We start from the raw sequence: 44,891 nt of genomic DNA on the forward strand, positions 1-44,891 counted from the left end.
CCAGCCCAGCCCAGCCCAGCCCAGCCCTCACTCTGCCCACCAGCAGCACTGGAACATCCGCGTCTAAGCAGTCCGCCGTCAACGTCGATAGAGGCGCGCTGGCGCGCCGCTACAGGCTTTCCACACCGATACGCTCGCAAACTACCGCCCCTAAAAAACCAGCCGCAATACCATCCTGAGTTTTTCTCGTGTACATTTCGTTTGTGAAAGAGATACAGACCGAGAACCGCGAGTGGATCAACTTCGCCAAGGGCGCGGCGATTATTCTCGTGGTGCTGTACCACTCGTCGTTGTTCCTCAATGACCTCGGCCTGGCCGGCAGCACCCCACGGTTGCGGCTCGTGCTGGGCTACTTTCCCATGCCGGTATTCTTCTTCATCGCCGGCCTCACCGCGCGGCGTATGCTCACGTGGAACCTGAAAGACCTCTGGCGTCGGCGCCTGCTCGTGCTCGTGTATTTGTACCTGCTCTGGTCTGTCATCCGGGTCGCGTTCTACCTCGTCGTGCCGCACCTGCGCGGCACCGAGCGGTCCCCGACCGACCTGCTCAACATCGCCCTACTGCCGGTTTGGCCCACCAGCAGCTACTGGTTCATCTGGGCACTGGCCATTTTCACCCTGCTCGCCTGGCTTCTGCGGAAACTGCCGATCAGGCTGCAACTCCTTCTCGCGGGCGTCATCGCAGTGCTGGCGACGACGCCGGGAGCGCTCGACCTCGACAACGTCGGCTGGGACCGCGTCGCCGCCAATTTCATTTTCTTCATCACCGCCGTCTACTTTCCTCACGCCATTTATCGCCTGGCCGCCCGCGTTCGCGTCTGGCACGCGACTGTGCTTGTCGCTGCATATCTCGGCCTCGCCGTGCTGATCGTGCCGTTGCATCTTTCCCGTGTTCCGGGGCTGATTTTGCTCGAAAGCGTGGTGGCCGTCGCGATGGGCGTCACCCTGGCCACCCTGCTGGTTCGCGTGCGATGGTTGAAATTTATGAACACGCTCGGCCAATACAGCTTTCAAATCTATCTATTGCACCTGTTTCTCGTGGCCAGCGCCCTCGCGCTGCTGGCACCGTTCGCCGAAACCCCCTGGCTCGAACGCGCCGGAAATGCCCTGCCGTTCCTGCTCGCCGCCATCGTACTCGTCGCCTCGCTCTACCTCGCCAAGCTTCTGCGCCGGTTCTCGTTCCTCTGGGTCAGTCCGTTCCGCAAACGCCAGACCACATCAGTCTCTCGTCGGGCTCATTTGAACCGTGACCTGCTGTGAAAATATCCCGACTGTTCGCGGCATCCGTTGGGCTGCTCGCTGTCGGTCTTGTGCTGAGCGGATGCGCCGCCACCCCCAATAGGCCGAATGCGCGTGCGCACAGCGACTCGGTCGTGCTGCAGAACGACCTGCAGTACGGCACGGCTCTTGGCCAGAAGCTGCTGCTGAACGCCTGCCTGCCCAAGAGTAAGACAGCCCCCACGGCGGCTATAATCCTCATTCACGGCGGAGGCTTCGATAGCGGAACCAAAGACTTCGGCGGCATGAAAGCGCTCTGTTCGGAACTGGCCGCCAGCGGTATCGCCGCCTTTTCGGTGGACTACCGCTTGGCGCCCAAATTTGCCTACCCGGCACAGGTGAACGATGTCACCGAAGCGCTTACATGGCTTCGGGAACCAGCCCAGATCGCGCACTTCGGCATCGACCCCGAACGCATCGGACTGTTCGGAAGCTCTGCCGGTGCGATCATCGCTTCATCGATCGGCACCAATGGCTCGGGTAGCTTGGCTGGCGATGATCGGGTTGCGGCGGTCGTGGCGATGTCGCCGGCGGTTGATCTCACCGAGCGGGGGCTTCTGCGTGGTAACCCTTCGACACTGGCCATAGCACCCATTTTGCAATACCTCGGCTGCTCTGACTTCGCTGACTGTCCCAACGCCCGCGCGGCGTCGCCGTTGTACGCCGTCGACAAGACCGACCCGCCGTTTTACATCGGCATTTCACAAAAGGAACTGGTTCCCCTTGAACAGGGCAAGGCCATGGCGTCAGCGCTCAAAGCGGTCGGCGTACCCGTCACTCTCGACGTGAAACCCGGTAAAAAACACGGGTTGGAGCTCCTCGACGAGGCCACACGAGCGAGCATTCGTCAGTTCCTGATCGATAATTTAGTTAACTCCACAAGACGAACTGATTAAATCCTCAATACCGGCAGTCCAAAAGTGAGGATTTTTATGCCAACATAGGGACTTGTCCTCGTGCACCCGAAGCACGACGCATCGATCATGCAGGAAGAAGCGCCCATGGAACTGAAGCGACTGGTTCGAATACTCCGAAAGCAATGGATTCTCATCGTTGCTTTCATCCTGCTCGGCGTGGTCGGTGGAGCAGCAGCCGCCCTGCTCACTCCCGTGCAGTACGAGGCTTCCACCCGTGTATTCGTCGCCGCGCAGATTCAAAACGGGTCAACTCCCGGCGATCTCGTACAGGGCAATAACTTCGTCGTGCAAAAGCTGCCGTACTACCTCGACGTCGCCACGAGCCCCCGAGTGCTCGACCCGGTGATCGCGAGCCTCGGCCTCAAGGAGAGCGCGGTAAACCTGGCCGAGCGGGTCACGGCCACATCCCAGCCTGGCTCGGCCGTTATCGAACTCAGAGCTCTTGCCTCCACGGCAAATGCCGCCCAGCAGCTCGCGCAGGCCGTCTCGGACAGTTTCACCGACGTTGTGATCAATCAGCTGGAAAAGCCCGCCGATGGCGGTGCGAGCCCGGTCACAGTCGGCGTGCTCAACCCGCCGGTCGCCCCCGACAACCCGGCGGTGCCACAGCTCTACCTCAACCTGGCCGTAGGACTGCTCATCGGGCTGCTGATCGGACTGGTCACCGCGCTCATCCTCGGCCTGTTTGACCGCCGCATCTACAACCGCGACGACATCGAGCGACTGACGGTTGTTCCCGTGCTCGGAGGTATTCCGCTCGAAGCTCGCGCCAACCCGATCATCTCGCCAAACGGTGCGTCCACCGCCCGCGCCGAGGCGTTTCGGGTGCTGCGCACCAACCTCGAGTTCGCCGACGCTGACGGCGGCCGCCGCAGCCTCGTCGTAACCTCCTCCGTTTCGGGCGAAGGCAAGACCACCACGCTCGTGAACCTCGCCATCGTGCTGGCCGAGAGCGGCGCGACGGTCGCCGTCATCGATGCCGACCTGCGCACGCCCCGGCTCGCCGACTACCTCGGGCTCGACGCCGAGCATGGACTGACCGACGTACTCCTCGGCGACGTGCAACTCAAGGAATCTCTGCAATCGTGGGGCGCGCAGCATCCGCTCACAGTGCTGTCGTCGGGCAAGATTCCTACGAACCCGAGCGAACTGCTCGGATCCACCGCCATGGGCACGGTACTCGATGTGCTGAGCAGCAGCTACGACTACGTGCTCCTGGACGCCCCGCCGGTACTTGCGGTGACGGACGCAGCCGTGCTCAGTCGCTGGACCGGCGGCACCATTCTGGTCGTCGGCGCCAACCGGGTGCGCGAGCCCGAACTGCTGGCTGCCTTCGACGCCCTGGACGCTGTCGGCACAACGCCCCTCGGCGTCGTGCTGGCCATGGTTCCCACCCGTGGTCCCGATGCGCTCGTGCGTGATGGAAGCTTCTCCGTGGCCTCTTCCCGCCCGGCTCCTCGAGCCACCCCAGCAACCGGCGCGGACACGAACGAGTCGGGTCGTTCGACCCCGTCCGACAGTGAGGCTGTGGCAGCAGTCAGCCCCACCCGCGTCACCTGGTAGGACCAGAATCCCAGTGCGTTTGGCGCGCGTTCGAAGCAGTTCTGCAAGAGCTTCACCCGAAAGGAGACTCAGTGTCCGTGCACTCGTCTTACCCGATCGATTCGTCGTCCTCCCCGCAACGAAAGCTCCTGCTCGTCGCTTCCACGGGCGGGCACCTGGCCCAGCTGGTGCGGCTGGCGCCGGGGCTCGGTGCCTCGCCCAGCTCGCTCTGGGTTACCTTTGATTCCGTGCAGAGCCGGTCGCTGCTGGCCGGTCAGCGGCGTATCCATGTGCCGTACGTGCGTCCCCGCGATTACCTCGGCATGATGCGCGCGGCCAGCATCGTGCGCCGGGTGCTCAGGCACGAAACTTTTGAGGGTGCCGTGAGTACCGGCGCCGGTCTCGCCGTTGCGGCGCTGCCGCAGGCCGCAATCAGCGGTGTGCCGAGCCTGTACATCGAGAGCGTCTCCCGTGTCGAGGGGCCATCGCTCAGCGGGCGCATGCTCGCCGCCAGCCGCCTGGTCAGCGTGCGCACCCAGCATCCGGCCTGGGCTACCAGCCGCTGGCGGACCCACCCGAGCGTATTGTCCACCTACCATTCGTTGATCCGGCCCGCGCCGGAACGGCCCAGTCTGTTCGTCACCCTCGGCACCATCGAGGGGTACCGTTTCGATTCCCTCGTCGACGCAGTTCTCGCGAGTGGCCTGGCCGATGAGCGCACCGTCTGGCAGCTCGGTTTTACGACCGACCGCACCGACCTTCCCGGCCGGGTGCACCAGATGATGCCGACCGCGCAGTTCGTCGATGCTGCCCTGAACTCCGACGTCGTAATCACCCACGCCGGTGTCGGTACCTTCATGGGGCTGCTCGAACTGGGTATCTTCCCCGTGATCGTGACCCGTCGCAAGCACCGCGGCGAACACGTTGATGACCACCAGATGCAGATCGCGGAGCTGGCCGAGTACCTGGGCGTCGCTCGAGCCGTTGACTCGCCCGACCTGACGGCCGACGTCATCCGCTTCGTTGCCGGTCGTGCCATCGACACCGGTGTGCGCATTCCGTTGCCCAGCGACCGATGAGTCAGGGGGCTCCAACCGAGCGGATGCTGCGCCAAATTTTTGTCCCCGCCCGCGGGCAATATGACAACATCGGCGACATTCTGCTGCGTCGCCAACTGCTCGACTGGTTACGGGGGAGCGGTCCGCTGCACGTCTATGTCGGCAAGGCACCCGACGGGTATGCCAGGGGGCTCGGCCTCACGCCGGGCGACGTGCAATATCGCTCGTTTCGACGCTGGTACGCAGCGGCGCTTCGCAGCGCGGCCCACGGTCAAGCGTCGTACGTATTCAAACCCGGCGAGATTCAACTGACCCTGGTCGGCATGAAAGAGCACCTCGCTATGCTGCCGGTGCTTGCACTTGTTCGTGCCCGACACGGCCGCGTCGCCCGGGTCGGTGTGGGCAGCCGAAACTTCGCGCCGCTGCCGCGTGCGCTGATGGGACCCTCGATCGCGCTGTCGAACCTGTCGTTGTGGCGGGATGCAGCAACGGCCGGGTATCTCGGGCGGGGCAGTGTCATGCCCGACCTTGCCTTTGCTAGTCGCGGCAGTGGTGTCGATTCGGTCGCTATAGCGTGCCGCAACCTTCTCGTCGTCTCGATGCGCTCCGACCTCGACTACCCGAGCGCCGCCTGGCTTACGGCGGTGCGCGCAGTCGCCGCCGACCATGGCCTGCAGATCTGGTGTGTCACCCAGGTCTTGCGGGACGATAAGAGGTGCAGTCAACTCGCGGCCGATCTCGGAGGCGAGGCGCTGCGCTGGAACGGCACCGGCCATGACGAGCAGGAACAGCGCCTGCGTGCGCTCTATCGGCGGGCCGCCCTTGCCGTGAGCGATCGTTTGCACGTGCTCGTCGGCGCCCTCACGGAGGGGGCGGTTCCGGCCGCCCTCCTCGTTGACGCGAAGTCAGACAAGATTGCGCGGCATTTTGCGGCCGCCGGACTCCACGACGTGAGCATTGTCAGCGCGGGTTTGACCGCTGCCGAGATCGCTGACCGGCTGCAGAACCTGCTCGGCCGCCGTATGGCTATCCTGGCCGGCCTGGCCGAGGCGCAGAACGAGCTACACAACGTGCGCCGTCTGCTTGATCGGGTGCTAACCAGCGAGACTGCGCGGTGAGCCTCGCCGACGCGGGCGGTACCGAGCCGATCGAGACAGAACCGATCACCATCGAGCCGCCATCAGCCACACCAAGCCCACCCCTCGTTCCGATTGTCCAAGTTGTCCCGCTTGTCCAACTTGTCCCGGTCGTCCCGGTCGTCCCGATTGTCCCGGCGTCGCCGGCTGAACGGCTGACAGCGGTGCACATTGGGCGCAGCGGTGAGGTCGCCGGCGGTATGAGTCAGGTCGTCAACGGCTATCTGGCACATTCTTTCGCCGATTTCGACCTGCGTTTGGTGTCCTCGCGCGATGGCAGTGGCGGGGCGCGGGCGGCCTTGCTTGCGGTGTCCGCTTTCTGGAAGGTGTTGCGTCTGTCCCGGCCCGAGCGCACCGTCGTGATCGCGCACCTGTCGCAGGGTGGTTCCTTCGCGCGTGAAGGAGCGCTGCTCGCCCTCGCGCACGCGCGCGGTTTTGGCACGGTCGCTCAACTGCACGGCAGTTCTTTTACCGACTTCGCCGAGAAACGACCCGGTCTGGTGGGGAGCGTCCTGCGCGCGGCCGACGTGGTGCTGACCCTGTCGGCCGAATCGCGCGACACGGCCGCCGACTTCGTGCCGGGGGAGCGGGTTGTGCTTGTGCCGAACGCCGTCGCCGACGGCGTGCGCCGCGACATCGAACCGCTCGTGGTGTTCGGCGGTGCGGTCAGCGTGCGCAAGGGTGTCGACGTGCTCGTGGCGGCGTGGCAGCGGCTCGCGCCCGAGCATCCGCTGTGGAAACTCGTGATTGCCGGTCCCATCATTGACCAGCCTGCCGTACCGCTGGTGCGCGGGGAATTCGTCGGGGCGCTCAGCCACGAGGCTTTGATGAAGTTGCTCGAGCGTTCGGCGATCGCCGTGTTGCCCTCTCGCGACGAGGCGATGCCGATGTTCATTCTCGAAGCCATGGCTCGCAGTAACTGTGTGGTGGCGACGCGGGTCGGCGGCGTGCCGGCCGTGCTCGCCAACGGTGCGGGGGTGCTCGTGGAACCTGGCGACGCCAACTCGCTCGAGGCAGCGCTACGGCACGCGATAACGGATGCGGCCTGGCGCGTGAAAAAGGCGGATCTGGCCAGATCCGCCTTCGAGACTACCTATTCGGCGGCCGCTGTCTTTCCGCTGGTCGAGCGCAGCTGGAAGGCTGCGCTCGACCGACGATCAGACCGTGTTGCTAGGAGATACAGGCCTGGTTAGAGAATCCGGATCCCGCAGCCGTAACGGTGTTCGAGCAGTAGACCGTGGTGCCGCTGGTGCCCTTGGTTCCCTGCTCGTGGATGAAGAAGCCGTAGCCGGCTGCGCCGACCGGGGCGGTGTTGCCATAGAAGATGTTGCGGAGGCCCCAGCCGGCCACACTGCCGTTGACCGCGAAGCCGTGCATGGTGCTGTTCTTGCCGGAGTTATTGTAAATGCTCCAGTCGTTGCCCTTGACTTTGACCCATTCCGCGGCGCGCTGCATCGCGTTGGCGCCATCGATGATGTTGTCGCGGATGATCCCGCTGGAGGTACCTTCCTTGACCTCGATCGGCTGGGCGCCGGTCAGGCTGATGTTGTTGGCCATGACCAGCGTGCGGTCGGTCTTGTCGGGCTGGCAGTTGGTCTGGGCGCACCAGTTGGCGTCAGAGGTTCCGATATAGATACCCTCACCGTAGAACGGGTCGCGCTTGCCGGTGTTTTTGATGGTGTTGCCGACGACTTTGCTGTCGGTGGTGAAGGCACGCAGGTGGATGCCCTCGTAGCCGATGTTGTCAACAAGCGTGTCCGCAATGGTGACGTTGCTGCTGCGGATGACGCTGATTCCCTTGAGGCTGTTGGTGACGGTCATTCCGGCGATCACGAGATTGGAGGAGTTGGAGATCTGGATGCCGTGGTTGTTCTGGATGCTGCCGACGTTGATCACGGCGCTGCGCGGTCCGCAGATCCAGACCGGGTTAGATGCGGTTCCGTTCGCGGTCATGTTGATCTGCTCGTTGTAGGTGCCGGGGGCCATCTTGATTACGGTCCCGGGCTGGGCCTGGGAGACGGCGGTTATGAGTTCCCTGGCCGTCGCCACATTGACGGTGGCGGCGGGGCAATCCGCGTAGCGCGGGGTGCTGATCGGAGCCGGAGTCGGCGCAGTGCTTGGCACAGCCGACACGATGAACGCGTCGACGATGCTGTTGGTACCGGTCGAACGGGCATCCTTCTGCCCGGTTCGGGTCACGGTGATGGTGTGCGTACCGGCCGAGAGGCTCGTGGTGCTGAACGCGTTCTGCTTGTAGGCGGTGGCGGCAGAATACCCGTTGACCGTGGCGACGTTCGTACCGTCGATCGCGACGGTGCTGGTGCCCGAGCTGCTGGTCAGGCGTGTGATGAAGGCAATGCTCGAGCCCTGGAAAGTGAACGAGGCGCTGCCCGCCGTAGTGGTGAACTGAACTCCACCGCCTGAGTCGCTGGTCGAGCCGGCGGTGCGCCAGGTGCCGTTGTACGTGACCGACGCGGAGTCGCCCTCGAAGGTGGTCGAACCGGCCGGAGCCTGCACGGGAGCGGTCGCAGCGGGTGCCGGTGCGGGTGCGGGTGCGGGTGCCGGTGCGGGTGCGGGCGCCGGTGCGGGAGTCATCGTCCCGGTAGGCGTCAGGGTGACGAAGGCGTCGACGATGCTGTTTGTGCCGGTGGAGCGGGCATCCTTCTGGCCGGTGCGGCTGACCTTGATGGTGTGCGTCCCGCTAGAAAGGTTTGAGGTGCTGAACAGGTTCTGCTGGTACCGGGTTGAGGCGGAGTAGCCGTTGACCGTGGCGACAACCTTGCCGTCGATGGCGATTTCACTCGTGCCGGAGCTGCTGGTCATACGCGTGACGTAGGCCACCGTTGAACCGGTGAAGGTGAGTGAAGCGCTCGACGTGGTCGAGGCGAACTTGATGGATCCGCCGTGGTCTGACGGAGAGCCCGTCGTGCGCCAGGTACCGGAATACTTCACCTGCGCGGAGCTGCTGTCGACAACCGTGGTACCGGCGGGAGCAGTGGCGGCGGAGGCTGAAGCGACGCCGAGGGGGATCATTGCGGTGAGGGGCACGATCGCGGCGATGACGACGGCCGCAATGGTGGCACGGCGTGAGGCACGAGGGAACAACATTATGAAACCTTCCGAATGTTCAAGGAGGGATGGTTACGTCCGTGAACCCGACGGGTTCCGACGCATATGATCTTCGTGATTTGTGGCGGTAACGCTTCCGTGATCACGTCGTCAATTAGCGTCGGAACTGCTGCGCGTTAGCCGTGTGTAAATGGGTTTGTGGGCACAAAATACGCGGATGCAGCGGTGCAGCAGCGCGCGGACGCGCGCGAGAAAGTGGGGGTCAAGTCGAGCAATCGCCAGCGCGAAACTGAGACGACCTCGGGGATTTCGCCCTGATCAGTGCTATTGCCCATTGTGGGCAACGCCCCGCAAGTGGGGGCCGGATTTTCGGGCGGCCCCACGCGGTCACCGTGATCGGGTATCGGTCATTCCTGAGAAAGTGCCTAGAGTAAAATTCAAACTGTTGAATTTTGTCTTGATGCACACTGTCGCACCTGCGATCACACCAAAAACAACCTCCAACGCCCCCGAGGGCACGCTGAGGGTCGTGTGCAGTCGACTACGGAGTACAGGCGATGTTGGTCAATCCTTGCCCGGCGCGGGTGACCGAGTTCGAGCACGACACCGTGGTGTCGCTGGAGCCCTTGCTGCCTTTCTCGTGGATGAAGAAGGCGTAACCACCGGCGTTCACCGCACCCGAGTTGTCGGTGAAGGTGTTGTGAAGGCCCCAGCCGGGGACGCTTCCGTTGACCGCGAAGCCGTGCAGGGGGCTGTTGGAGCCCTTGTTGTCATAGATCATCCAGTTGTTACCCTTGACCTTGACCCACTCGTTAGCAGCGCTCATGCCGTTAGCTCCGTCAATCACATTGTCCCGAACGACGCCGTCGGAAGTGCCCTCCTTGACTTCGATCGGCTGAGCACCGGTGAGGCTGATGTGATTGCCAAGTACGAGAGTGCCGTCGGTTCGGTCGGGCCGGCAATTGGTCTGATCGCACCAATTGTTGTCAGACGTACCGATGTAGATGCCCTCTCCGAAGGGTGCGTCCCGCATTCCGGTGTTTGAGATGATGTTGCCGACCACGGTGCTGTCGGTTGTGAAGGCGCGCAGGTGAATGCCCTCGTAGCCGATGTGGTCGATGCGGGTGTCGGCGATCGTCACGTTCGTGCCGCCGATGACGCTGATGCCTTTGAGGCTGTTGGTCACGGTCATACCGGCGATCACGAGGTTGGACGAGTTCTTGATCTGGATACCGTGGTTGTCCTGGACGCTGCCCACGTTGATGACGGCGTCGCGCGAGCCACAGACCCAGATCGGGTCGGCGGCGGTGCCATTAGCGTGGATGTCGATCTGGCCGCGATAGGTTCCGGAGGCCATCCTGATGACGGTTCCAGGGTGGGCGCGGTCGACGGCCGTCCGGAGTTCGTCAACGGTGTGCACCGTCGTCGTCGCGGCGGGGCAGTCGGCGTAGCGGTGCACGGTCGGCGGCGGCGCGAGTGCAGGGACCGGTGCTGGTGCTGGGCCGGTCGCGGCATTCACCACGAAGGCGTCCACGATGCTGTTGGTACCGCTTGCGCGTGCGTCACGCTTACCGGTGCGACTGATCGTGATGGTGTGGGTACCGTTCGAAAGGGACGTCGTGCGGAACACGGTCTTCTGGTGCACGGTTCGCACGGAGTACGCGTTCACCGTCGCAACGACCCTGCCGTCGATCGACACGGTGCTTTTTCCTGAACTTTTTGTGGTGCGCGTGATGAAAGCGACGCTTGTTCCCGTGAACGTCATTGATGCGCTGCCGGCGCCGGACTGAAACCGCACGGATCCACCGCGGTCGGCGGTATTGCGCGTACTGCGCCAGGAGCCGGTATAGCTGATCTTTGCCGAGGAGCTGTCGATGACTGTGCGTGGGGGGGCGGCAGCGGCCTCACCGCCCGGGCTGGGGATGGCCAGGAAGGCGAGAACGGCAACGATGACGGCAGTGCACGCGGCAACGGCGATTGCGGTGCGGCGGGCGGATGCGCGAGAGCGGGGAAGTGTGCGGGAAACGGGTTTGCGCGGGTGACGGTTACCAAGAAAGGGCACGGCAGGGACCTCTCTCAAGTCGGGATCGCGGACGGACAGCGGTGTCGCGGGTGAGGATTCTCCTGAGTGCTGGTTACTGGCTTGGTCGTTACGAGATGCGACGCGCATTCAGCGTTCGAAGACCGAGATCGTCGGGAACTGTTGGGGTTGCACTTCCACCTGAGCCTATCGAGAGCCAAAGTCGAATCCGTTTCACTTCCCTGTGAAAATGCTCAAAATCACACGAAAGATTCTGGGATTATCCCGGCCGCTCTTGTTGGTATGGGCAGGCCCCGTCAACGCCGATGAGTTTCAACCCGATCCAGATCAGGCGACACCCCGCTCGGCTGTGAGGCGCAGTACCCGACGATGCAGCGGAACACTGAGTTTTGCCGTGCCGGCCAGCACCAGCCGCCTCCAATCGCGACGGCGCGCGGCTAGCAATATGAGCCGCCAGGTCAGGCGGGAACGCAGCTCGGAGACGATCTCGGCCCGTTCGTCGGCATCGTACGGGCCGGTCAGCGCGTCCTTCAGCCCGGAGAGCAGCACGTAGCGCAGCCGAAAGTAGCCGTACGAGTTAGAACGGATGATGCGGGTATCCAGGGTGATAGCCGCGTTCGTGACGGCCTGTTCGACCAGCAAAAGAGACTCGGCCCGGCGCAACCCCGAGCGGATGATCGACCCACCGCGCACAACATAGGAATAGAGCGAGTCGCTGATGAACGCCACGCGATCGGCCGCAGCGAGCAGTTGGGCCACCATGGCCAGGTCGGAGTGCACCCGGGTCGGGGTGAACTCGATCTCGCGGGTAAGAGAACGGCGGAACAATTTGTTCCAGAGGTGCCCGGTCAGCTCGCCATCGAGCAGGAGCACAAAAGCCTCTGCGCCCGTGATCGGATTGTTCAGAAGAGGCACAACCAACGGGCGCCGCCGGCCGGGGTAGACATACGACGCACCGCAGACGATCACGTCAGCGCCCGTAGACCTGGCCGCTGCCATGAGTTTCTCCAGCGCAGAGTCAGCCCACTCGTCGTCACAATCGACGAACCACAGAAACTCACCCCGACTCTCGGCCACCGCCCGCGCCCGCGCCCGCGCGACACCGCCATTGTGCTCCTCGCGAAAGTAATGCACGTTGGCGTTTGCCGCAGCCGCCCGCGCGCCGATCGTAGCCGTCGTATCCGTCGAGCCGTCGTCGACCACGATGATCTCGAAATCGTCCAAGGTCTGGCCCAGGAGTCGTTCAATGGCGCTCTCCAGAAACTCGGCGGCGTTGTAGGCCGGCACGATGATGCTGACAACCGGCGAGCCCGCAGCGTGTGCCCCGGTCATGCGGTGAGCTTTCCAATGGAGCGGGTCAGCTCCCGTAGAGAAGCGCGCGCCTCGACGACGTGGTGCAGGATCGGCTCCCGGCGGCTGACGACGTCGCAAGCCCGGCGCTCGAGCGCCGCAGGGTCTGGCAGCGTCCAGCCGATCGTGGCGCCTTTGATACCGACCGCGTCGAGGGTGCGAGCCGCCTTCGACGGGCCTGCATCGGCGATCACAAGCGGCAGCGCGCCCTCGGTCAGGCCGATCACGGCAGCGTGTAGTCGGTCGGTCACCACAAGCAATGACTGCTGGTAGACCGCCCGTAGTTTCTGCTCCTGAGCGAGATGGTCTGGACCGTCCCAGACCATGGCCGTGCCGCCGAGCTTATCGGCCAGTTCCTCGGCGAGCGGCCCGTCTCGTTCGATCTGCGACACCGCCACGATCTCGAGTTTGAGGGCATCGGCCAGGCCGCGCACTGCCGCCAGCCACGCATCGTCGGGGTGCCGCCCGTTGTAGCGCACCGCTACGGCCAGTAGCGGGCGAGAAGCGGTGGACGCGAGCAGATCGGCATCTGCTGCCCCCGTAGCAAAGGCCCAGTCGGGAGCGATGCGACCCAGGCCCATCGTGCCGCGGCTGTAGGCGTCACGCCAGGCCACGAGGTCGCACAGGCGCAGTGTCGCCGCCACCGGAATGCGCCAGCCCGTCTTCTGCCGCACGCCGAACCCGGCGTGCACGGCGTGCCCGCCGCGCAGACGGTTGAGCGCGAGGTGGGGCGCAAGACGCACGTAGCGCAGGGCATACGCCCGCTGCAATTCCATTTCGCCAGCGTTGAAGGCGTAAACGGATGCCTCCCGGAGAGTCGACCGCGAAATCTCGCGTCGCCATTCTGCACTGGTGCGATACATCCGGTCTTCATCGTGCAGGCTAAGCCCACTGAGGTAGAAGTCCGATCGGGCCCCAACGAAAACCTGCAGTTCGCCGGCGCCCCGAAGTGCATCGAGAAAGGCCCGTCGCAGCACGGTATCGCCGACATTGTCGATCTGGCCCATAGCCGAGGCGAAGATTCTCATGCGCGTTCCACGACCCGAAGTAAGACCCGTTCCAAGGCGCTGCCGCTCGCTTCCTCCGAAAAACGAGCCAGCCAGGGTTCGATGTGCTCGAGCGGGAGGTCCACTGCCCGCAGAATGGCGTCGGCAAGGTCCGCCGGATGCGCGGACAGCGCGAGTTCGCCCGTGATGCCGGGCACAATCGCATCCGCTACCCCGAGCGCCCCCGAAACGGCGACCGAGGGATAGCCGGCCGCGGCCGCTTCAACGAGAACGTTGCCAAAACCCTCCCGGCTCGAGGTGAGCAGCGCCACCGAGTTGTCGGCGAAGTGGTCGAACCAGTTTTCGACCCAGCCGCGATGGTGAAAGGCCACGTTCTCCTGCCGAGCCGCGGCCTGTACGTCGTTGAGCAGGGGACCGCCGCCGAACGAGACGACCTCGACGACCACGCCGCGACGGGCGAGCTCGGCGGCGGCCGCGATCGCGAGCAGCGGCCGCTTCTGCGCCACGAGCCGGCAGGCCAGCACAATCTGAATGCCGTTGGCTGATCCTGGGCGGCGTTCGGATCGCGCCACGATCGTGGTTCCCCCCGGCTCGACCAGTTCCGTGCCGTCGTCACCCCCGACCTGGACGTGGGCCGCCGTCGTGCCCAGCCCGCGCCGGGTGCCGCGTAGTTTTGCCGTTGCCGGGTTGGCGACGACGGTGATGCGGTCACCGCGCACTCCGAAAGCGGCGATCATCTCAGCGGCGACCGGATGCGAAATGGCGATCACGTGGTCGGCCCACGGATACAGGCGCTTGGCAAACCAGATTTTCACCCGGTGGGCAAGATTCGATCCGGGCAGCCCGAGCGATACCAGGTTGCGTTCACTCACGAGCACGCGGGGGCGCAGACGGGCTGGCATTAGGCGGGCAGCGGTCAGCAGCACCAGGTTCGGGTGGGCCTGCAGCGATATCGCCACGTCGGGGTGCCAGTCGAGCAGGCGGCGCCGAAGCGCGGTGGCTTTCTGCAGGTGGCCGCGCTGCCCGGAAAGGGAGGATGACGCCACGCCATCGGGGAGGTACTCCGGTTTCACTGCGGCGGAGGTCAGAACGACAGCCACCTCGTAGCCCTGGTCGGCGAGCCAGCCCATCCAGGTGCGGGCCACAAATTCTGCCCCACCACCGTGCAGTGACGGAATCACGAAGAGGATGCGGCGCAGGGCGGGATCGGCGCGCGCATAGTCGGGTGGGGTGTGCGAGGAGAGCGTCATGCGGGACCTTGTCTGTGGGAAGTCGGGCTCGGGGCCGTGAGGGCATGCGCATGGGAATGCGTGGCATTGGGCAACCCCGAGAAGTTCAGAGCGGCCAGGCGCCGCACCTCGGGCAGCCGCGCAACCAAACGGGCGCGATACCTCTCCCGATCGGCCAGCACCGATAGCGCCACCGGAATCATGCGTCGAGCCAGGTCGGCGCCCGGCTCGATGCACAGTTCCTGCGTATCAAAGAGTCGCATCATGCCCGCGACCTTGCCCTGGGTGGACAGCGCAACGGCAGGAACCGCGTGGAACATGGCCTGCACGGCGAGGTGCATGCGCCCGGTCAGTACGATTTCGGCGCCGGCACACAGCCCGCGCACTTCGGCCGGGGTGAGCAACCGGTTCACCAGTATCACCCCGTCCGTAATGGGCAGACGATCGAACACGGCGCGGCAGGCGGCTGCGTCGTCGCCGCTGGCGCGCACGACGTGCGGCAGCAGCACTACCTGAAGCCCCGCCTCCAGGAGTGCCGTTACGATCCGGGCGTACTCCGTGGTCTGGTCGAAACTGCGGCCGACCAGCGCGCTAGCGTTCACGACGGCATAGCGGGCCGGCGTGGCTCCGAGGTATTCCGTTTTGGCGAGGGCGCAGCTGGTACGGGCCGCGAACACGGCGTCGGCGACGTCGACCACGGTGTCGAATCGATCGGTACGGGCGCGCTCGCTGGAGGTGGGGTCGCGCAGTTGTAACCGCGTTCCCATTCGCCCGGCCCGGGCGAGCGACCGGCGCACCCCCACGTTGGCGTGGCCGTTCCAGCTGAAGCCGAGGATGCGCGCTTGGACGCCGACGCTGCGCGCGAGGCTCGCAACATCCGCTCGCCGGGCGGAGGCACGCACGCTATACGCGCCGTCCATGATATCCGCGCCAATCACGGTCAGTGACAGGGCGCCGCCGAGTATGGGGGCCAGCATCGCCATGGCCTGCCGGTGTACCCGCCCCTTTCCGTAGATCAGGTGCGGAATCGGAACGAGTTGTGCCCGCCAGGCGTGCTGCGACGGAATCTGCACGTCGGTCGGCCGCCGCACAAGCACCTGGACCCGTCCCGTCACATTTTCGAGAAAGGCTTCAACCATGGCTTGGTCGCCGATATTGCCCTCCCCGGGTGGGGCGACGAGCACGTGAGCGCGCTCACTGCCCGTGTCGAACGGGCGCAGCCGGTTGGTTGCGCGTTTCAGCGCAGCACGATCGCGCAGGAAGGGCAGGGTGGATGCCGCGGCCAGACCGTGCATCACCCGGTCCAGCCGGCGGATGATGCGGAGGCGTAAGCGCCGTGCTTTTCGGGCACGGGAGGGGGTGGGGGCGGGCATTAGGTGATCGGTGTCAACGGTCGCGCCGACGGGACCCTCTTTCGACGACTTCGCGGAGCGCAGAAAGCTGCGGGCCTGGGTGATCGCGCGCACATCCCGGCGAAAGGTCGGCCAGATCAGCATGACGAAGCCGATCGCCGCGAGCAAGGCGACCCCGCCGAGGGCGACGCGCGCGAATGGCAGGTTGATCGGGATCCACTGCACGGACGTCCAGCTGATTCCGGTCGCGAAACCGTAGCCGAGAACAGCGCGCGCACCGGCTTGGAACATCGACCGTGCGGGGGCATTCGTAACCCGGCTGATCCACCACAGGCCGATCGGCCAGATCAGCGCGACGCCGATCGAATACCCGGCGGCGACGCCGTAAACGCCCCAGAGTGAGCCGACCAGCACGAACACCACCAGCAGGGGCCGAGTGGTGAGGGCGAAATACAGGTTCTGCTTGGTGGCACCCTTCGACAGGAACACCCAGTAGGTCGCATAGGCAGCAGCCTCGAAGAACCCGGCGATAGCGAGAATTTGAAAGATCGGAGCCGAACCGAGCCAGCGGCTGCCGAGGGCGATACTGATGATCGGCAGGGCCTGGGCGCAGGAGAAAGCGAGCACAATCGTGACCGCGTGCAGCATGATGGTCTGCCCGAGCAGAATGAACCGGTCGTACTTGGGCGGGTCGTCCTGCAATCGGGCCAGCACCGGCAGGGCCACACGGGTGGACGGAGCGTTGATCTGGTTGAGCGGCAGCAGCAGCAGCTGGAAGGCCCGGTTATACAGGCCGAGCGGGCCGGCACCGAGCGTGGCGCCGATCACAATCGTGTCGGTGTTGCGGCTGGTATAGGCGAGCAGCTGCGTGCCGGCCAGGTTCGACCCGAAAACGAGCAGGGGGCGCATGGGCGCGGTGCGGTGGTACCAACCGGGAAACCAGTTGGTGACCGGAATGAGAATGATGATGGTCAGAATGCCCTGGCTGATCTGCTGCCCAGCAAGAGCCCAGTAGCCGAAACCGTTCAGCGCCATCACGATGCCAACCGCGAGAGCGCCGGCCTGGGCGCCGATTTCCGACCCGGCCAGGGCGACAAAGTGAAAATTGCGGTTGAGGTCAGCACGAAACTGGGTGGCGAGGCCGTTGAGCAGAAACGTTCCGGCGAGCACCTGGGTGAGCAGTACGAGTCGATCGTCGCCGTACAGGATGGCGATGAGCGGACTGCACAGCACCGCGAGCAGCATGAGAGCAAGCCCGATCAGGCTGTTGATCCAGAACAGGTTGTCTTTTTGGTGCCGGGTCAGGTCGCGCACCTGAATGGCCGCTGACGACAGCCCGAAGTTGCGCAGCACCTCGCCGACACCGATGATCGCGGCGACCGAGGCGACCAGCCCGTAGTCGCTCGGGTCGAGCAGTCGGCCAAGCACGACGATGCCGCCGAGCTGCACGCCGATGCGAATGAGCTGGCCGACCAGGGTGGTCGATGCTCCCCGCCCCGCGGTGCGGCCGAGGCCCGCTGTCGAGCGAGGCTTCCCGGGGATGTCGGGGATGTCGGGGATGTCGGGGGGGTGAGGCGGCATCGTCGCGGTCAACGGATATTCCGCCCAGTGCGCCCAGTGCGCCCAGTGCGCCCAGTCAGCTGCAAGGCACGCAGATAGGTTTGATAACTTTGCAGGCCGAGCGTCTTCCAATCCCGTCCAGAGAGCTGTGGGCGCCGGTGGGCGCCGGCAGCGCGCATCCGCTTGAGGGTCTCGCAGAGAATCTCGGGTGTGAGCTCGCCGTCATAGAGGTAAATCCAGTCGGGCCCGACTTCGTCGGCCAGGGCGAGGTTCGACGGCGTCGACGGCACGAGCACCGGTCGATCGAGCGACAGCGCTACGAGCAACACGCCCGAATTGTGCATTTCGCGATAGGGCAGTACAACCAGCTCCGCCAAGCCGACCTCAGACACCAATTCTTCGTCGGAGACGAAGCGCAACACCGCGCTGATGCGCGAATCCTGCGCGGCCTCGGTGATGATGACTTTTTCGAGCCCGCTTGATGGTCTTCCGACTACGCGCAGGGTCAGTTCAGGGACCGGCACTGCCCGGAACACCTGCAGCAGCGTTTCGACCCCCTTGTACGGCCGAATCAGGCCGAAATAGAGGATGCGCCCTGACACCGATTCGGGCAGCGTCATGCCGCTGAAACGGTCGCGATAGTGCCCGTGCAAAATGGTGACCGCCCGAGACTCGGGTTCAACCGGTGTGGTCGGATTGAGACGAATTACGAGTGCAGTGCGGGCGTCGAGCGCGTTCAGCGCGCGTGTTTCGGCGCTCGCGCCTGCTTCGTGCGGGGTCAGGTTGTGCGCGGTGCGCACTATCGGAATGCGCTGCAGGCGCACACGCAGCAGTAGCGCGTAGAGAGCGCCGCGACGCAGCCGCGCCTTCAGCGGTCGCGGGGCGCGAATGAGCAGCTCCGGCCAGTGCACGTGAAGTACGTCATAGCGGCCGAGCAGCGCAGTGCGCCAGGAAAAAAATCGCATGGTCACGGCAGCCGGTGCGCCGTCGACCACTTGATTGACGTACCGGGTGGTGCCATCTGGCGGACTCAGCGATTGCAACACGGTGATACTTTTCGCCCCTGTAGTAATCACGCCCATACCCCTCACGGACCGGTGAGAACCGGCATTAACTGAGAATCTGTCGGTTTAGCGTAGCGTGCGAGCCTTTCCTGCGTTAGAGCCTCGCGTACCCCCGTTTGGGGCGCGCGGGTACCCTCCGCGCGCTCGGCGCGCGGCCGGGTTCGTGCGGGCCAGCGGCATCCGCTCGCGTCGGATTCAAGGCCAGGATGAGCAGGCAGCCGAGCAGCAGGTGCATCGGGCGCAGGGCGTCGATGGCGTTGAAGCCGGCAATACATACGGTGTAGGCCAGGAGCGCAGCCGCCGCGCCGACGGCTCGGCGCGACAGCGCGTGCGCGACGGCCGAGCCGATCATGAGCAAGAACAGTACGACACCGGGCAGGCCGAGGCTGATAAGCAGTTGCAAGAGCGAATTCTCGATGGTGACGTCGTTGAACAGTCGCCCGGTGATGCCCGAGGTGCCGGGGCCAGACCCGATCCAGCCGGTGAAGTTGGCCGCCTGCACGGACACCCAGACGCCGAGGTCGCGGGCCTGCGACGACAGTTCGGCTTCGACCGAGTTGTTGCGGGCAGTGAACGCATCGAACTGGAACAATCCCACGACCGCGACGACCATGAGCACGGCGAGCAGGGCGAATTTACCCCAGCGCTTTTCGCCCCGCAGCAGGAGCGAGACCGTGTACGCAAAGCCGATGGCGATTGCCGCGGCGAGAATGGCGCCGCGCGAGACGGTCGCGACGAGGCCCAGACCGCTGAAAACGGCCGCGGCCAGGGCGGGCTTGGAACTCTCTTGCAGCCAGATGCCAATGGCTAGTGCGCAAGCCACGGCAAGGAACAGGGCGGCGAAGAGCGGATGCCCGAATGATGCGTCGGCCCGATACACCGACCAGTGTTGATGGTCGGTGAGGCCGAGCATCGAGAACAGGGTGCCCCAGATCGGATTGAAGCGCAGCACGCCTTCGACGACGGCGTAGGCACCGAGCCAGGCGCCGAGCAGGAGCCAGGTGCGGCGAATCCAGTACGCCTCCCGAGTGCTGGTGCCAATACACAGGGGCAGTAGAACGGCGGCGCTGAAGCTGATCATCCAGCCGAGGCTCGCCTGCAGATCAGGCGTACGCGCGAGGGTGAACAGCGTCCAGACCAGAAAGATCAGAGCGAAGTAGCGGGTGGCTGACCGAAAAGGGGTGGGTGGCGTCGCGGGCTGAGCATCCGTTTTCGTTGGGAGCAGGCGACGCAATGCCCAGATCACGATAATCATGGTGGTCAGCGGCAGGGCGCCGATCGGGCCGTCCTGCGGTAGGACGCGGGCTGGGACCAGTGCGAACGTGACCAGCGCAACCGCGGGAAGGATATGCACCGGCAAGAGGAGCAGGGCGGCGGTGGCAACGAAGGCGAGCAATGTCAGCGGAATCAGAATGATGCCGACGGGGGTGATGAATCGCGGCAGAACCACGCTCGCCACAATGACGAGAAGGGCGGCGAGCGCAATCAGGACGACCGGCGTGCTTCGCAATCGGCGCAGGGTGGAATCGAACATCGGCCGCCTTGGGTTGTCGTAGCGCAGGGGTTTATCGGGTGTTGCGCAGCGCTAGTGGAGTAGGCGCAACGATAACACGTGAATTTTCCTCAGCGCCAGCGCGGCCGCTCGAAAACCGATACTTTGAGCGGGTCGCTGCAAGCCTGAACCACCAAAGAAGTGGAGTTTTACGGTGAAATTGTCCCGTCTTACCTATAGATTTCAGCGCAGTACCCGGGGCCGGGTTTACGCCATGCGCGCCCTGGGCGTGCAGATCGGCGCCGGATGCCGCATCCTCTCCGACATAATCACGTCGGAGCCGTGGCTCATCTCGGTCGGTGACCGCGTGACGATCAGTTCTGGTGTGACATTCATCACCCATGACGGATCCGGCTGGCTCTACCGGGATGAGCGCGGCCGCCGCTACCGGTTTGCGCCGATTCGGGTAGGCTCCGACGTCTTCATCGGCGCCGGTGTCACCGTGCTGCCGGGTGTGCGAATCGGCGACCGGTGCGTGGTCGGAGCAGGGTCGGTGGTCACCGCATCCGTGCCGGACGGAACCATCGTGGCCGGCGTTCCGGCCCGGCCGATCAAGGACTGGCCCGCGTTCCACGCGGGGCTTGCCGCGTGGCCGGCCGAGGCTGATATGGTCGGCGAGACGTACCGCCAGCGGGTCGACTCAATCGCCGAGGGGTTTCAGGTCAACAAGCCGGCGCAATCCACGCCTTGACAAAACCGGCGCTCTGGTAGGCGAACTGGTAAGCCCATTTCAGCGGATCCATCGGCTGCCGGGCGCCGACCACAGCAAGGGAACCGGCATAGCACCGGCTGATCTGCACCCGAGCTCGGCTCACGTGATAGCTCGAGGTGACCACGATCACCCGATTCCATCCTTGGACGGTCGCGAACGCGGCAATCGCTTCGGCTTCACCGCGGGTCGTGGTCGGGTGTGCGTCGAAGCAGTGCACTTTGATCGTCGTGCCAGGAACCGGTACGGCTCGCGCACACAGATGTGCCGGTCGAGTGTCACCGCCGAACGCGTCTGAGATGAAAATCCTGCCGCTGTATCCGGATTCGGCGAGGTCCACGGCCTTCGCAACGACGGCTGCGCTGCCGAGTCCGCCAAGCACGACGATGGCGTCGGCCGGGCCTGCCGGGTCCTCGCGGGGAAACATGACGGTTCGAGTCGTGACGGCCAGAAGCCCTACGATCAGCAGCGCGAGGCCGGTGAGCACGACCAGCACGCGCTGTCGCCGGCGGGCTCGTCTCAATCGTTTCGTGGCAGCATCCGCTCTGGGGATTCTGCCGCCTGGGCCGAAACGGATGCCGCCGCTTTCGCCGTTACGTTTCCCGCAGGAGCGCGACCAGAGAACCAGGCCGGCACAGCGAATCCGTAGCGCAGCACCGGTCGGTCGCGCACAAGGTGCCAGAAACCCAGGGAGGCGGCCACCGCGCCACCGGCGACGAGCAGGGGCAGCACCGGGCCGAGGCGGTCGAGCCAGGTCTGGCCGCGGGCGAGCAGCAGCAGACTGGTCAAGGCCGAGACAAACAAAACGTGCACCACGTAGATCGGCAGGGTGTTGCGGCCGACGTAGGTCAGCCAGTCGAACGTTCGGAACCCCACCAGAAACCGGGCCACGAGGAGGCCGGCGCCGAGGGCCAGTAGGCTCACCAGCACGAGGGTGCCCGTAATGAACGGTACCCGAGCGTCGACGATGAGAATCACGCCGGCCGATACCAGGAAGGTTGCGCCGAAACCGAGGCCGAGCCAGAGGGCGCCTAACTGGCTGGGCCGATTGACGAAGGTCAGGATCCGCTCGCGCAGGTAGCAGCCGAGAAGGAAGAATACGTAGTATCGGCCGATGCCGTTCCAGGCGATATTACCGGTGTCAGCGCGAGCGAAGAACAATACCGACAACACGGCAGCGACGCCGACTTGCACCCGCCAGTCGATGTGGTTTCGCATGAGTTTTGAGGCAATGAAGAACAGGGCGAGGGCGTAAAGAAACCATAGGCCGTTGCTGGGCCGCAACGGGGCGAGCAGCAGATCGACCGGGTTGGTCTCGTCAAAGCCTGCGGGGTTTGGCAGCAGGGAGAAATAGCCAAAGCGGATGACTGTCCACAGCAACAGTGCCCAGACCAGCAGGCTCAGTCGGGTGCGCCAGAGAGTGGGCCAGGTACGTGTGATGATCGACGCGGCGAACAGGCCAGAGGCGAGAAAGAACAGCGGCATGCGAAACACGATAAAGACGAGGTTGATCTTGTTCCACACGTCGGGGGCCAGGCCGGAAAGAACCGTCCACTGCACCGCGTGCGCCAGGGCGACGAGCAAAATCGCGATACCCTTCGCGCCGTCGACCCAGTCGACCCTGGTGCGATCGATCTCGGTGCCCACTGGTATCTCCCTGTCAGACCGACCACTGTGCGAAGGTTTTGATCATGTCGGTGTGGGCGAAGCCCGGCGTCTCGTGGCCGAGCGTGTGGTACATCACTTGGGTATCGGCGGCGACCGGCTTGATCTTATTGATCAGGGCGAGGCCGTTTCTGCTCGGCACGACGACGTTATCGGGGTGGGCATCATCGGAGACGAGCACCTTGACCCGGCTGTTGGTCCACGGGGTCGCGCTGATACGTGCGGGGTTGGTTGCCTTGATCAGGGTGGGGTCGTTGCCGTAGGCGTCTCCGACGCGCGCCTGGTTCTTGGTGTCGTAGGCGTAGAGCCACTCGTTGTCGTAGAGCCCGTTCACCATGTACAGGCCGCGAATGTACGGGATGAGCTTCTTGCCGTAGGTGTAGCAGCCGAGCGATCCGCCAAAGGAGGTGGCGCGCAGAAAATTACGGCGCACGGTGTAGAGCGCGCTCAGGTAGGTCCACGCATTCTTCTGCGCCGTCGTGGCGATGGAGTTGGTGTACTGGGTGCCACCGGCGTTGATGCAGATGGCGATGGTGTTCTGATCGACAACGAGCTCACCGGGATACTTGTACCCGCCGTTGAGCGCGTTGTGCGAGCTGGATGCTGCATGGTAGAACCAGACGGCACCGACAGCGCTCGCCGAGTTCATCGAGATCGTCTGCGGAATGAACAGGCGGGCCCGATCACCGCCGATGTCCACTTCGATGTTGTCGTAGAGCTTTCTACCCTTCTGGGTGAGCACGTTCGAGACGCGCGACACCTCTCCCGGTAGTTTCGGGGCGGTGGCAGCGAACGCGGCGGGTGCGCCGAGCGCACCGAATCCGAGTGTAGCTGCACCAGCAGTTGACAAAGTGAGAAATCCTCTGCGATCCATGCTGCAAAAGTTAGCAGAGAGAATCGACGAGGTCCAATCCGAAAGTTATCGAAATTGGATTGTGCGGCGTGCGGGGCGCGGCCCCAGGGTGAGACGAAGCACGATCAGCGCCAGAACCGTGCCGAATACCGCCCCAAGACTGTTGGCTAGGATGTCGCTGACGGTGCCGAAACGTTCGGGCAGAAAAACGAGCTGGCCGAGCTCGATCATAGCGCTGACCAGGGCGCCGATCACCGGGCCGAGCCACCAGCGCCGCGCTCCGGCGAGCACCACGACGAGCAGGCCAACCGGAATGAACAGCGCGATGTTGGCGGTGCACTCAATGGTGTCGTAACCAAACCGAGTCGGCATCCCATGCCCGTGTAGCCAGGTCACGAAAGCCCCGACCGACCCGTGCACATTTCGGTCGACGGGCGTGGGCCAGAATGCGATCAGAGTGAGAGCGACAAGGTAGACCAGTGCGACCCACAGGGCGCAGCCGTGCAGCCGCCTGTGCCGACGGATGATGATAAAACACAACCCCCCACTCGATCAGAGTGGGGGGTCGTGTTGTACTTTCGGCCAATAGTATCTACTGCGGTCGGGGTAACAGGATTTGAACCTGCGACCTCGTCGTCCCGAACGACGCGCGCTACCAAGCTGCGCCATACCCCGATGGCCCGTGGGCCTCACCCAGTATAGGCGCTCACACCCTCCCGCGACGAATTGAGTCGGCAGTTAGGCGGCGGTGAGGGTGAGCAGCGTCGCCTCGGGCGGGCAGGCGAAGCGTACGGGCGCGTAAATGGAGGTTCCGAGGCCAGCCGAGACGTTCAGGAATGCCGTACGCAAGCCGTGGTTCCACAGGCTCAAGCCCTTGACCTGGCGTCGCGGAATATCGCAGTTGGTCACGAGCGCGCCGAAACCCGGCACGCAGACCTGGCCGCCGTGGGTGTGGCCGGCCAGAATCAATTGGGCGCCATGGTTCACAAAAGAGTTCAGCACCCGCTGGTAGGGCGCGTGAGCGACCCCGACGGTGAGTGTGGACCGCGGGGCCGCGGCTTCTTCAGGGTCGGGCCAGATGTCATCGCCGAGCGGATCGTTCGCCCGCAAGTCGTCGATCGCACGCGTGATCAAGTCGAGCCGGTCCCGTCCGATATGCGGGTCATCGACGCCGAAGAACTCCACGTGGGTGTCTTTCAAGTCAAGAGAGTCGGCGGCGTTGTTGATATCTGTCCAACCGAGATCGGCGAACACCCGGCGCAGCGCATCGGTGTCGAGCTCTTCCCGGCGAACGGTGCGTCGGCTCGACGGCCCACCGAAGTACGTGAACGGGTTCTTCACCTGAGGTCCGACGTAATCGTTGGAGCCGTTGACGAAAACGCCGGGAATACCCCGGAACGGTTCGAGGGCATACTCGATGCCACTGACGCCGTCTTCGTGACCTAAGTTGTCACCGGTATCGACGACGAGGTCGGGCTTCAGGGAAGCGAGGCTGCGCACCCACTCCTGCTTGTTCTTCTGCCACGGAGCCATGTGCAGGTCGGAGAGGTGCAGCACCCGAATGGATGTCGACCCCGGCGCGAGCACCGGAACGTTCACCTCACGCAGCGTGAATCGATTCCGCTCCACGAGCGCGCCCCAGGCGAAGGCGGTCAGGCCGACCGCGCCCGCCGCCGAGAGCAACGCGCCGACGAGTCGTCCGCCCTCGCCGAGGGGGCGAAGTGCGGTCATTCGTTCTGGCCGCTATTGCCGTTATTGCCGTTATTGCCGCCATCGTCCTGACCGGGGGCGGGGGCAGGCGCCGTGTACTTACCGATGACGATGGTCACGGCGTCGCCCGGGCGGCTCGCCGTTCCCTCGCCCGGCTGGATAGCCATGACCTTACCGTCCTGCGCCTTGTTCGTGGTTGGCTGTTCAGTCTTGGCCACGGTGAAACCGAAGGGGGCGGCGGCCAGAGTGCTGCGGGCATCCGCTTCGTTCTTGCCGATCACTGAGGGGATCGTGACGCCCGTGCCATCGCTCGAGCGCGCAGTGATGGTGGCACCGCGAGTGGACGCCGACCCTCCGGCCGGATCGGTACTGGCCACGGTTCCGGCCGGCAGTTCTGAACTGGTCGCACCACCGTCGACAAAGAAGAACCCGGCCGCCTCGAGAGTGGACTTCGCATCCGCCATCGACTTGCCGCGCACGTCCGGTACCGGAACGGCCACCGCGTTGATCACGTTGGACGAGGCTTCTGGAAAGGCGTCTCCACCGTACTTGGCGTTGGCAACACTCATGACATCAGGCCAAACGAAGTGGCGCACGAGGGACGCGGTGACGCCGTTGAACTTAGTGAAACGCTGATTCTTGTACGGGCCACTCACGTTCACCACGCCGACAACCGTGGCAACCTTGCTGCTGGCGCCGCTCATCCAGGTGTCTTTGGCCTTGTCAGTGGTTCCGGTCTTACCGATAATCGGTTCCCGGGGCGAGGTGCGCCGGCCGGAGTCGGCGGCTGTTCCTCCGCCGGTCGTCGTGGTCGCCATGGCGTACTGCATTCCGGCGGCTACCTCCGGTGAGACTGACTGCGTGCAGGTGGACTTGGGGATCGGCAGCTCGGCTCCGTCAGAACCGATCATGCTGCGAATGACAATGGGGGTGCAGGTCATGCCGTTGTTGGCGATGCCGGCGAACGCCACGGCCATGGAGAGTGGGGCGACGAGGTTTGTGCCGATGACCGATGACGCATTCTGGCCGAGATCGCCGCCATCCGCCGCGTGCACGCCGAAGGCCTCCGCGGTCTTTCTGATGCCGCATAGGTCGAGCTTCTTGGCCATGCCGATGAAACCGGTGTTGATCGATCGGGTGGTCGAGCGCAGCGCCGATTCATTGGGGCCGCCCTCGCCGCCATCGTTACCCGGGGCGAACTTCGTGCCGTAACTCTGCGGCCCGAGGCAGCTGTCCTGGAATGTTCCCCAGTTTGCCTTGACTCGTGAGTCAACCCGTTCGGTCAGGGCATGCCCCTCCTTGAGCCACTCGGCCAGCGTGAAGACCTTGTAGGTTGAACCGGGCTGAAAACCACCGGAACCACCCGTGGCGAAGTCCGTGTTGTAGTTGATGCTCGTGAAATTGCTGCCGGCGGGCTGCTCCGCCTGGCTGTAGTCCTTATTTTGCGCCATGGCGAGCACCTCACCGGTGCCCACCTTGACACTCGAGACGACCCCGCCAACATCCCAGCCGGGATACGTCTTGGGGACGTACTTGTTCAGGGAAGTCTCAGCGGCACTCTGCAGTTCGAGGTCGAGTGTGGTGTACACGTTGAACCCGCCGCGCTTGAAGTTCGCGAGGCGCGCGTCAGCGTCCGCTCCGAAGGTGGGATCGGACTTCAGAATCTTGGTGACGTAGTCACAGAAGTAGGCACTGCCTCCGGCGGTCTGGCAGCCGGTGCTCGGCACGGTGATCACGGGCTCGATCGGCGCTGCGACGGCGGCGTCGTAGTCGACCTGGGTGATCTTGTCGTATGTGAGCATTTCGTTGAGAATGTAGTCGCGGCGGCCCTTATTGGCGGCATAGCCATTGGCCGCGCCGTTGGTCTCGCTGTCGGGTCGATCGAGCTGAAACTTGACCGGGTTGTTCACAATCGCCACCAGGCTCGCAGCCTGCGGCAGTGTCAGGTTGAGCGCGGTCGTGTTGAAGTAGTAGCTTGCGGCGGCTTCGATGCCGTACACCGATCCGCCGTAGCCGGCGATGTTCAGGTAGCCGCGAAGGATGTCTACTTTTTCGTACTTTTTCTCAAGGCCGATGGCCAGTCGCATCTCGCGCAGCTTGCGGTCAGCGGTGGGTTTGGTGGCATCGTCGTAGCACGCAGCTGCCTCGTCGGCGTCGGGCATTACCGCGCACTTTTGAATGAGCACGTTCTTGACGTACTGCTGGGTGATCGAGGAGCCACCGCGGGTGTCACCGCCGGCCATAGTCTGCACTGCACCATTGAAGCTGGACTGGATGTCTACGCCGCCGTGCTCCGTGAAACGCGGGTCTTCACCGGCGATCGCGGCATCCTTGGCGAACTGGCTGATCGCGTCGGACGCGACATCGACTCGGTTCTGCTCGTAAAACGAGGCCAGGAGCACGCGCGTGCCCACCGGATCCTCGGCGTTGGTCGACGCGTAGATGTTGCTCTTCTGGGAGAGCCGATCGATGGAAAGGTACTCCGGCAGGCTGTCGAACACGTTGATGGTGTTCGTAGCGGCCATGCCAGACAGGGCAACGGCGGGGGCGACGGCGGCGGTCACGAGAATACCGGCAACGGCACTCATCCCGACGAAACCCAGGAAACCCCCCAGAGCCCCGCTCACGGTTCGATTTTTGGCAGACATAGAATTGAGCGTAAGCGACAAATCTGAATGCCCGCCTCAATAGGAGTCACATGCCCGTCTGGGAATACCTCACAACGCCGTTGATGATCCACAACACGGCCGCCATTTTGAACAACTGGGGCTCTGACGGGTGGGAGCTCGTGCAGGTCGTAACCGGCCCCGAAGGTGGCCTGGTTGCGTACCTCAAACGCCCGCTCGCCCCCAAGGAAGACGCATAATTATGTCGCATATCGAAGCACGCCTGGCCGAACTGGGTCTGGTCCTTCCAAGCGTCGTGCCACCGGTCGCCGCGTACCTGCCCGCCGTGATCAGTAACGGTGTCGTCTACACCGCCGGCCAGCTGCCCATGGTCTCTGGCGCGCTGCCAGCCATCGGCAAGGTCGGCGACGGCCACGGCCTCGTTCCGGCCGCTGACGCCCAGGAGTACGCCCGCACCTGCGCGCTCAACGGCCTCGCCGCCATCAAGAGCGTGATTGGCTCGCTCGACCGCATCACCCAGGTGATCAAAGTCACGGGCTTCGTTGCCTCCGACCCTGCGTTCACCGGTCAGCCGACCGTCGTCAACGGTGCCTCTGACGTGCTTGTAGAGATTTTCGGAGATATCGGCCGCCACGCCCGTTCCGCCGTCGGCGTTGCGGTGCTGCCGCTCGACGCCCCGGTCGAGGTCGAGCTCATTGTTGCGTTCGCGTAGCTGACCCGCGCCTACTGGCGGTTCGCGAGCCGGGACATCCCCTCGGAAACGGATGCCCCGGCTCGCGTGCCATGGACCTGCGCCGGTTGCTCGACAAACCGGGTCATCAGCTGGGCGACGACCAGGCTGAGCGGCACCGACACGAGTGCGCCCAGCCACCAGCGGCCGGGGCCGGCGAGCACTGCGAAGGCCACCACGATGGGAAAGTGCACGAGGTACAGGCTGAAGCTGATGGATCCCAGCCAGTCGAGTGATCGGCGCGTCCGCGGCGCACGAACCCGGCCGCGCTCCGACACCGAGGCGGGCCAGAAAGCCACCGATGCCACGATCATAAACGCCCCGGCCACCCGCAGCGAAAGAGTGGCGTCGCTCCACACTCCGCTGGTCAGCGGGCGCAGCATCCAGTAGGCCACGAGCAGAGACGGGCCGAGCGCGGTCAGCGCCCACCCGAGTACCCGTCCATTGGCGCTCTCGACCAGGCGGTCGCTGCAGCCGTGCAGTTCGTCATAGTTGGCCGCCAGAAGGGCGCCGAGAGCGAACGGCGGCAGATACATGAGCGGCTGGGTCGTCGTGACGTAGCCGATGCTGGCCAGAGCACACAGCACAGCGGCCCAGAGCAGCATGCGGCGAATCGGGCTACTGACCGGTTTGCGGGTGAACGCTGCGAGGGCTGCGAACACCGGAAGCAGCAGGGAGAACCACATTTCCCAGACCAAGGACCACAGCGGCGGATTGATGTCGGGCCGCCGGGTTTCGCCTATTATGCTGCCTTCCCGCAGCAGGTTGCCGAGGCCCAGGTCTGGTGTGTCCTGCCGCGCCAGCCAGGGCCCGCCAGCCGCGCCGACCGTGCGCGGCACCAAAACAATCCAGACGACCGCTAGGCCCACCGACACCACGACGGGGACGGTCAAACGGATGACGCGGCGCACGTAATAGGCGCCCCAATCGTAGCGTGGGCCGGACTCGCGGGCGGCCAGCGGGGAACGCACGAGCACGAAGCCGCTCAGCACAAAGAACACCAGTACGAACTCGGGCCCGGCGAGCAGAACCTTCAGTGGGGACAGCGTGGCCCACCACCCCGCGGAAAAGAGCATGACGCCGACGCTCGACTCGTAGGCTGCAGCGATCTCCGGCACCGTCATGGACACATGGTGCGCCAGAACGACGAGGGCGGCCACCCCCCGCAGCGCATCGAGGCGGCCCAGGCGACCGCGCACGGGTGCCGCTGCTTCGGTCATGCCCACACAGTAGGACCCCTTGCTGGTTTCCGGGCGGGAACGCGCATAACTCCTGCAAAGTGAGTGTGCCGCTCACAACATCCCCTGCGAAATCGGGGAACTGGCGAACTGTAGCTGGGAATTGCAGGAGTTACGGTCTCGGGGGCAAGCATGACGGCCGCCTTGTGCGAATGGAAGGCGGCCGTCGTTGGTTGTGCAGGTAGGGGCGACTACTTTTTCATTTGCGCGGTGATGGTGTTCATCACCATGGTGTCGGCGAGGGTCGTCACGTCGCCGACGTCGCGGCCCTCAGCAGCGTCGCGCAACAGGCGGCGCATGATCTTGCCGGAACGGGTCTTCGGCAGCTCGTCGACGATGTAGATGTCACGCGGGCGGGCAATCGCTCCGATCTGCTGGGCGACGTGGGCTCGCAGAATGCTGACGATGTCCTCGTGCGATGCGATCTCGGCCTGGCTGAACTTGATCACCACGAACGCGACGACCGCCTGACCGGTGGTCTCGTCGGCGGCACCGACTACGGCGGCTTCAGCCGTGAGCGAATGCGCCACGAGGGATGACTCGATTTCGGCGGTGGAGAGGCGGTGTCCCGAAATGTTCATCACGTCGTCGACGCGGCCCAGCAACCAGATATCACCGTCGTGGTCGAGTCGAGCGCCGTCGCCGGCGAAGTACAGTGGGCCGTCCTTGGCGCCGATGGTGCCCTCAAACTTGTCCCAGTAAGTCTCCTTGAAGCGCTCCGGGTCGCCCCAGATGCCGCGCAGCATCGCCGGCCATGGCTGCGTGACCACGAGGAGCCCGCCGTTTCCATGGCCAACGTGCACGCCGTCGTCGTCGAGTACGTCGATCGTGATTCCCGGCACCGGCACCTGCGCCGCGCCCGGCTTTGTCTCGGTGAGCCCCGCGAGGGCCGAAACCATGATCGATCCGGTCTCGGTCTGCCACCAGGTGTCGACAATCGGAGTCAGGCTGCTGCCGATGACTTCGCGGTACCACATCCACGCTTCGGGGTTGATCGGCTCGCCCACCGAGCCGAGCACACGCAGGCTCGACAGGTCGAACTTCTGCGGAATCTGGCGTCCCAGCTTCATGAACGTACGAATGGCGGTCGGCGCTGTATACAGAATCGAGACCTTGTACTTCTCGATGATTTCCCACCAGCGACCGGTGTGCGGAGAATCGGGGGTGCCTTCATAGAGCACCTGGGTCGCGCCATTGGCGAGGGGGCCGTACACCACGTAGCTGTGCCCGGTGATCCAGCCGACGTCGGCGGTGCACCAGTAGACATCTGTTTCGGGCTTGAGGTCGAACACGTTCTGGTGGGTGAACGCATTCTGGGTCAGGTAGCCGCCGCTGGTATGCAGGATGCCCTTGGGTGCGCCGGTCGTGCCCGATGTATACAGAATGAACAGCGGGTTCTCGGCGGGGAAAGCCTCCGCCTCATGCTCGGGAGAGGCTGTTTCCATGGCATCGGACCACCAGATGTCGCGGTCGTTCCACTGCACGTCCTGGCCGGTGCGCTTGACTACAAGCACGTTCTTCACCGAGGAGTCGTTGGTCTGCAGGGCGGCGTCGACGGCCGGCTTGAGGGCGCTGATCTTGCCCTTGCGGTAGCCGCCATCGGCCGTGATGACGAGCACGGCATTGGCGTCATCGATGCGGGAACGCAGGCTTTCAGCGCTGAACCCGCCGAAAATGACCGAGTGCACGGCGCCGATGCGGGCGACGGCGAGCATGGAGATGACGGCCTCGGGGATCATCGGCAGGTAAACGGCCACACGGTCGCCGGCGGTGACGCCGAGCCCGATCAGCACATTGGCAGCTTTTTTGACCTCGGTAGTCAATTCGGAGTAGGTATAGCTGCGAGAATCACCGGGCTCGCCCTCGAAATACAGCGCAACACGGTCGCCGTTGCCGGCGAGAACGTGACGATCGAGGCAGTTGTACGCGACGTTGAGTGCGCCGTCTTCGAACCACTTCGCAAATGGCGGATTGGTCCAGTCGAGGATCTTGGTGAATGGCTTGTGCCAGTGCAACAGATTACGGGCCTGATCAGCCCAAAAAGTGGCCGGGTCCTTCTGCGAGACCCTGTATAGGTCGTGTGTCGCTGTCGTCTGTGCGGCGAACTCGGCAGTGGGCGCGAATCGACGCGATTCGTGCAGGAGGGTGTCAATTTTAACCGTCATATGTGTAATTCGCTCCTTTGCGGTACGTGCATGCGGGACAGTGCCAGCTCAACTGAACCCTACCGGTTTCCGGTCAATCTCTGTATACACAAACGAAATACTGAGAAATGAACCCCCGTCTTAGGGTGATTTTGCACCCCCCGACCGAGTGTCCTCATAAATGAGGACATTGGACTTGCAATCTGGGCACGTCTGCGTAAACTAAACACGTCTGAACGAAAGTTTTGACCGGCATCGCGTACGGTTCCCCCCAATCTACGTGGTGCTAGGCGGCACCTGTTCCCCCCAATAGGTGCCGCCCCTCTTATTTCGGCGATTGAGCAACCCAGCTCGTGCTCGAGGACTCATTCTGGTGTGGCTCCTCCCCAGATGCGTCAGCCAATCGGCTGTCCACGGATTGGGCTGAGGAGACTGTCACCGGGCTGGCTCGCCCTACCGTCGAGGGATGGGCCAGCCTTTCGTTGCCGTACCGTCCTACGCCGTACCAGCTTCTGCCGTGCCGTCCTCGACCGCCGCGGGCGATCCCTGGGCTGTGCGGTCGGACACTTCACGTTCGATCGTTACACGGCCTCCAGCGAATTCCGCTCGGCATCGCACGGCGACAACGGATGCCGTTGGCACCATACCGCAGGTCGGCACGGCGACAGTAGTCCCGGCAGCAGTCCCGGCAGCAGTCCCGGCAGCAGGCTTGGCAGGGGTCGGCAGTGAGCGCCTGAACGTGCGCGCGCTGGGTCCGCTGGCTGACTATGCCTCAGCCCCGAACACCACGGACTTGTTTGTCAACGGGGATTCCGGGCTCTGGATCGACGCCGGACACGGTCTCGCCTTCGTGCCGGCCTGGCACCTCGGCGAGGCCGAGGTACGTGAGCTGGCTGTGCGCCTGATCGCACTTGGTGAACGACACATCGATGAGGCGAGTCCATGCGTCGACGTACGGTTGGCCGATGGGATTCGGGTACACGCCGTGCTTCCGCCGGTATCGAGCACGGGAACACTGCTGTCAATCCGGCTGCCGCACGCTGCCGACCGCAGCCTCGGTGCACTCGCTGACGCCGGCCTGTTTGGCGTGGGCGAGGAGTGTGCTGCCCAGCTGAATCGGCTGCGTGCTGCGGTGCACGGCCGCCAAAACCTGCTTATCACCGGTGCCGCAGGGACTGGAAAGACTACGCTGCTGGCGGCCTTGTTGGGCGAAGCGCCAGCCGACGAGCGCATCGTGGCGATCGAAGACGTGGCGGAGCTGCGCATTCGGCATCCGCATGTTGTGGCCCTCGAGGCCAGGCAGGCCAATCTGGAGGGGGCGGGGCGTATCGGCCTGGAGGCGCTGCTGCGGGAGGCACTGCGCATGCGTCCGGATCGGCTCGTGCTCGGCGAGTGCCGCGGGGCGGAGATTCGCGAGCTGCTCGCCGCGCTCAACACTGGGCACGACGGGGGAGCGGGCACGCTGCACGCGAATTCGCTCGAAGACGTTCCGGCTCGACTGGAGGCGCTCGGCTCACTCGCCGGAATGAGCGCTTCGGCTGTTGCGCGGCAGACGGTGAGCGCTATCGGGCTGGTGCTGCACCTGGAACGCACCGACGGGGTGCGCAGGCTTGACTCGGTCGGCCGATTCGCCCTCGACGGCCGTGACCGTCTCTCGATCGAAGCCACCTGATGCCCCGAGATGGATCAGCCACGATTCGGGGAACGGGCGACGATGCGCCGGGCTGATACGGTACCGCCGATCGAGGAGGTCGCGGCGGTCACGCAACGGCTGGCCGTGCTGCTGTCGGCCGGTGTTTCCCCGGTGTCGGCCTGGGGTTATCTGTTACCGGCGCACGACGCGGCTGCGGCCGGAGCGCCTCGTGCCGATCAGCAGAGTGTCGGCTTGCCGCCGGAGCTGGGTAGGCGGGTGAGTTCAGTTCGTCGGGAGGTTAGAGGAAAGCAGGGGTCCTTGCCCGCGGCGGATGCGGCGGTGGCTCCGGTTGCCGGACCGATCACGCCCCCAGCGGCCGATTCGAAGCACGCGGGCACGGCCGCCGCGCCTATCCTGCGTGCTGCAGCGCGCGCCGCGGCGCGGGGCGACAGCGTGGCCGATGCGATCGCCGGCCAGGCACGCCGGCAACGCCGGGAGATTCCGTCGAGGATCGTCGACGCGCGGGCATCCGCTGGGCGGCCTGCGCGGGGACATGGCGACGCGGTGGGCCAGGCCGAGAGCGCCTGGCTCGGACTCGCCGCGGCCTGGCAGGTGGCCACGCAGGCTGGTGCGCCGCTGGCCGGGTGCCTGCGTGAGCTCGCTGGGTCGCTGCGCGAACTCGCCCAGGTGCAGCGCGATCTGGACGTGGCGCTGGCTGCGCCGCGGGCCACGGCACGACTGGTGATGGTGCTACCGGTGATCGGCGTCGTCTTCGGCAGTCTGATGGGTTTCGATTCCCTGCACACCCTGTTTTTGACCGTGCCGGGGCTGGTCTGTCTCGGTGGCGGCGCTCTCCTGATGCTCGCCGCAGCAGGCTGGAATCGCGCGCTGGTGCGCCGGGCGGGCCCACCCGACCTGACGCCGGGGCTACGACTGGAACTTATGGCCATTGCCATGTCCGGTGGCGGGTCGATCGACCGTTCGCGGGCGTTAGTGCAGGCGGCTGCCGAGCGATACGGCATTGCCCCCGGCACTGATGGTGGTTCCATCGACCGGATACTGGGCCTGTCGACGCGTGCGGGAGTTCCCGCAGCAGAGCTGCTGCGCAGCGAGGCCGAACAGCTGCGCCGCGATGCCCGCAGCGCGGGACAACGACGAGCCGCAACTCTTTCGGTGACGCTCATGCTGCCCCTCGGCCTCTGTGTGCTGCCCGCGTTCATGCTGGTGGGCGTGGTGCCGTTGCTGCTCAGCGTGCTCTCCTCCACCCTGACGACATTCTGAAACTCTCCACAAATAAGCGGATACCGAGGCGTGCGCTGAAGGATGAGAGCAGAGTGAGCGTGCTCGTGCCGCCCAACCCGCGTCGATGGACGCCGAAGGAGACGAGTCTGTGTATACAAAGACCACCCTGAAAACCCTGGCCGACGAAGCTGGCGCCGCGACGGCTGAATACGTTGTCGCCACGATGGCCGCGGTCGGATTCGCCGGGCTACTCATCGTCATTTTACGCAGCGACGAGGTGCGGGGGATGCTCACCGATCTGGTGCGACGTGCCCTCAGTATTGGGTAGCGCCAGTAGTAGGGGCAGCACGACCGCCGAATTCGCCACGGCGCTGCCGGCGGTCGTGCTCGTTCTGGCCTGCTGCCTTGGTGCTGTGCAAGTGGTCGGCGTGCACGTGCGGCTGACGGATGCCGCTGCCAGCGCTGCTCGTGCGCTGGCCCGTGGCGACACGGCAGCGCGCGCCACTGGCCTCGTCCTCCAAAGCGTGCCGGGGGCCAGCCTGGCTTCGCAGCGTCGCGGCGATTTCGTCTGTGCTCGAGTTACCGCGCACGGCCTGCCGGGGATTTTTACCGGGCTGACCCTCGAGGCACACTCGTGTGCCCTGGCCGGCGGCCAATGAGCGCGCGCGACGATACGGCGAATGCGCCAGGCGCCGCCGGGAAGGGGGCCGAGCGGGGAGCGGGGTCGATCCTCGCCCTCGCGGTGCTCGCTGCCACCGTGTTACTGACGACGTTCGTCGTCTTGGTCCTCGGACTGCTCACGGTCGGCCGGTCCGTCGCGAGTGCGGCCGATGCCGCCGCGCTCGCCGCCGCCGACACCGCTTCCGGCGCGATCGCGGGCTACCCGTGCGAGGCCGCGCAGGCAGTAGCGTCGCTAAATGGGACTGCCGTCACGCGCTGCACGGTGACGGGGCTGATCGCATCCGTTTCGGTGGGGCGGCGGGTGCAGGGCATAGATATCGTCGCGAGTGCCCGGGCCGGGCCGCCGCCCTGATGGGACGCCCGGTGCGCCACGCCGGGACGAATTAGGAGAGGAGAACTTCGAGATAGTGGTACTCGACCGCGCTCGGGCGACCGGGGGAATCGGAATCCTCGAACTCCAGGCCGGCGCCGCGCGCGTAGAGATAGCGTTTGCCGGCGTCGGCAGGAATCTCGATGCGGGGCCGAGGATCGCCCGAGTCGAGGAAGGTTGTTGTAATTGTTTTGCCCTGAAGGGGGCCATCCGTCAACTTCGCGGTGTATGTGGCCGTCATTGTACCCATAGGACTATTCTGCACTGGGGCAGGCAAACGGCAAGGGTCTGGAGTCGCTCCGCACCTCGCTCAAAGCGAACTGGGCGGTGGCTGGGAGTGCCGTGTGAGCGAGCGTGACGCGCCGAGACGCGCCCGTCGATTAGGCAGGCACTCCATTCCGGTGTGTATGGTGTGCCTTGGCCCATCATGTGGTCACTACGTATAAAGAGGAGTCTGGTGCCAGGCACTAAGAAGCTGGTCATTGTTGAATCACCGACCAAGATGAAGTCGATCGCCGCGTATCTCGGCGACGGCTACGAAGTGTTGTCTTCGGTCGGTCACATTCGCGATTTGATCGAGCCGAAAAACCTGCCGCCTGAGCTCAAGAAAGGTGCCCTCGGCCGCTTCTCGGTCGACGTGGAGAACGGCTTTGAACCGTACTATGTGGTCTCCGACGCCAAGAAGAAGACCGTCAGTGAGCTCAAACGGGCCCTCAAGAATGCGAACGAACTCTTGCTCGCAACTGATGAGGACCGCGAGGGCGAGGCCATTGCCTGGCACCTGCTGCAGGTGCTGCAGCCCAAGGTTCCGGTCAAGCGCATGGTTTTCCACGAGATCACCAAAGACGCCATCCTCGCCGCTAAAGACAACACCCGCGACCTCGACACCGCCCTCGTCGACGCGCAGGAGACCCGCCGTATCCTCGACCGCATCTACGGCTACGAGATTTCCCCAGTGCTGTGGCGCAAGGTCGGCCCCGGACTGTCCGCCGGACGCGTGCAGAGCGCCGCGACCCGCCTCGTCGTCGACCGGGAGAAGGAGCGCCTCGCGTTCGTCTCCGCTGGCTACTGGGATCTGCTCGCGCGACTGGCGGCATCCGCTTCGCAGGCTGACCAGGCGTTCGATGCGAAGCTCGTGCGACTGAACGGTGAGCGAATTGCTACCGGTGGCGACTTCGACGACTCCGGTGCGCTGAAGCCCAGCGTGAAGGCTGTCACCCTCGACGCCTCCGCCGCACAGGCCCTGACGATCGCTCTGAAAAGCCCCGGTGTCAAGCTGGAGGTGACCAAGGTCACCTCCAAGCCATATCGTCGCAGCCCCGCCGCACCGTTCACGACGTCGACCCTGCAGCAGGAAGCGGCGCGCAAGCTGCGCTTCACCGCCCGCCAGACCATGAGCGTTGCCCAGTCGCTGTACGAAAACGGGTATATCACCTACATGCGTACCGACTCGCCATCACTCGGGCAACAGGCTCTCACCGCCGCCCGCACCCAGGCCGCGACGCTCTACGGCGCCGAGACGGTTCCGGAGGCCCCCCGCGCCTACAAAGGTAAAAGTAAGAACGCTCAAGAGGCGCACGAGGCCATTCGCCCGTCCGGCGACACTTTTCGCACCCCGGCGTCGCTCGCGTCGAGTCTGCGTGGCAATGACTTCAAGCTGTATGACCTGATCTGGAAGCGCACCGTCGCTTCGCAGATGAAGGACGCCACCGGCTCGACCGCTTCCGTGACTATCGCGGCCGGCCCGACCGGAACCGCGGAGCATGCCTCGGCGTCCGGCGCGCTCGCCGAATTCTCGGCCAGTGGAACCGTCATCACCTTTCGCGGCTTCATGCTCGCCTACGAGGAGTCGAAGGACGAGGAGCGTAACGCTTCGACGGACGCGACCGAGTCCAAGCTGCCGCCGCTCGAAGAGGGCCAGAACTTGGCCCTGCTCGATCTCGAGGCCAAGGGCCATGAAACGACCCCTGCCGCTCGCTACACCGAGGCCAGCCTGGTGAAGAAGCTCGAAGAGCTCGGCATCGGCCGCCCGTCGACGTTCGCCTCGATCATCTCGACCATCACCGAGCGCGGCTACGTCACGCCGCGCGGCCAGTCGCTCGTTCCCAACTGGATCGCGTTCTCGGTCGTGCGCCTGCTTGAAGAGTTTTTCGGCGATCTGGTCGAATACGACTTCACCGCCGAGATGGAGGACGACCTCGACCGTATCGCCGGCGGCGAAGCCAACCGCCTGGATTGGCTCACCAGCTTCTACTTCGGCAGCGACAAACACCGGGGCCTCCGCCAGGTCATCGACAACCTCGGCGAAATCGACCCGCGCGTGATCAACTCGGTCGCCATCAGCAACGACATCACCCTGCGTATCGGCAAGTACGGTCCCTATCTTGAGGTCATCGACCCCGACGCGGCAGCGGATGCCCCGCCCCGCCGAGTCAATATCCCGCCGGAACTCGCCCCCGACGAACTGACCGCGACCAAAGCCCGTGAACTCATCGACGCCCCCGTCGTCACGGACCGGGTGATCGGACTCAACCCCGAAAACGGAAAGGAAATCGTCGCGAAAGACGGCCGATTCGGGCCGTACGTCACAGAGCTCGCGCCGGCAGCAGCAGAACCCGATGTCCCAGTGGTTGTGGCTGCCCCCGTCGAAACGATCGACCCCGCCACCGGCGAGGTCAGCGTCGCGAAGCCTAAGCGCAAGCCGGCCGCGAAAAAGGTGGCCTTAGCTGACAAGCCGCGTACAGCATCCATTTTCAAATCCATGGACTTGGCCACCGTCGACCTCGAAACGGCGCTGCGTCTACTCGCCCTGCCGCGCATGGTCGGGCTCGACCCGGAGACCGGCGCCGAGATTATGGCCCAGAACGGCAAATTCGGGCCGTACCTGAAGAAGGGCATCGATACCCGGTCGCTCACGAGCGAAGACCAGATTTTTGACATCGACCTGCCGGGCGCGATCGAGCTTTACGCGCAGCCGAAGTACGGTGCCCGCCGGGCGTCGAGTGCGCTGAAGGAATTCGAAGCACCCGACCCCGAAAGCGGCAAGGCGATCAAGATCAAGGACGGCCGGTTCGGCGCGTACGTGACCGATGGGGTCACCAACGCGACCATTCCCAAGTCGGAGGACATCGAGGAGATCGACTTCGACCGGGCTGTTGAGCTGCTCGCCGACAAGCGGGCCAAAGGCCCGGCCGCGCCGCGCACGAAGGCACCGGCCAAGAAAGCCGCTGTCAAGAAGCCAGCAGTCAAGAAGGCACCGACCGCAGCGGCGAAGGCGGCGACCGCGAAGAAGGCGGCCGCGACCCGAGCCGCGAACGCGGCAGCCAAGGCAGCGTTGGCCGGCACGCCCCTGGTCAAAAAACCGGCCGTGAAGAAGGCAGCCGTCAAGAAAACGGCCGTGAAGCGGCCGGCCGTGAGGAAAGCGACCAGTTCGGCCGCTGAATCCGCTGCCACAACGACGATCACGCCGAAGGCGTCGTGACCGGTCTCTTCATCACCCTTGAGGGCGGGGACGGCTCTGGTAAGACCACGCAGGCGCAGCTGCTCTCGGACTGGCTGGAAGAGCGGGGGCGCACTGTCGTGCGCACCCGCGAGCCTGGGGGAACGGATCTCGGCACTCGGATTCGCGAGATCGTGCTGCACCACCGCGGCGAGGTGGACCCGCGCGCTGAGGCGCTGCTCTACGCAGCAGATCGGGCCCAGCACGTGGGCACCAAGCTGCGTCCGGCCCTCGCCCGCGGTGACGTGATCGTGCAGGACCGTTACCTGGACTCCTCGGTTGCCTACCAGGGGGCCGGGCGAGTTCTCGGCGCCACTGAGGTGCGAGACCTGTCGCTCTGGGCGGCCGAAGGTCTGCTTCCCGACCTGACCGTGCTGCTCGACCTCGACTCGCGCGCAGCCCGGGCCCGGCTCGATGCCGACGACAAAGTCTTCGACCGGCTCGAGGCAGAGAAGAACGACTTTCATGCCCGCGTGCGCGGTGCGTTCCTCGAATTGGCGGCCGCCGAACCCGACCGGTTCTTGGTGCTGGATGCCGCAGCCCCCGCCGCTGACATCGCCGCACGCATCCGAACGCGGCTGGCTCCCCTCCTGTAACCGTCCAAGCCGGGTCCTGCCCTGCGCAATCGGGCCCATGATCCATCGTTCATGGGCCCGCCTTCCGGCCCGGGCCCGGAAGGCGGGGGAGGCGCGTCGACGGCGGTGTCGCCGGGGCGGGTTACCCTTGACTCATGGCAGTGTGGGACAACCTAACGGGACAGGCCGACGCGATCGCCATCTTTCGGGCAGCGGCCCAGCGGGCACCGTCCGGTACCGGTTCCGTCACGGCCGAATCGTCTTCCATGACGCACGCCTGGCTCATCACCGGCCCGCCGGGTTCCGGTCGCTCCAATCTTGCCTTTGCTTTTGCGGCGGCACTGCTGAGCCCCGGTACCCCCGACGGCGACCTTGCGGCGGCCCGCCAGGTCGACGCGCGCACCCACCCCGACCTCAGCGTGCTCAGTACTGAGGGCGTCATCATCCCGATGAAGACCGTCAAGGAGGCCGTCGCCCGCTCACAGTACTCGCCGTCGGTCGGTCGGTACCGGGTCGTCGTCGTCGAAGATGCCGACCGCATGGTGGAGCGCACATCGAACGTGCTCCTCAAGGCCCTTGAAGAACCACCCGAGCGCACGGTGTGGATTTTGTGCGCGCCGAGCGAGGCAGACTTACTTCCCACTATTCGATCCCGCGTGCGCACCGTGCGCCTGCGCGTTCCGAGTGTTGCCGATGTCGCCGACCTGCTCGTGCGCCGCAATGGAGTCGACCCGGCCATTGCAGAGCTCAGTGCCCGGCTCGCCCAAAGCCACATCGGCATGGCCCGGCGGCTTGCCACCAATGCGGATGCGCGGGCACGACGTGAGGAGACCCTGCGCGCGGCCCTCGGTATCCGCTCGGTGTCGTCGGCCGTCAATACGGCCGCCCGGTTGCTCGCGATCGCGGGTGACGACGCGAAGGCGATCACCCTCGAGCTGGATGCCGCGGAGCGCGACGGAATGCTGCGCTCGCTCGGAATTGAAACGGGGCAGTCCGTACCGCCGGGGCTGCGCGGCCAGATCAAGGATCTCGAAGACGACCAGAAGCGGCGGGCGAAACGCAGCCTGCATGACGGCATCGACCGCATTCTGGTTGACCTTGCTTCGTTGTACCGGGACATCTGTATGGTGCAGCTGGGCCGGGAACAAGCGGTGATCAACCGTGAGTTGCTCGCCGAGCTGCGTACGGCGAGTGTGGCCAGCGCTCCAGCAGCTACGGTCGCCACGATGGACGCGATTGCTGTGGCACGCCAGCGTATTCAATCCAACGTCGCCCCGGCCCTCGCCCTCGAGGCAATGCTCGTCTCGGCGATCCGTCGCCCGCAGTGACCTCACCCGCAGTGACCTCACCCGCAGTCACTCCCAGCCGCTTTCGGTAGCCTGAACCGCAGCATCCGCTTCACGCTATGAAAGAGGAACACGTTGAACCGACGCAATCGCGCTACCAGCATCGCGGCCGCAGCCCTGGCCCTCACACTCGTTCTCAGCGGATGCACCACCCTCTTCGCGACAAATTCCGCACCCACCAAATCCACCCCCACCGGCGAGCAGGTAACGGACAACCTCGATCCGTTCTACAGCCAGGTGTTGCAGTGGAAGAACTGTGGCGAGAACCTGCAGTGCACCGAGGCCACTGCGCCGCTCGACTACACCGACCCGGCCGCCGGGGATATATCGCTCGCCCTGGTACGTCACGTCGCCACCGGCAACGAGCGGATCGGCTCGCTGTTGGTGAATCCGGGCGGGCCCGGTGGTTCCGGATATGACTTCGTCAAGGATTCTCTCGACTATGCGACCGACGCCACCCTGCAGGCGAGCTTTGACATCGTGGGTTTCGACCCCCGCGGCGTCGGGCGCTCCTCGGCGGTCTCCTGTTATGACTCCGCGGCGATGGATGAGTATGTCTACGGCTTGACGACCGCAGAGCGCGGCACGGATGCCTGGATTGCCGAGCTCACGGCCTCCTCCGACGCCTTCGCGGCGGCATGTGCCCAGCAGACCGGGCCGCTGCTCGGAACGGTCGACACGAAGAGCGCCGCCCGCGACCTGGACCTGCTGCGCGCGGTGCTTGGCGATACCCACCTGAACTATCTCGGTTATTCCTATGGCACCTTTCTCGGCGCCACCTATGCCGAACTCTTTCCCGAGAAGGTCGGCCGTCTCGTGCTTGACGGGGCCGTCGACCCGTCGACCAGCAATTTCGAGGTGACCAAGACCCAGGCGGTGGGTTTCGAAAATGCCCTGCGTGCCTACCTCACTGACTGTCTCGCGGGCAAAGACTGCCCCTTCCGAGGAAGCGTAGACAGCGCGATGACGACGATCGGCGCATTGCTGAATTCGGTGGACGCGAGCCCCATCACCGCCAAGGACGGCCGTCAACTCGGCGGAAACGCGCTCCTCACGGCGATCATCTACCCGCTCTACCAGGCCACAGCGTGGCCACAACTGAGCACCATGTTGGATACCGTGCTGCACGGCAGCGCCGAGGCCGCGTTTCAATTCGCGGATGCCTACAACGGCCGCGACGCCGACGGCAAGTACACCGACAACTCGACCGAATCGTTCATGGCCATCAACTGCATCGACTATCCGTACAACGCCGACCCGACCGTGATGCGCGCCCAGGCCGCCGAACTCGAAGCCGCGGCCCCGGTGATCGGCCCGTTCATGAGCTTCGGCGACATCGGCTGCGCCGATTGGCCCTATAAGTTCACCGGCGAACGCACCGAGATTCACGCGTCCGGGGCGGCACCCATTCTGGTTGTCGGCACCACCAACGATCCGGCAACCCCGTACGTCTGGGCGCAGCAGCTGGCCGAACAGCTCGACAGTGGCAGCCTGGTGACCTATACGGGGGAGGGGCACACCGCCTACAACAAGTCGAATTCCTGCGTGAACGATGCCGTTGACTCCTATCTTGTCGACGGCATCGTGCCGGCGTCCGACCCGCAGTGCTGACCCGAGCAGATTTGCGTGCTGTGAAATAACTGAAGCATGTCGATCGAAACTGAAGTGCCCCGACAGCCACGTGCTGGCCGACCGGTCGGTGTTGCTCTCCCCGCGTTTGCAGTGCACGGGCGCAGACCGGGAGATCCTCAGCAGCGCCGCTCGGTCATGAAGGAAAACGTCTACCTCTTCGCATGCGAACGGCTACTCTGCGCGACGTCAAAGACCGCGTACAGCAGACCAGCGAGCGACGCTGTACGGCGGATTCGCCGGCTCTCGCCCAGGATCAGGCCGAGCGGCATTAGCGCGCCCTGGTGTTAGCCCCGTGGCCGCCATCCGTCATGCTTGGCAGTGCTGGTCTGCGGGCGCTGGAGTGAGCCCGCTGTCGGACCACGTGGATGCGTCATTCCCCGACGTGTACAGAATCACCTGCAGAAACGACTAGGCTTGGCTGCTGTGTCACCGAGTGCCTTATGGGGCGTTCTGGTAACGCCGCCTTAGCTCAGTTGGTAGAGCATCTCACTCGTAATGAGAAGGTCGTCAGTTCGATTCTGACAGGCGGCTCCACTGAAACTCTCGGTCGGAATCAGTTTCCGAAGCCGTGTTAGCGGTATGTTTGTCCGAATTTGCCACATTTGGCCACATCTGTTTGAAGTGCTCGGTTATTGAGGGTGTCTGCAGCGGCGTATAAATCTTCTTCGAAGAGGTCGCTGGAAACATTCGAAGTCATGGCTGCGGAGGCATGTGCGAGCATCCGCTGCACCGACAAAACGCTCGCGCCCGACGAAATCGGCAGGGACGCCGCGGTGAGTGCGGGGTGAGCGCCGACAAGTTTAGATGACGGCTCCGGAGCTCCGCCACGGCGGCCGTGAATGTTCGACGCCGGAAGTTCCAATTGGTGGATTCTTAAGATGGCCAAGCGTTCAATCCTTCCCCTGGCTGAAGAAAGAGTTCCTTGGCAGTACCGTTTCGGTATCGGTTATCTTGGACCGTGACTATCGGTCTGATTTCGGGAAAGCAGGCTATTTCTCGACTTAATACAAAGTTGCAGTTGATGTCCAAGCCGACAGTGAGCGCTCGAAAACTCGCTTCCAAAATCTCGACTCATACGATGCCCGCTGAGATGCGACATGTACTCATTGAAATAGAAAATCGGCTCCGGTAATTTGACGGGCGCCCGGTGTCCCCACCCAGGCCGTATCGCCATCGCGTAATCTCCACCGGCCGTCCTCAAGTGTGACGGCGGATACACGCCTGTCATAGTCGCCTGCATGGTGAAAACAGGTGCCCGCGTTAATGTCCTTAGAGTCGTTCTGCGAGACCTTGTACGCGTGGAGCTGGCAAGAAAGCCGCTGGCCCCTAGAATTCTGACCTTGGTGGCGGCGACTGCGGGGTCTGTGATGGACCTGTACCGCGAACGCGGTGGGATCCAGGACGCACCGAAGCTAGCTCCAGGTGGCTACGATGTTGCCTGCGCCGATGGACTGCGTCTTGTGCTCGACGAAGACATGCACTTTCATCGGTCTCGCGCGACCCTTGGTACGCCGTGGGCAGATGTGCTTCCCTGGACTGCGCCCGCCACTCCGCCCTCCGGGGGGGGGCGGGACCGGAAGTAAGCGGTGAACGACCCCCTCAGCAGAGCGAATGTTTGGCAACGGTAACCCAGACGGGGTCTTGGCGGGCCGGGAGCGCCGAGATGGAAACAATGAGCGTTGTACGACGCGATGAAGGACGCAACCGCGGCGGACGACCTTGTGACGCTAGATAGGCTCTCGATCTACGACCTTGTGAACGGACACACGCTCAATGAGGTGATTTATGGACGCGCGACCGTCGAGCCTGAAGTGATTGAAGAACGAGTAGCGCGACGGAGAGCGTGAGCTATTTCAGGACTGCTTTACGTGCGCTGTCCACGGTTGCGCGTCCACTTGGGGTGGACCCCAACTAGGCGTCAGGCGTACTTGTCGTAACCCACAGGGCACAGCAGACAGCCAATACGCTTTTGCAGGTTGACGCCGACAAACCACAGTTCCAGGACATCAATGTTCGCAAGGCATTCTTCATGGCCATTGACGTGGAGCTGCAGAAGAAGGTCGTGTGGAACGGTCTGAACTAC

Annotated in this window: 35 protein-coding genes and 2 tRNA genes; 19 read left to right on the forward strand and 18 right to left on the reverse strand. The window is 64.5% G+C overall.

From position 1 onward, the window contains the following. The first annotated feature begins 203 nt into the window (after positions 1 to 203). The 6 genes from CXY74_RS01260 to CXY74_RS01285 all read left to right on the forward strand — a co-directional run bounded on the left by CXY74_RS01260 (position 204) and on the right by CXY74_RS01285 (position 7,123). Positions 204 to 1,259 carry an acyltransferase family protein gene (locus CXY74_RS01260; RefSeq protein WP_158252264.1) on the forward strand — a complete coding sequence of 352 codons (1,056 nt, stop codon included), beginning with the start codon at positions 204 to 206 and terminating at the stop codon, positions 1,257 to 1,259. Further along, the gene (locus tag CXY74_RS01265; protein ID WP_104198752.1) at positions 1,256 to 2,173 is read left to right on the forward strand and encodes an alpha/beta hydrolase; all 918 of its coding nucleotides are present in this window, start codon (positions 1,256 to 1,258) and stop codon (positions 2,171 to 2,173) included. The genes CXY74_RS01260 and CXY74_RS01265 overlap by 4 nt, the downstream gene beginning before the upstream one ends. 105 nt (positions 2,174 to 2,278) lie before the next feature. Next, a complete protein-coding gene (locus tag CXY74_RS01270; protein WP_158252265.1) occupies positions 2,279 to 3,757 on the forward strand; it encodes a polysaccharide biosynthesis tyrosine autokinase in 1,479 nt (492 codons plus the stop codon). Positions 3,758 to 3,828: 71 nt separating this feature from the next. Beyond that, positions 3,829 to 4,815 (forward strand): glycosyltransferase, encoded by a 987-nt coding sequence (locus CXY74_RS01275; protein ID WP_199183107.1) that lies wholly within the window; start codon positions 3,829 to 3,831, stop codon positions 4,813 to 4,815. 23 nt (positions 4,816 to 4,838) lie between these two features. Further along, positions 4,839 to 5,912: a polysaccharide pyruvyl transferase family protein gene (locus tag CXY74_RS01280; protein ID WP_104198754.1), complete on the forward strand. Its 1,074-nt coding sequence runs from the start codon at positions 4,839 to 4,841 to the stop codon at positions 5,910 to 5,912. Beyond that, entirely contained in the window at positions 5,909 to 7,123 is a 1,215-nt protein-coding gene (locus CXY74_RS01285; RefSeq protein WP_104198755.1) for a glycosyltransferase family 4 protein, read from the forward strand. Before CXY74_RS01280 ends, CXY74_RS01285 begins: the two co-directional genes overlap by 4 nt. On the opposite strand, the gene CXY74_RS01290 is transcribed toward CXY74_RS01285, so the two are convergent. The 8 genes from CXY74_RS01290 to CXY74_RS01335 all read right to left on the reverse strand — a co-directional run bounded on the left by CXY74_RS01290 (position 7,101) and on the right by CXY74_RS01335 (position 20,136). Next, positions 7,101 to 9,038, reverse strand: a complete 1,938-nt coding sequence (locus CXY74_RS01290) for a right-handed parallel beta-helix repeat-containing protein (RefSeq protein ID WP_158252266.1) — start codon at positions 9,036 to 9,038, stop codon at positions 7,101 to 7,103. The two genes, CXY74_RS01285 and CXY74_RS01290, sit on opposite strands and share 23 nt — an antisense overlap. 502 nt (positions 9,039 to 9,540) lie before the next feature. Next, positions 9,541 to 11,061 carry a right-handed parallel beta-helix repeat-containing protein gene (locus CXY74_RS01305; RefSeq protein ID WP_158252267.1) on the reverse strand — a complete coding sequence of 507 codons (1,521 nt, stop codon included), beginning with the start codon at positions 11,059 to 11,061 and terminating at the stop codon, positions 9,541 to 9,543. 306 nt (positions 11,062 to 11,367) lie between these two features. Further along, complete coding sequence (locus CXY74_RS01310; protein WP_104198760.1) at positions 11,368 to 12,372, reverse strand: glycosyltransferase family 2 protein; 1,005 nt, start codon at positions 12,370 to 12,372, stop codon at positions 11,368 to 11,370. Further along, complete coding sequence (locus tag CXY74_RS01315) at positions 12,369 to 13,418, reverse strand: polysaccharide pyruvyl transferase family protein (protein WP_104198761.1); 1,050 nt, start codon at positions 13,416 to 13,418, stop codon at positions 12,369 to 12,371. The genes CXY74_RS01310 and CXY74_RS01315 overlap by 4 nt, the downstream gene beginning before the upstream one ends. Continuing rightward, on the reverse strand, positions 13,415 to 14,647 hold the full coding sequence (locus CXY74_RS01320; RefSeq protein WP_104198762.1) for a glycosyltransferase: 1,233 nt from the start codon (positions 14,645 to 14,647) through the stop codon (positions 13,415 to 13,417). The genes CXY74_RS01315 and CXY74_RS01320 overlap by 4 nt, the downstream gene beginning before the upstream one ends. Next, a complete protein-coding gene (locus tag CXY74_RS01325; protein WP_146070009.1) occupies positions 14,644 to 17,559 on the reverse strand; it encodes an oligosaccharide flippase family protein in 2,916 nt (971 codons plus the stop codon). Before CXY74_RS01325 ends, CXY74_RS01320 begins: the two co-directional genes overlap by 4 nt. 8 nt (positions 17,560 to 17,567) lie before the next feature. Beyond that, complete coding sequence (locus tag CXY74_RS01330) at positions 17,568 to 18,584, reverse strand: glycosyl transferase (RefSeq protein WP_199183108.1); 1,017 nt, start codon at positions 18,582 to 18,584, stop codon at positions 17,568 to 17,570. 112 nt (positions 18,585 to 18,696) lie between these two features. Further along, positions 18,697 to 20,136 (reverse strand): hypothetical protein, encoded by a 1,440-nt coding sequence (locus tag CXY74_RS01335; RefSeq protein WP_104198765.1) that lies wholly within the window; start codon positions 20,134 to 20,136, stop codon positions 18,697 to 18,699. Positions 20,137 to 20,368: 232 nt separating this feature from the next. Here CXY74_RS01335 and CXY74_RS18280 point away from each other — a divergent pair, with 232 nt between their 5' ends. Beyond that, a complete protein-coding gene (locus tag CXY74_RS18280) occupies positions 20,369 to 20,845 on the forward strand; it encodes a DapH/DapD/GlmU-related protein (protein WP_104198766.1) in 477 nt (158 codons plus the stop codon). On the opposite strand, the gene CXY74_RS01345 is transcribed toward CXY74_RS18280, so the two are convergent. The 7 genes from CXY74_RS01345 to CXY74_RS01375 all read right to left on the reverse strand — a co-directional run bounded on the left by CXY74_RS01345 (position 20,817) and on the right by CXY74_RS01375 (position 27,718). Continuing rightward, positions 20,817 to 21,359 carry a YdcF family protein gene (locus CXY74_RS01345; protein WP_104198767.1) on the reverse strand — a complete coding sequence of 181 codons (543 nt, stop codon included), beginning with the start codon at positions 21,357 to 21,359 and terminating at the stop codon, positions 20,817 to 20,819. The genes CXY74_RS18280 and CXY74_RS01345 overlap by 29 nt on opposite strands. 23 nt (positions 21,360 to 21,382) lie before the next feature. Continuing rightward, positions 21,383 to 22,510: an acyltransferase family protein gene (locus tag CXY74_RS01350; RefSeq protein ID WP_158252268.1), complete on the reverse strand. Its 1,128-nt coding sequence runs from the start codon at positions 22,508 to 22,510 to the stop codon at positions 21,383 to 21,385. Positions 22,511 to 22,523: 13 nt separating this feature from the next. Further along, positions 22,524 to 23,378: a hypothetical protein gene (locus tag CXY74_RS01355; protein WP_104198769.1), complete on the reverse strand. Its 855-nt coding sequence runs from the start codon at positions 23,376 to 23,378 to the stop codon at positions 22,524 to 22,526. 69 nt (positions 23,379 to 23,447) lie between these two features. Beyond that, a complete protein-coding gene (locus CXY74_RS01360) occupies positions 23,448 to 23,921 on the reverse strand; it encodes a VanZ family protein (protein ID WP_104198770.1) in 474 nt (157 codons plus the stop codon). A gap of 61 nt (positions 23,922 to 23,982) precedes the next feature. Beyond that, positions 23,983 to 24,056 (reverse strand) — tRNA-Pro (locus CXY74_RS01365). A gap of 63 nt (positions 24,057 to 24,119) precedes the next feature. Next, complete coding sequence (locus tag CXY74_RS01370) at positions 24,120 to 25,112, reverse strand: metallophosphoesterase (protein WP_104198771.1); 993 nt, start codon at positions 25,110 to 25,112, stop codon at positions 24,120 to 24,122. Further along, positions 25,109 to 27,718, reverse strand: coding sequence for a transglycosylase domain-containing protein (locus CXY74_RS01375; protein ID WP_233193108.1), 2,610 nt, complete (start codon positions 27,716 to 27,718; stop codon positions 25,109 to 25,111). Before CXY74_RS01375 ends, CXY74_RS01370 begins: the two co-directional genes overlap by 4 nt. Before the next feature lie 71 nt (positions 27,719 to 27,789). Between CXY74_RS01375 and CXY74_RS17650 the strand changes: the two genes are divergently transcribed. Together CXY74_RS17650 and CXY74_RS01380 are read left to right on the forward strand one after the other, a co-directional pair. After that, complete coding sequence (locus CXY74_RS17650; protein WP_166786190.1) at positions 27,790 to 27,957, forward strand: hypothetical protein; 168 nt, start codon at positions 27,790 to 27,792, stop codon at positions 27,955 to 27,957. 2 nt (positions 27,958 to 27,959) lie between these two features. Beyond that, positions 27,960 to 28,430, forward strand: a complete 471-nt coding sequence (locus CXY74_RS01380; RefSeq protein WP_104198773.1) for a RidA family protein — start codon at positions 27,960 to 27,962, stop codon at positions 28,428 to 28,430. A gap of 11 nt (positions 28,431 to 28,441) precedes the next feature. Here CXY74_RS01380 and CXY74_RS01385 read toward each other — a convergent pair whose 3' ends face one another. Then, positions 28,442 to 29,668 carry an acyltransferase gene (locus tag CXY74_RS01385; RefSeq protein ID WP_104198774.1) on the reverse strand — a complete coding sequence of 409 codons (1,227 nt, stop codon included), beginning with the start codon at positions 29,666 to 29,668 and terminating at the stop codon, positions 28,442 to 28,444. Positions 29,669 to 29,877: 209 nt separating this feature from the next. Beyond that, entirely contained in the window at positions 29,878 to 31,851 is a 1,974-nt protein-coding gene (acs, locus tag CXY74_RS01390) for an acetate--CoA ligase (protein ID WP_104198775.1), read from the reverse strand. A 445-nt stretch (positions 31,852 to 32,296) separates the two neighbouring features. Here acs and CXY74_RS01395 point away from each other — a divergent pair, with 445 nt between their 5' ends. The 5 genes from CXY74_RS01395 (at position 32,297) to CXY74_RS01415 (ending at position 35,738) form a co-directional block, all read left to right on the forward strand. Beyond that, positions 32,297 to 33,502, forward strand: coding sequence for a TadA family conjugal transfer-associated ATPase (locus tag CXY74_RS01395; RefSeq protein ID WP_104198776.1), 1,206 nt, complete (start codon positions 32,297 to 32,299; stop codon positions 33,500 to 33,502). Between the two features lie 9 nt (positions 33,503 to 33,511). After that, positions 33,512 to 34,744 carry a type II secretion system F family protein gene (locus CXY74_RS01400; protein WP_104198777.1) on the forward strand — a complete coding sequence of 411 codons (1,233 nt, stop codon included), beginning with the start codon at positions 33,512 to 33,514 and terminating at the stop codon, positions 34,742 to 34,744. An 85-nt stretch (positions 34,745 to 34,829) separates the two neighbouring features. Beyond that, complete coding sequence (locus CXY74_RS01405; protein WP_104127989.1) at positions 34,830 to 35,033, forward strand: DUF4244 domain-containing protein; 204 nt, start codon at positions 34,830 to 34,832, stop codon at positions 35,031 to 35,033. Then, entirely contained in the window at positions 35,014 to 35,364 is a 351-nt protein-coding gene (locus CXY74_RS01410; RefSeq protein WP_233193109.1) for a TadE family type IV pilus minor pilin, read from the forward strand. The genes CXY74_RS01405 and CXY74_RS01410 overlap by 20 nt, the downstream gene beginning before the upstream one ends. Beyond that, positions 35,361 to 35,738: an Rv3654c family TadE-like protein gene (locus tag CXY74_RS01415; RefSeq protein ID WP_104198778.1), complete on the forward strand. Its 378-nt coding sequence runs from the start codon at positions 35,361 to 35,363 to the stop codon at positions 35,736 to 35,738. The genes CXY74_RS01410 and CXY74_RS01415 overlap by 4 nt, the downstream gene beginning before the upstream one ends. Positions 35,739 to 35,769: 31 nt before the next feature. Here the strand turns inward: CXY74_RS01415 and CXY74_RS01420 are convergent, their stop codons facing one another. Further along, positions 35,770 to 36,006, reverse strand: coding sequence for a hypothetical protein (locus CXY74_RS01420; RefSeq protein ID WP_104198779.1), 237 nt, complete (start codon positions 36,004 to 36,006; stop codon positions 35,770 to 35,772). Between the two features lie 207 nt (positions 36,007 to 36,213). Between CXY74_RS01420 and topA the strand changes: the two genes are divergently transcribed. The 5 genes from topA (at position 36,214) to CXY74_RS01445 (ending at position 43,342) form a co-directional block, all read left to right on the forward strand. After that, positions 36,214 to 39,237, forward strand: coding sequence for a type I DNA topoisomerase (topA, locus tag CXY74_RS01425; protein ID WP_104198780.1), 3,024 nt, complete (start codon positions 36,214 to 36,216; stop codon positions 39,235 to 39,237). After that, positions 39,234 to 39,851 carry a dTMP kinase gene (gene tmk, locus CXY74_RS01430; protein ID WP_233193111.1) on the forward strand — a complete coding sequence of 206 codons (618 nt, stop codon included), beginning with the start codon at positions 39,234 to 39,236 and terminating at the stop codon, positions 39,849 to 39,851. Before topA ends, tmk begins: the two co-directional genes overlap by 4 nt. A gap of 134 nt (positions 39,852 to 39,985) precedes the next feature. Next, positions 39,986 to 41,158: a DNA polymerase III subunit delta' gene (locus CXY74_RS01435; RefSeq protein ID WP_104198782.1), complete on the forward strand. Its 1,173-nt coding sequence runs from the start codon at positions 39,986 to 39,988 to the stop codon at positions 41,156 to 41,158. A 93-nt stretch (positions 41,159 to 41,251) separates the two neighbouring features. Next, entirely contained in the window at positions 41,252 to 42,787 is a 1,536-nt protein-coding gene (locus CXY74_RS01440) for an alpha/beta hydrolase (RefSeq protein WP_104198783.1), read from the forward strand. A 479-nt stretch (positions 42,788 to 43,266) separates the two neighbouring features. Further along, a tRNA-Thr gene (locus CXY74_RS01445) sits at positions 43,267 to 43,342 on the forward strand. Positions 43,343 to 44,891 lie beyond the last annotated feature (1,549 nt).

Source organism: Cryobacterium sp. Y29, assembly GCF_002929825.1.
Lineage (GTDB): Bacteria > Actinomycetota > Actinomycetes > Actinomycetales > Microbacteriaceae > Cryobacterium.

Bases quoted from the DNA above. Each gene is read 5' to 3' on its own strand.
- CXY74_RS01270 (WP_158252265.1), top strand. From the start codon at position 2,279: ATGGAACTGAAGCGACTGGTTCGAATACTCCGAAAGCAATGGATTCTC.
- CXY74_RS01280 (WP_104198754.1), top strand. From the start codon at position 4,839: ATGCTGCGCCAAATTTTTGTCCCCGCCCGCGGGCAATATGACAACATC.
- CXY74_RS01290 (WP_158252266.1), bottom strand. From the start codon at position 9,038: ATGTTGTTCCCTCGTGCCTCACGCCGTGCCACCATTGCGGCCGTCGTC.
- CXY74_RS01310 (WP_104198760.1), bottom strand. From the start codon at position 12,372: ATGACCGGGGCACACGCTGCGGGCTCGCCGGTTGTCAGCATCATCGTG.
- CXY74_RS01315 (WP_104198761.1), bottom strand. From the start codon at position 13,418: ATGAGAATCTTCGCCTCGGCTATGGGCCAGATCGACAATGTCGGCGAT.
- CXY74_RS01320 (WP_104198762.1), bottom strand. From the start codon at position 14,647: ATGACGCTCTCCTCGCACACCCCACCCGACTATGCGCGCGCCGATCCC.
- CXY74_RS01325 (WP_146070009.1), bottom strand. From the start codon at position 17,559: ATGCCGCCTCACCCCCCCGACATCCCCGACATCCCCGACATCCCCGGG.
- CXY74_RS01335 (WP_104198765.1), bottom strand. From the start codon at position 20,136: ATGTTCGATTCCACCCTGCGCCGATTGCGAAGCACGCCGGTCGTCCTG.
- CXY74_RS18280 (WP_104198766.1), top strand. From the start codon at position 20,369: ATGCGCGCCCTGGGCGTGCAGATCGGCGCCGGATGCCGCATCCTCTCC.
- CXY74_RS01370 (WP_104198771.1), bottom strand. From the start codon at position 25,112: ATGACCGCACTTCGCCCCCTCGGCGAGGGCGGACGACTCGTCGGCGCG.
- CXY74_RS17650 (WP_166786190.1), top strand. From the start codon at position 27,790: ATGCCCGTCTGGGAATACCTCACAACGCCGTTGATGATCCACAACACG.
- CXY74_RS01380 (WP_104198773.1), top strand. From the start codon at position 27,960: ATGTCGCATATCGAAGCACGCCTGGCCGAACTGGGTCTGGTCCTTCCA.
- CXY74_RS01385 (WP_104198774.1), bottom strand. From the start codon at position 29,668: ATGACCGAAGCAGCGGCACCCGTGCGCGGTCGCCTGGGCCGCCTCGAT.
- acs (WP_104198775.1), bottom strand. From the start codon at position 31,851: ATGACGGTTAAAATTGACACCCTCCTGCACGAATCGCGTCGATTCGCG.
- CXY74_RS01395 (WP_104198776.1), top strand. From the start codon at position 32,297: ATGGGCCAGCCTTTCGTTGCCGTACCGTCCTACGCCGTACCAGCTTCT.
- CXY74_RS01400 (WP_104198777.1), top strand. From the start codon at position 33,512: ATGGATCAGCCACGATTCGGGGAACGGGCGACGATGCGCCGGGCTGAT.
- CXY74_RS01405 (WP_104127989.1), top strand. From the start codon at position 34,830: ATGGACGCCGAAGGAGACGAGTCTGTGTATACAAAGACCACCCTGAAA.
- CXY74_RS01415 (WP_104198778.1), top strand. From the start codon at position 35,361: ATGAGCGCGCGCGACGATACGGCGAATGCGCCAGGCGCCGCCGGGAAG.
- CXY74_RS01420 (WP_104198779.1), bottom strand. From the start codon at position 36,006: ATGGGTACAATGACGGCCACATACACCGCGAAGTTGACGGATGGCCCC.
- CXY74_RS01435 (WP_104198782.1), top strand. From the start codon at position 39,986: ATGGCAGTGTGGGACAACCTAACGGGACAGGCCGACGCGATCGCCATC.